Below are 57,671 nucleotides of genomic sequence, written 5' to 3'. Positions count from 1 at the left end.
TCTGAGCCCGATGAGTTGCATTATCTATGGCTTGAAGAAGAGGGTGAAAAAGCGAAGTTTATGGCGTTGGACAGCGGCCCGGCAGGAATAAAAGCAAATGGATCTTTTGATTATATCTCGGAATTATCGTTTGCGCCGGGTGTGAGTAGCTGGATTGAACTTGATACTGAGACGATTTATCAGCATTTGGCCGATATTTATGAGATAGAGTTAAAGGATGTTAGTTTGCGTTTTGGTGAGATTTGCCTTAGGAAAAAAGATGACGGAGAAGCATGGCATTATCATCCGTTTTTAGGCGTTTTTGGCGCACTCAGTTGAATAGTTATTATATCTTGGATTTTTTTGGTTTAATTATCTATAAATTCCAATTTTATTAAATTCTAATTCTGATAACTATATGGGTGGTGACCGGGTAGCTGCGATCACCGCCAACTTTTAGAGTTTTCCTGCGGCAGTCAGAGCGGCATGGATGGTTTTAAACGGCAGCAACAGAGATAAAGGGGTATCTAATAATGGGACAGCACCGAAACTGGCGTACCACCTTGCGACTTGCTCATTTTTGGCGTCAATCAAAAGCGCGATTCCGCCCACTTGTGTGGCAACCAAAAGGCTGCGTCGTCCTGCTGCAAGTAACAACTGTCCACCGAGTCTTTGTCCTTGTGCTGAAACATCCACTGCTAGGCGGCCAAGCCGAAATACGGGCACTTCATGCCGGGCCAGACTACGTTTAATCACCTTCGGTGTACGTTCGTAAGCGATGGATGCCGGACTTAAACTGTAGTAACCCAGTACCTTTTTATTATTGTCGCTGACAGCAAGGTAGGTTTTCGCTCCTCCTTTCTCATGGCTCTGCCTTGCGTGGCGACGTAAAAACTGATCCAACGCATCATCACCACAGTTGAAGGCTGCTCGGTCATGATGCTTGCTTATGGGTTCTTCGTGCCAGGTCTGTAGAGTCATGATTGTTTCGGCAAGGCAAATGCTGCGGCCATTAATTTATCATTGGGTGCCGGTGGATTATCCAAAAGATTCAGTACATATAAACTGTCTCTTTCAGTCAGTTCCATCCGTTCATTTTCATCGATGACCTTTCGTGCGACCGATACCGCATTGCGGATCACAAACTCAGTCAAGTTAATGTGTTGTAAAGCAGCAGCACGCATTAATAGTGACTTTTCTTCTGAGGCAATCCGTAACGACATACGGTCATTAGTTTCTATTGGGATCTGAGGCATGGTTAAGCTCTCCTATCTGTACGTATTTAAATAGTACATTGAAGGAGGGGAATGAACAACATATACGTATTGAATGTGTACGTATGTGATGTCAAATACGGTGATTTTTGACACCGCATATACGAACGATTTTAGGATGGAGGGATAAAAAAGCTGGCGGTGATCATAGCTACCCGGCCACAATCCCTGGGCGGAGATTATTATATCATGAGGGGAAAGTTGATTTATGTTGTATTTTTTGTAGTGTTGTTAGGGTGTGTAAATATTGATCATCATGAGCTGAGTATGATGAAGAAACAAAAAAATGTACATGTGTCGCTTTGTAGAGTTGTCTGTGTCTGATCATGGAGAGTGACAGTTACTTGTATGGGCGCACCCGTACGGGTGCGCCGCTACCTGTGCGGTAGTCGAATTGGTTTCTACTGAAGAAGAAAGGAACATATTTCTAAGCTACTTGAACAGTAGTGTATGCATGATAAATATTTAGAAGACTAAATTCCACATTAGAGTTTATACTTAAGAATAAAGATACATAGGTGTTGATCTGGTTGGTGGCAGAGAGTAAGATGCATCTGTAAGTCACTAACATTCGGACAACAGCTATGAAAAGAAGATCTAATAGGAAACAAGGAAAAGTAGGAAATTTACTGAGTATGGTCATTATGTTGCTCATATATTTGCCAACTGTAACTGACTTCCATGAGGAATCAATTGTTACTCAAGGTCAAAAAACGCTCACGACATCAGTTTCGATTGGTCAAAATTTCACCAGCTAGTAGGCTAATTGACTAATAAGCACGATGCTATCTTTCCATTTTTAGGGAGATAGCGCACTCTGATAACCATTTTGATAAGGTAAATAAGAGGCTATGAATGAGAGTGGATTGAGTCGATTTATTATCGATTATATAGAAAGCCGTAAACAGCCAAAGTTGGAGGTCTTTGATAAAGAGGCGGAAAGGAGACTGACGAAGTTAACTTCAGCAGAGGAGATCTTGGTTATTCAACAAGAGATTGCCGAACAGCGCAAGGAATTGGAAGAGCACTATGAAACTAGAAATTGGCTAGATGATGCTGCAAATCGGGCAAAACAAATTAGCCTAGTAACACATGCTCTGAAATTTACCCATAGCGATGCAAAAGGCAGTAGTATTTTTGCAACATCAGTAAGTAAGGAAGAAAATATTGAATATCTTTCTACTACAGCTTTGTATAAACCTGCGATAGATGCTGTGGGAAACGCCGCCGCTCTTGATATTGCAAAGTTATTGCAAACAGAATATCAGGGAGATTCATTAGTGGCGTCTCTGAATCGGAGTGATTTTTCGGCCTTGGTTGAACTGGCGGAAGACGAGCAACAGCTTGAACGGTGGATTAACGGATTCCGACAAGCTTTGTCAGATGAAACACTCTCTTCACATAAACTGGCAAAACAGCTCTATTTCCCCGTCAGCTCCAATGAATATCATTTATTAAGCCCGCTATTTTCGTCATCTTTGGTTCATGCTATGTATCAGCGTATTGCTGAAGCCCGCTTTGGTGAATCTTCTAAAGAAATTAATAAGGCAAAGAAAGAAGAACGTTGGCACTCTGAAGCTAGAGTGATTTATCCCAATACTGCTGTACAGAATATAGGTGGAACTAAGCCACAAAATATCTCTTATCTTAATAGCGTACGAGGTGGACGAACTTGGCTTTTATCTTGCTCTGCACCCAACTGGCAAGGTAGCACTAAACTTCCGAAACGGTACAGATCTATTTTCGAACAGCGTAGTCAGTTCACTCTGTTGTCTTATACCACTGTCAGGTTGATGCGGCAATTTCTATTTAGTACACAGAAACGTACGGAAGAAACTCGGCGGAGTTGTCGGGCATATGTTGAAGAAATTATTGAGATTTTATTTAACTATGTCGCTAGCGTACAGGATCAGGTTGAGTTTAAAGGTTGGAGTAAGGATTGTGATTTAAAACGTGCTCAGCAGCTTTGGCTCGATCCCTATCGTTGTCAACAAGATAAAGCATTCCAATTTGAACGCGAAAATGGTGACTGGAAAAAAGAGATTGCCGACGATTTTGGTTTCTGGTTGAACAACGAATTGCGTCATGAACGGTTAGAAGTTGGGTTGACTGAACGTAATGAATGGGCCTCTGTGTTTAAAAACCGGTTACGTGAATTTGAGGATGAATTGCCAGAGGGACCGCTATGAGTTATTTAATTATTTTGCGCCATATTAAAGTGGAAAACGCGAATGCTATTGTGGGCTTAACCTATGGTTTTCCGGCGATTACTCATTTTCTTGGGTTTACTCATGCACTTTCACGCAAACTACAACAAAGTCATGACCTAAGATTGGAAAATTGTGGTGTGATTTGTCATAACCACCAGCTTCATGCTTATCAATCTGATCCGATTAGGGATAAAGTTTTTGCATTAACCCGTAATCCGTTAACTAAAGAAGCAAAAATGGCGGCATTTAATGAAGAAGGCCAAATGCATATGACGGTTTCTTTATTAATCGAGTGCTTTGGTGAAATTGAAAACGGTGACGAAGGAACTAAGAATTTAGAAAAACATTTATGGGAGATCTGCCAAACTCAGAGGCTAGCAGGCGGCACTATTACCGGAATTGCTAAAGTAGATGTTATTGCTTTTCCGCAGCAAGAACAGGAAACCCGTAAATTAATGCGCCGTCTGTTGCCGGGGTTTGCCTTGTTGGATCGCTCAGAGTTATTAGCCAATCACTACGAGGAATTAAAGCAAAGCAACCCACAGGCAGAAATGATTGACGCCTGGCTTGATTTCGTTGCTATCAAAATGCGGGCTATTCCTAAGCAGGAAGATAAACAACCTGAAATTGGTGACCCGGCATCTTGGGAATATATCCCTAAACCGGCTTCTGGGTATCTAGTCCCTCTAATGACTGGTTATCAGGCTATATCGCCGTTATATCCCGCATGGAAAGTAGAAAAAACCCGTGATCCCAATACGCCATTTTGTTTTGTTGAAGCAATCTATGGGGTAGGCGAGTGGCGAAGCCCGCACCGTATTAATGATATTCGTCAGTTGCTTTGGTGTCATCATTACCAAGAGGGTGTTTACCGATGTTGCAATCAGCAGGCTGTTGCCCGTCAATCTAAACCCAATAAAAAAGTAAGAATCGACTGATTAATTTAAAAAAGGATATTCATATGTCTAAATCAACCATTAAAACGGCTTCTGTACTGGCGTTTGAACGTAAACTTTCTAATTCTGATGCGATAATGTTTGCTGGAAATTGGGAACAGATCAGTGGCGAATGGAAGCCTATTGTTATTCAGGAAAAAGCCGTCAGAGGAACGATTTCTAACCGCTTGAAAAATGCGTTGACGAGTGATCCAGCTAAACTGGATGCGGAAATTCAAAAAGCAAACCTGCAACGCGTTGATGTCGCTGCATTGCCTTTTGATGCCGATACCCTGAAAGTCAGCTTTACATTACGGGTATTAGGTAATCTTGCTATACCGTCTGTATGTAATGATCAGGATTATCAGGCTGAACTGGCAAATGTAATCAACGGTTATATTGCCGAGCAGGGTTTTAAAACACTCGCTGCACGTTATGCCGAAAATCTGGCTAATGGACGGTTTTTGTGGCGTAACCGGGTTGGTGCAGAAGAAATTAAGGTTTGTGTTAAAGGTAAGAGTGGCGAATGGTGGGAGTTTAATTGTGAAGATTTCAGTTTACGTGCATTCGGTAAGGTAGCAGGTAATTTAGCTAAACTGGCTGCTGAAATTGAAGAAGGGTTGGCGGGTGGTGGATCAACATTTTTCAACGTTGAAGCTTTTGTTCGCTTAGGTTGTGGTCAGGAAGTTTTCCCTTCTCAAGAATTAGTTCTCGACAGCAACAGTAAAAAAAGCAAAGTGTTGTATCAGGTCAATGAGATTGCTGCGTTGCACTCACAGAAAGTAGGTAACGCGCTTCGCACCATTGATTCGTGGTATCCAGACGCATTTGAGCTGGGGATCGGCCCAATTGCGGTTGAACCTTATGGCTCTGTAACTAGTCGGGGTAAGGCTTATCGTCAGCCTAAAGTAAAAATGGATTTCTATACTTTGCTGGATAACTGGGTTGTTAAAGGAAAAGTGCCAGAAGTAGAGCAACAACACTACGTTATGGCGACGTTGATTCGTGGTGGTGTTTTTGGTGAGAAAGGTGAATAAGGGGATACGATGGATTATTACCTCGAAATCCGTGTCCTGCCCGATCTTGAATTCGGTCAGCAAGATCTTATGGCGGCGCTGTTTGCTAAGCTGCATCGAGCCTTGGGGCAGGCAGGCAATGGGCGGATTGGTGTCAGCTTTCCCCGAGTGGGAAAAACGTTGGGGAACACGCTAAGGATTCACGGTGCAAGCGAAGCGCTGAACGATTTACAGGCGTTACCTTGGTTAAAAGGACTCAGGGACTATACTGAAGTGGTTGATATCCAACCGGTGCCTAAAAACACGCAGTATCGTTGTGTTAGCCGGGTGCAGGTCAATAGTAGCGTAGAGCGGCTTCGTCGCCGTTCGGTTAAAAAGGGGTGGTTAACGGAGGAACAAGCCCGACAACGTATTCCAATAAGCAAAGAACAACGTACTGATTTACCGTTTCTGAACCTCAAAAGTCTGTCATCAGGACAAAGCTTTCCGTTGTTTGTTGAACAGGGACCAATAGAAGACAGACCAACGCCAGGAATTTTTAGCTCTTATGGATTAAGTGCGTCAGCTACTATACCCTGGTTTTGACCCTTTTTTAGCGGCTAATCATAACCTTTTGATTTATTTAAGAGATTAGCCGCTGCTTATAAAAAGGGTTTTTCTGCTTTTTTTAACTATGCTCTTTAATAATCAGTAGGTTAAAGCTAATATCTAACAGTTCACTGTCGCACAGGCAGCTTAGAAATAGGGGATGCGGCGATGTTATGCCTTGTATTTGTTCACTGTCGCACAGGCAGCTTAGAAAAGTAAGCGGAAGTAGGGCAATTAATTGCCTTTATCGAAGTCCATAAATCATTAACAGAGAGTTGAAAAGAAATCAGCACATAAAAATATTATCTGGATAGGTTGGTGTTTAAGTGTTTTCTCGTTGTTATTTTATGAAGAAAACCATAAAAATAACGCAATAAGAAAATGGGTAAAACGGTTAATTTGGCAGGATTTAAGCCATTCCTTTCTTATATCTTTATTGTGATTTAACGCTAAAACCAATTTATGTCGTTATTTTTCCACGCTATTTTCGCTTTCGGTTAATGCTTAAATATCGTCAAGCCGTTATAACCTTTATGGTCGATTAATTTACTGGACTTTTCACCCTTGTTGATGCAATAAGGCGTTATTAAACATCAGAGAAAACCAATTAACCGATAACATATTATCTGAAATTTTCGATGATGCGAAAACCCCTTTCATTTTTTAAATGGATTTGTCAGCAATCCCGATTATCACTGTGTAGTTATCATCAATGATAAAATTGGTTAATAGAAGCTTTTACTCTTTCAGCTAAGATTAAATATACCTTATCTGAATGTGATAAAGCAGGTGTTAAGAAAAGCTATTTTTTGTCTATCAATGTGGTTTTAACATCTGGAAAAAATGGTAAGCGTATCACGAATAAGCAGGAAAAAACTTTAATTATTAAAGGTAAACCAGAAGTGATTAAGGACTTTTTTAAAGCAGATAAAAAATTCAATGTTATATTGACATTGGAAGAGAAAATATCAGGAAAAACGGGTTTTAAATTTATTTAATAAGATGACAAAATGACAGAGTTAACTAATTAACAAGAATATGCGATTGTATCAAAACATTTAACAGGATTAACCGTATTAAGGAGATTTGCTCAAATAAAAGATTCTGAATGGCTGCAATAGGTTTACGAGAAATTAACGATAGTCGTTGACGAAAGCCGGAAAGCCGGAAAGCCTTTAGCTATTACTCTTTCTGGTCTTAAACCTAAAACATCAAATACAGGAAAAGGAAAAACGAGAAAACCTAAGTATCAGTTTAATGAAAATGGAGAAGTACTCACTACTCATCCTTTTAATATTATTCACTTTCTCTTTTTGCTTGCGTTTCTCTTTTTTAGCGATCGCAAGCGCCTTTTTATCGGTGATTAACTCCGTTATCCGTCAGCTAAGGGTTAAAAAAATAGGCCCCCACTTATTTTACATTTATCTAACCTGCCATGACTATTTAAAAATGCAACTACAGAGATATGAAAGATTTTATATAAAGGGAGGATTTAACTCAATAAATGAAGCCTTTTAGCAGGACATTTAATTGCCTTTAATCGAAGTCCATAAATCATTAACAGAGAGTTGAAAAGAAGTCAGCATATAAAAAATATTATCTGAATAGACTGGTATTCAAGCGTTTTTTCGCAGTTATTTTATGAATGAAATTATAAAAATAATGCAATAAGAAATGAGTTAAGCGGTTAATTTGGCGGGATTTAAGCCTTGAAAAAAATGGGTGATTATCCGAAAAAACATAAAGGGATATTTTTATATCATCAGGCTATTTATTTTCTGATCTATGAAAAAAATAAAGGGTGGATTGATTAAAACTGCTCAGGATTGACGGTAAAATAGCGTCAGTAAAGATAAAAGTAGGTGTGATTAATACGTTGGTTAAATGTAAAAAATGATATTCCATGATGATTAAACTTAATAAAAAGTGGGCGTCAAAAGTGGTAAAAAATCCAGAGCGGGATTTAGCTTAAAAAACACTTCTCCCTCTATTTAATTCTATTGATATCTAAGTATTAAAAGGATGAAATTATCAAAAAACAGTGTTTGATTTTTTTCACAAAGTTAAATCCCGCCCTGACATTTATTATGCAAAACTGTGATACTTTAAATATTCCAGTTTAAACTGGCTTTACACTATTTTAACCCACCAATAGCATGGCTTTTCTACGGTTTGATTTAAGTCGTTACTTTTTATACCTTTATTGTGATTTAATGCTAAAGTCAATTTATATCATTATTTTTTTACGCTATTTTCGCTCTCGGTTAACGCTTAAATATCGTTAAACCACCATAATCTTTATGGCTGATTAATCCACCAGACCTTTCACCCTCGTTGATGTAATAAGGCGTTATTAGGCATTGCAGAAAAGCCAATCAACCGACAACACAGTATGTGAAATTTTCGATGATGCGAAAAACCCCTTCATTTTTTAAATGGATTTTTCAGTAGCCAGAGAGTTTTGCTTTATTAGCAAAACTCTTTTTCTCTTATAATTTTGTATCAATAATGGGTGTTGAGTTTTTTACTTTAGGCAATCGCTGGGAGATCAAGAATTATATGCCCATAGGAAAATAATTTGGCTTTTCCCAGCAAATGTACTCGATCTCCGTGCAATTCACACACAATGTCTCCTCCGCGCTCTGACAATTGACGTGCATACAACCGCTGTTTATTTAAACGGTCACCCCAAAATGGAGCGAGTACACAATGTGATGAGCCGGTTACCGGATCTTCAGGCACGCCCTTAGCGGGTGCAAAGTATCTGGAAACAAAGTCAATTTGTTGTTCTCCTGGGGCAGTTATGGCAACTCCAGGTAAAGGTAAGGCGGCTATTTTGTCAAAATCAGGGTTTGTATTCAGAATTTGTTCTGCGGTTTCGAGTAAACAAATGTAGCGGTTATGAGAGACAAGAAGCTCGGATATTTTCTGACCGAGTGCATTTTCAATATCGGCTTGCAGAGCGGACTCTTTTTTGTAGGTAGCTTTGGGTAAATCAAGTGTATAAACCCCGTTTTCATGAGAGACGCTGAGAATCCCAGCGCGAGTCTGGAAGGCAATAGGATTATCAGTAACGGATAGATGTTCAGCGATAACGAAAGCTGTTGCTAATGTTGCGTGCCCACATAAATCAACTTCAACTTTTGGTGTAAACCAACGTAAGTGATTACCAACTAAAAAAGCCGTTTCGGAGAGATTTATTTCCGCAGCAATAGATAATAGCACTTCATCTGGAAGCCAATTATCTAATATAACCACAGCGGCGGGGTTGCCAGAAAAGGGGTGATTTGTAAATGCATCAACATGATAGATGGGTAGTGAAGTCATTTGATTCTCTCTCTTAAGCCGAGTTGATTATAGAAAGGGTGTCGGTATTCTGATTCAAAAATTAATCGCTAGTTTATAATACTCATATGTAATATATAAAAAAGAGTAAAATGTTTAGTTTTAAGATATTTAACCCGTTTACCGAAATGTTGAGTATCGTTATGTTAACTAGAGATTGGATGCTATTTTTGACCTTTTTTTATTAGCTAATTATAACTTATTGATTTATTTAAGAGATTAACATCTGTTTAAAAAAAGGGTTTTTCTCCTTTTTGTCACTTTGCTCTTTAATAATCAAGAGATTAAAGTTAATATTCAACAGTTCACTGCCGTACAGGCAGCAGCGCACACAAGCAGCTTTATTCCGCCATGCGATCCGTAGTTCACTGCCGTACAGGCAGCAGCGCACACATCTTTGTTATAAACCGCCATTGATTCATCGTTCACTGCCGTACAGGCAGCAGCGCACTAGTAACACATGCTCTGAAATTTACCCATAGCGTTCACTGCCGTACAGGCAGCAGCGCACTCAATTGAGTGCGCTATAAAGAAAGAAGGATCTTACTTCCTGGCGATATGTCTCAATTCTTATGCTTCTGAGCATACACTTCACTGTTAACCCATTGATGGTCTTTCTCCCAGGTAAATAGCCACTTGCGGGTTGGTCCGGCCATGACATTGAGATAGTAGTTGTTATAACCGGCAATGGTTGCCACTGGGTGATAGCCTTTGGGAACCATTACCACATCTTTGTTATAAACCGCCATTGATTCATCCAGTGAACAGTCATCGGTATAGACTCGTTGCATACAAAATCCCTGCGCTGGGTTCAGGCGATGGTAATAGGTTTCCTCCAGATAGGTTTCCTGTGGTTCATTGTCCGTATCGTGTTTGTGGCTGGGGTAGGAGCTGGTGCAGCCTTCATCGGTGAAGACTTCGACCACTAATAAGCTATCAGCAGGTTTGTTATCCGGCAGGATATTGTGAACATAGCGCTGGTTGCAGCCGCTCCCGCGTTTTTCTGCGTCAATATCCTGCGGTGTAATCAGGCGAGTTGGGTAATTTCCTTTACCCGGAGCCTGACACACCGCCAGTTCGAGAGCTGTATCGGCAATAACCTCAACAGATTCACCTGCGGTGATATAGACGGCATAGGGCTTTTTGCGTTCAAATGGCTCCATGCGATCACCAATATGCGCAAATTTCTGATGTGGCGTGATAACCGTGGCTTTCCCTGTCACCAGCACCAGACACGTCTCATTTTCTGATGCGGGTAATGTGATTTTCTCACCTGTGGTTAACTCATAAACATCGAAGTGGACATATTTCCAGTTTGCAGATACCGGTGTGATATGTTGAGTTCGTTTATTCCGATCCGGTGCATGATATTTTGATAGTAATTTGGACATATTATCTACCCTCAGTATTGCTTTTGATTAAAACAATCCGGCGTCTCTGGCAAATTTGTGTAAATTGTTATAACCCATCGTTGCGTAGGTGAGTGGGTGAGCAACAGCCGGATCTTGTTCTGCTTCAACCACCAGCCAGCCTTGATAAGGGTGTTTTTTCAGTACCTGAAAAATTGAAGGATAATCAACACAACCATCTCCCGGTACGGTAAATACGCCACTCAGTACAGCATCAAGAAAACTGGTTTTGCGGTTTTTCACATCTTTGAGTACATCAAGGCGAATATCTTTACAGTGAACATGGTTGATGCGTTTCGCCCAACGTTCCGCGACTGCCAGTGGATCAGCGCCAGCAAATGTCAGATGGCCGGTATCCAGCAACAATCCAACTTCTTCACCGGTATTTTCCATCAGATAATCAACATCTTCCGCAGTTTCAATTACGGTTCCCATATGATGGTGATAAGCAATTTGAACCCCTTGTTCTTGAGTGTAACGAGCAAATTCAGTCAGTTTCTCTCCATATTCTTGCCAGCGATCAGCGGGAAATTGAGGACGAAGATGAACCGGCTTGCTCTGATCGCCGTGAATGCAGTTTGTCACTTCAGCAAATACCATCACATTAGCCCCCAGTTCGCGTAACAGCGTCAGGTGAGAGTGTGCCGCTTTAATCTCTTCTGCGACCGAACGGGTCAGTAATTCGCCGGAGTACCAACCGGATACCAGTTTTAGATCGTGCGCGGCAAGAATAGGGCCTAATATGCTGGCCTGACGAGGGAATTTATTGCCCAGTTCAAAACCGGTAAAGCCTGCCTGACGGCCTTCGGTTAAACAGGTTTCCAGGGACGTTTCTGCGCCGAGAGTGGGTAAGTCGTCATTGGTCCAGGTCAGAGGGTTGATACCAAGCTGCACAGTCATGATGAGTCTCCTGTAAGATGAAATAATTTTGTTATGTTCCTATCCGCGCTGACGCCACAAACTAATCAGGTTGTGATAGTTAGTTTTTATCTGTTGAATCAATTCGTTATCATCAATTTCATTTTTTAGCCACTGTAGCGATGGCTGGCCGAATAGGGTTCTTCCGACAGCAAAACCTTTGACGATAGATTTTCCGGCTGCGGCATTGAAACCCGCTTTTAGCTCTTCTTGTGGAGCATCAAGACCAAGAATAACTACGCCGCGGCAATATGGATCCCGTTGCTGGATGAAATGGTTAATCTTGTCCCAGCTATCGGCGTTGAGAGGAGGAAGTTTCCACCAGTCCGGTTTAATGCCAAGGTTATAAAAGCGTTTGAGCGCACGGATGTAGTATTCATCTGAATGTTCCATTTCCGCAGGTAAAATCACTTCCAATAAAAGTTCATGGCCGGATTTACCGCAGGCGGCATAAATTTCTTGAATTTTTTTCTCTTGTGCTAGGCGAAGAGGGTGAGCATCTTCCGGATGGAAAAACACCAGACATTTTACGATGTGTTCCAGCGGCCAGTCGATAAGTTGGGAGCCGATGCTGCCATGTTCCAGACAGAGCGGGCGGGAGCCAGGTAGTTCAATTGGCCGGCCTATCCACCAACCCTGACCAGTCATTTCATTTAAAACATCCTGACCAAAAGTGCTGTCACATAACAGACCCGCTTTTCCTTGTAATCCAGCTTCTGCGGCAACTTCCCGGCTGGCACGCAGTAAAAGTCGTTTTAATAATGGAAGACGTTTGATACTGGCATCTGCTTGACGGGCCATTTCGATAAATTGGATTCGGTGGTCAAATGCCATCACGCACAGTTCATCCCACTGATTTTTACGGGCGCCAATACGGTGTAGGTGATTCAGTGTTTCATCCAAATCAGGGCGTAGCACCTGATTGGCTCGCGATAGATAGTTATCAAGCTCTTTTTTATTTGGCATGGCGGGAGCACACCCATGACGGGAAACGACTAATGCACCACAGGCATTTGCATAGGTACAGGTTTTTTCCCAGCCTTCGTCATTAAGATAACCCCGTAACAGGCCAGACATAAAAGCATCCCCCGCACCCAGTACATTGAGAACATCAATCTGAACTCCCTGTACGGTAATGCCATCATCCAGATTATCAGGGATTACAGCGGTAAAAACAGAACATCCCAGTGCTCCACGTTTGCAGACCAGTTCAGCCGAAGTCTGCTTACGGATATTGCGTAGTGCTTTGATGGTATCGGTGGAACCACCCGCAATGTGGAACTCTTCTTCTGTTCCAACAATCAGGTCAAACCGCGATAACACTTCCTGTAACTGGGCTGTTACCTGTTCTGATTCGATATAACGGGTTTCACCATCGCCCAGAGAAGTCAGCCCCCAAAGTACAGGGCGATAATCAATATCGATAACCGTTTTCACACCATGACGGCGGGCGTAGTCAAGGGCAGTCAAGACTGCATCGCGGGTATTCGGATGAGAAAGGTGCGTCCCAGTAATTGCCAGACAACGGGCTGATGCAATGTATTCTTCGCTGAAATCATCACGGGTAATTGCCATGTCGGCGCAGTTGTCACGATAGAAGATCAGCGGAAAAGTTGTTTTATCTTTGATCCCCAGAAGCACCAGCGCAGTAAGACGCTCTTTGTCAGTGATTAGATGGCTGGTATCACAGCCAACACTTTGTAACTCTTCCCGGAGGAAACGCCCCATATGTTCATCACCGACTCTGGCCAGCATGGAAGATTTAAGTCCCTGACGGGCAGTACCATAGGCGACATTACCGGAAGAGCCACCAAGATATTTTGCAAAACTTCCCATGTCTTCCAGTCGAGCACCGATTTGCTGACCATACAAGTCAACGGCAATTCTGCCCATACAGATAACATCAAACTTTTTTGTCTGATCCATTGAACAACTCCTTATTGAGTACAACATCAAGTGTTGATATGGTGTGCGCCGATAGTGGAGCGTAATAAGAAAAATTAATTAATTTCAGTGACATTTACCCAACGTTGTTCTTTATAAGAATGGGCAATAGCATCCAGAATGCGCGAGACTTTCCAGCCTTCGGTAAAATCCGGCCACATCTCTTGATTGTTGGCGATGCCATTAATTAGGTCCCTGATTTCCACTGTTTTTTGATCATTGAAGCCGATGCCATGACCTGCGCCGTTGCAGAATGGGGCGTAATCGGGGTGTTCCGGGCCGACAAGAATAGTTTTAAAACCTTGGCGGTTTGCAGGTTCATCGTGGCGGTAAAGTTTTAATTCAGCCATTCTTTCCTGTGTGAAACTCAAAGTACCTTTTGTTCCTGTGATGACGTAGTTCAATCCCATTTTTCGGCCACAGGCAACACGGGAAGTTTCAATAATACCCATTGCTCCGCTGTTGAAACGCACCATCGTATGCGCTTGGTCTTCGTTTTCTACCGCCGCCATGATGTCGGAACCTGTTTCTTTCGGGCGTTTTTTAACGACGATTTCCATATCCCCGCAAACAGTTTGAATATCTCCGACCAGATATTGCGCCATATTGATGATATGAGCAGCAAGATCACTCAATGCACCTAATCCAGCTTGATCTTTGAAACAGTGCCAGTGAATAGGCGTGAGGGGATCAGCCATATAATCTTCGTTATGAGTGCCGTAGAAATGAACGATTTTACCGATTTCACCATTTGAAATGATCTCTTTAGCCAGTTGTGCAGTGGGGTTTTTCATATAGTTAAAACCTACCAGTGTTTTCACTCTGGCTTTTTTGGCTGCTTCGGCCATTAATTTTGCATCAGTTGAATTGAGTGCCAGCGGTTTTTCGCAATAAACATGTTTGCCGTGTTTGATCGCTTCGAGCGCCATCTCTTTATGCAGGAAGTTGGGTGAGCAGATATCGACAACATCAATATCAGGATCTGCCACTAATTCGCGCCAATTATCGGTAAAGCGCCGGAAACCTAATGTTTCAGATCGTTTTGCTGCAAGCTCAGTAGTCACTTCCGCTACCATTTCACGAACGAGTCTGCCAGCCAGAGGGAAAACCGTCGGCGCTTGTGCATAAGCAATGGCATGTGCGCGCCCGATGTAACCAGTACCGATTAAGCCGATACGAATCTCTTCCATTATTGTTTCTCCACATTAAAGCTGACAAACCGTTTGTTGTGTACAGTAGGTGCTTGAGTGTTTTTTAACCTTTCTATTGTCGCATACCCGTTATATGAAATATTTATTTCAAATTCAATATAATTGGAAATATTAATTCTTGTTTGTGATCTGATCAGGATTTCTGAGGTAACATAGCGTTATATATAGTTAATTTTTTAATAAGTTGCATATTTTCCAAAGATAAAGGATGAATATAAGTGGATGGATGAAATTTTTATTTCATCTTTATTTTGGTGTATGTGGAAAGTGTGTGTTGGCTTTAGTTAAGCCATCTCTTCCCTGCAATAAAGGGAAGAGATTTTTCTATTGTTTCCTAAACAGAGCACTACCCATTTTATAGAATACATAAAGCAGTATTAATGTCGCCATCAGATAATAAATAATCATTATTATTGTGGGAACATTATGTGCGAGAAATACGTACATAGAAATCGACCCCAGAACAATTAACCATGCAACAGGTTTCACCATAGACCACGGTGTAATATCTACCTGCTCGGTATAAACATCTTCAAATGGTTTGGCTGGGAAGAAGTAGCCAATAGCCAGCATGAAAATAACATTGAGGATAAATAAAATACCGACTAAATGAAAGAAATGCAGGTCAATTTTTAAAATGAAGTTACAGATAATATAAGCGGACATACCGAATAACAGGCCGAGTTTAGCGGCAATAGGAGGTACACGTTTAGTCAGCAAACCAACCAATACCACACTAAGAATGGGCGCGTTAAAAATTCCCTGTAATTGTTGAATAAGATAGAACAGACCATCCGGCGCATTAGCAACTAATGGGGCAACAATCATGGTTGTTAAAGCTAACCCAAGTCCCAGATATTTACTGACAGCGACTGTTTGAGCTTCAGTGGCTTTTTGGTTGATTCGTTGTCTGTAGATATTAACGATAAAAAGTGTTACAGATGAATTAAGTCCGCCACTGAATGTGGAGAATACGGCACCGACAACGACAGCCGCAAAAAAGCCAACCAATATTTCAGGCAGAACCAGATGTACCAATTGTGGATAGGCATTATCTGGGTTGTCTATTTGTCCTTTGAAAATATGGAACGCAATAATGCCTGGTAGAATAATAATGGATGGAATAATGAGTTTAAAGAAGGCACATAACATGACGCCTTTTTGCCCTTCGGCCAGGTTTTTTGCACCAAGGGCTTTCTGAACGATTGATTGATTGGTACACCAGAAAAACATATTGGAAATAATTAAGCCGGTGAATAACGTGGAGAAAGGAACCAGTGAATCCTCACTGCCGATAGAGTTAAATTTATCAGGGTTAGTCTGGTAAACCTCAACTAATCCTTGCCAGGCATTGCCACTGCCGACATAGAGCAGGGCAAAAATTGTTACCATTAATCCTCCAACGATTAAGCCGACTCCGTTAATCGTATCCGCGACTGCAATCGCTTTAATACCACCAAAGATAGCGTAAATGGCACCTAATCCACCGACACCCCAAACCATAATCCATAAGGCTGTGGTTTTATCGACACTGAATACATTTGAAACCTGGAATAAACTTTCTAATGCAATTGCACCGGTATACAGCACAATGGGCAGCAATGAAATGACATACATAGCCAGGAATAATATTGAGGTAATAAGCAGGGTATTTTTGTCAAATCGACGTTCAAGATATTCAGGAATGGTTGAAATGCCGAGTTTCAGATATTTAGGCAGGAAATAAAGAGCAAATAGAACAATGGTAATAGCGGCTATCACTTCCCAGGCCATGACGATAAATCCGGTTCGGAATGCTAACCCATTCAAACCGACTAAGTGTTCTGTAGAAAGGTTCATCAGCAACATAGAACTACCGATATAAATACCAGTGAGAGAACGCCCACCAAGAAAATAGCCTTCAGTAGATTCTGTCAGACGGGCATTATGTGTTTTGTAATAAGCAAAACCAGCGACTAATAAGGTAAATCCGATAAATGAGAGAAAAGCTAACATACTATCCTCCACGCCTGATTTACGGTTTTCAGGCAGCAATGTGCTAACGGGAAAGGGGATTTTCCCGTTTTTATTGTGAAAATAAATTGTGAGTCAGTTATTCTGGTGTGGGCCCATTTTATAATTTGATTTCTTTACCGGAGTGCAGGGATTCAAGTGCTTTATCTGCCAGATAGAGTGCCTGTGCGCCGTCAAAACCGCTGCATTCTGGTGTGGACAGATCAGCCATGACATTGACGAAATGATCCCATTCAGCAATATAGGCTTCCCGGTAACGTTGCAGGAAGAAGTGCTCTGGTCTGGCTGCTAAACAGCCGGTGTTTTCCCAGAGTTCAACACTGTTTTCTTTGATGTTACCGGCACTAAGCAATCCTTTTTCACCATGTAGTTCAATCCGCTGGTCATAGCCATAACCGGAGCGGCGGCTGTTAGCGATGGTTGCCATTGCACCTGATGGGAATTTCATAACGATAAAGGCGGTGTCGATATCACCAGCTTGCCCAATTGCCGGATCAACCAGATTACTGCCTTGGGCATATATTGAGTATGGTTCTTCACCGATAATAAAACGTGCCATATCGAAGTCATGTATTGTCATATCCCGGAACATCCCACCAGAGACTTTGACGTATTCAGCAGAGGGAGGAGAGGGATCACGGGACGTAATCAACAGAGATTCGGCTTTTCCAATCGTGCCGGTATCAAACAGTGTTTTTAACCGGCGGAATTGCGGATCGTAGCGACGGTTAAAACCAATAAACAAGGGAACTTGATACTGTTTAACGGTTTCAAGGCAGTGATGAACACGATTAATATCAAGGTGAACCGGTTTTTCACAGAAGATTTTCTTGTGATGCTTTGCAGCGAGTTCAATCAGATCTGCATGAGTGTCCGTCGCCGAAGCAATAAGGACACCATGAACTTCCGGATCAGATATTGCCTGTTCAATGGCTTGTACTTTTGTCTGGTATTTCCGCGCTAAAAATTCAGCACTCTCTTGGTTTGGATCGACAACGGAATAAAGGCAGGTTTCTTTATGATTCGCGATATTCGCCGCATGTACCTGACCAATACGCCCGGCGCCAAATAGTGCAATGTTAAACATAGATGCTCCTTGATACCTGGAACTGCTGTTAGGATATTCAGGAATATATCAAATAAAACGTTTATTTCAATTTAACTATATTTAGAAATTATATTTTTGTGTGCCGGATAGCATTTTGTAATCATAATATTAAATTTGTGTTAAACAGATCACGTAAAGTAAGGTTGATACTGGCCGGAACAAACTATTTTTCCTTTAAAAACAGATAAAAATATCGATTCGATGAAGTCATTGCGACGTTTAACAATAAAGATTGAATAAAAGGATAAAGCAATGTTTTTTCGAAATAAAAATTTCAAAAATAGTATCGGAAGTTATTAGGAAAAGTGGCCTGCCAAGCGGCAGGCCGTCAACTTTTAATACTGACGTATTTTGGTTGCAATCATCTCCTTTATTTTCTTTGATGCAGATTCTATAGCTGGATTCTCGGCTACCTGCGCTGTTCCTGTTCGCCACCATGATTCATAGCCATGTGTCATGGTTTTAGGCAGCACTTTAATATCTATCAACACGGGTACGGTTTGTTTTCTGGCTTCCTGTAATGCGTAAAACAGTTGCTGTTCATCGTAAACTCTGTAACTTTTGCAGCCGTAGCTTTCTGCATTTTTGGCAAAATCGACTTTAATCAGTTTTCCATCCATATCACCGCTTTCTGGGTTCCGGTAACGGTTTTCTGTGCCAAAACTGCCCATCCCTTGGCTCATTTGCAGGTTGTTGATACAGCCGAATCCCGCGTTATCAAATAGCAACACGGTGATCTTGATATTTTCCTGTACCGCGGTTTGCAGCTCCGAATGAAGCATCATATAAGAGCCATCCCCCGCTATGGCATAAACGGGTTGGTCGGGGCAGGCTAGTTTGGCACCAATAGCCGCGGCTATCTCATAGCCCATACAGGAATAGCCATATTCAAGATGATAGGTATCCGGTTGTTTAGGTTGCCATACCCGCTGTAAATCGCCGGGTAGGGAACCGGCGGCGCCAACAATAATCGCTTCGGGTTCAAGGTGTTTATCCAGTAATCCCAATACTCTGGTTTGTATCAGGCGGGTTTGTAATGTCTGGCTGTACTCTTCCAATTTATCATCAAGATGACCGGGGATTTCTGGCGTAAAACCTTCTTGATACTGAATTTCGAACAGGCGATTTAACTCTTTTTGCCACATTTCCCGTATTTGAGAAATTTCATCCTGATAACCACTGCGATAACTTAACTGAGAGAGTTTCTCTGCAATAGCATTTAATCCTGCCCGGGCATCTGCTACAACAGGAAGCGCATCCAGTTTACAGGCGTCGAATTCCGCTACGTTGATAGTGAGAAATTCAACATCTGGATTCTGAAACAGGGATTTGGATGCGGTTGTGAAATCAGTAAACCGGGTGCCGACGCCAATAATCAAATCGGCTTCTTTGGCTATCAGGTTTGCTGCAAGACAGCCTGTTGCTCCTAAACCACCACAATTAAGTGGATGGTCGGCAACCACAGCACTTTTGCCTGCCTGTGTTTCAGCAAAAGGGATATTGAAGTTTTCTGCGAACTGACGGAAAGCTTCATGTGCTTCTGAATAGCGCACGCCGCCGCCGCAGATTAACAAGGGTTTTTTCTTGCGGCTTATTAGTGTCACCGCATCGTTGATCATGGCGACAGATGCCGGGCGGCGTTCAATACGATGGATCCGTTTTTGGAAGAAATAGTCCGGAAAATCCCAAATCTCGCCTTGAACATCTTGCGGCAGACAAATTGTGACAGCGCCTGTATCAGCGGGATCGGTCAGAACCCGCATGGCATTAATCATCGCGCTCATGAGTTGTTCTGGCCTGGAGATACGATCCCAGTAACGGGAAACAGGGCGGAAACAGTCATTTGTACTGATAGTATAGTCATGGAATTGTTCAACTTGCTGTAAAACCGGATCAGGCTGGCGGCAGGCGAATAGATCACCGGGCAGTAGCAACAGAGGGATCCGGTTAGCGGTGGCGGTTGCCGCGGCTGTTACCATATTAGCGGAGCCAGGGCCGACAGATGAGGTCACGGCAAAAATCTGTTTGCGCTTTTTCTGTTTGGCAAAACCGGTTGCGATATGAGCCATGCCTTGCTCATTGCATCCCTGGTAAATTGTCAAGTGACCGGGAGCTTGCTCCAGCGCCTGCCCTAATCCGACAACATTACCATGACCGAAAAGGGTAAAAACGCCTCTGATGAATGGATATTGTTCACCATCTACTTCCACATATTGTTGATTTAGGAATTTCACCAATGCCTGAGCGGTTGTCATTGTTGATTTGTTCATTTCACAGAACTCCACTTTATTCCATCGTTGGCATGATAAAACTGCTGGAATGATGTTCTAACCTGATACTTTCCGGCCAACGGCTGGTGACGGTTTTCATGCGGGTGTAAAAACGAACACCATCATTGCCATGAACGTTAAGTGGACCAAAAATCGAACGTTTCCAGCCACCAAAGCTGTGGAATGCCATAGGAACCGGAATGGGGACATTAATGCCGACCATACCGGCCTGTACATCTTCGCTGAACTGGCGGGCAGTTTCTCCATCGCAGGTGAATATGGCGGTACCGTTACCATACTGATGGTGATTAATTAACGTGAGTGCGGTGGCATAATCAGGCACACGGACAATGGCCAGGACCGGGCCGAAAATCTCTTCCTGATATATTTTCATCTCTGGCGTGACGTTATCAAATAGTGTCGGGCCAATAAAATAGCCATTTTCATAACCAGGAACGTTGAGTTGACGGCCATCGATCAATAGGCTGGCTCCTTGTTTTTCGCCGCTGGCGATATAGTCACAGATTTTGGCTTTGTGTTGGGCCGAGATAACCGGACCCATATCATTCTCTTTACCTTCAGTCATACCGGGGCCGACAAACATTTTGTTGATCTGCTGATGTAGTTTTGCAATCAGGGCATCAGCCGTTTCATCTCCAACCGCTAATACAACAGACAGTGCCATGCAACGCTCACCTGCTGCGCCAAAAGCCGCGCCCATAATTGCATTACAAGCCATATCAAGGTCAGCATCCGGCATGAGAATACAGTGGTTTTTGGCTCCCCCCAGTGCCTGACAGCGTTTCCCATGTGCAGAAGCGGTCGTATAGATGTATTCGGCAATGGGGGTAGAACCCACAAAGCTAACGGCCTGTACTCTCGGATCAGTCAGTAGTACATCAACTGCCTCTTTATCGCCGTTGACAACATTAAATACGCCATCGGGTAAACCGGCTTGTTTAAGCAGTAGTGCCAATTCAACAGCAACAGAAGGATCTTTTTCTGACGGCTTCAATACGAAAGTGTTCCCTGTAGCCAGCGCGATGGGAAACATCCACATAGCAACCATTGCCGGGAAGTTGAAAGGGGTAATACCGGCGCAAACACCTAACGGTTGCATCAATGAGTGGCTATCGACGCCTGTTCCGGTATTAGCGGAATGTTCACCTTTTTGCAAATGAGGAATACCGCAGGCAAATTCAACAACTTCCAGGCCGCGAGTTAATTCACCGATGGCATCTGAGTAGATTTTTCCATGTTCTTCTGAAATCAGTCGCGCTAACTTGTCTATATTGGCTTCCAGTAATGTTTTGAACTGGAACATCACCCGGGCACGTTTAAGTGGTGAAGTTTTAGACCATCCACTGTAAGCCTGATGAGCAGTTTCAATTGCCTGTTCAACTTCATCGGCTGTGCTTAGTGCTACCTGACGTATCTGTTTGCCCGTTGCTGGATTGAAAACAGGAGAAAAACGGGTGCTGTGACTAGGAATGAGTTGCCCGCTGACATAATTCTTTATTTGTTCCATTCTGAGCCTCACTTGCAGATTGTAATGTTTGTACTGAATCAGAAACGTTGGTAGTAGATATATGGAATATTTATTTCGTTTTCAATGATATTTGGAGCAAAAAGCAATTGGTGTGATCGGAGTAATGTTTTTATGAATGACAGGTAATTAGGTGACTAATTAGTTGTTAATCAATGTGATGATAATAATAAATTATTGCAATTAATGGATTATATATTTCATTTTGAACTATAAAAATGAAATATGATTCATCTTGTATGGTAAAACTATTACAATTGCCGGTGATAAATTTTATGGGGGATTTATGTCTGTAGCATCGAATCTGAATGAATTTCAAGAACAAGTCCGTTCACGCTATGGTGAATTGAGTAAACGCTTGCAACAAGTAGCCCGATATGTGCTGGATAATACTAATCGTGTAGCTTTTGATACTGTTGCTGTGATAGCCAGAGAAGCTGATGTTCCTCCATCAACATTAATTCGTTTCGCTAATGCATTTTATTTCAGTGGCTTTAATGAAATGAAACAGCTATTTCGTGTACATATGGTAGAAGAGACTGCCAGTTATGCAGACAGAGCCAGATTATTCAGGGAACTGGATGGTGAGCAGGAGCCGCTGGAAGATCCACAGCATATTTTGCAGGAATTTGCTCGTTCAAATGTGCAGGCTATGCAACAGCTGGCTACCCGAACAGCCCCTGAAGATTTAAAAAACGCGGTAGACTTATTGGCTCAGGCTAAGAATATCTACATTATTGGGCTGCGCCGTTCTTTCAGTGTGGCTGTTTATCTTTCTTATGCATTGAGTCATCTGGAGTGCCGTCCGTTATTAGTGGATGGTTTGGGGGGGATGTTCAGGGAGCAGATTAACTTAATTGGGCAAGAAGATGTTGTCGTTTCAATCAGCTTTACCCCTTATGCAGAAGAAACATTGATGATCAGTGAGAGGGCGGCAAAGGCAGGGGCAAAACAGATAGTGATTACTGATAGTCAGATTAGCCCTCTTGCCAGTTTCAGTGATGTCTGCTTTGTGGTTAAAGAAGCACAGGTGGATGCATTTCGTTCCCTGTCTGCAACGTTGTGTTTAGTGCAATCTTTAGCGGTTGCTCTGGCTTATCGACAAGGGAACACTATTTAATTGTGAAATGATGTTCTTGTATTCCTGATGAACACTTTAATCATTATTAACCCGTTGGTGCCGGCGGGTTAATTTCTACCAGGTTAGTGGAAAAATCTCTGTTTAAACAAAATGTAAACCTGATATTGGTAACTGGTTTTTATACGTAAATGTTGTTGATTCCTATTGGCAATAATTATTTAATAAATGTTCGAAGTTATGGTTTTAAAGAGGGATCATACGATGATTAAAGGATCGCGTTACATTTTTGTCATTTTATCTGCAATTTCTTTCCAGGCATTTGCTTTAAATTTCCATTACAAAAGTGATATTCCGGCAGACAATAAGCCATCGGCAGAATATATGAAGCAGAGAGAAAATCTTGCGTCTAAGCATTTGAATGTGGATAAACTCACTGCGGATAATGAACTTGTGAAAAAATGGGAACAGGGAAGGCAGGTTGAAGAAACAAAAAGATATGCTGAACGCTGGCAGAATAATGAACAATTTAATCATGGATTCAATAATTCAATCCTGCGGGATATTGAGCGAGCTAATCGAATTGAACAGAACGGGGGAATGACCAGAAGTAACTTTTTTGATAGGAAGTGATCACTATTTAAAGCTATTTGAATAGTAAATTGAATGAGTTACCGAAAAAAGCAGCTTGTCGATAATTGTTGACAGCCTTTCGAAAGAATTTCCTCTACTGTCATGTGAATATAATGATTTCATACTGAGTGGAGAAAGACATGGAACAGATCGAATGGGCTGATTTTGAAAAAGTTGACATGCGGGTTGGCACAATTATTTCGGCAGGATTGAATTCCAAAGCCAGCAAACCTGCCTATAAATTACAAATTGATCTCGGTGAACTGGGGGTTAAAAACTCAAGCGCTCAGATAACCGCACATTACACACCTGAGCAATTAATCGGCCGTCAGGTTCTTTGTGTGTGCAATTTTACACCAAAGCGGATCGCGGGTGTCAAATCAGAGGTATTGTTAACCGGTAGTGTCGATGAAAATGGTGCGGTGGTGATCGCAGAATTTACTCTTCCTGTCCCTAATGGTCATAAGTTGTTGTAAACCACATTATTTTGTTGTCGAATGATTGGAGTGTGTTTTAATCAGCGACAATAAATATGTCTCATCAATTACCTTCATTACATTTACGCCGGTATTCAGCTGAAACTATTAGCCATAGCCATCAGGGGTTATGGCAGTTCGTTTTTGGCTATGACGGGCAGTTGGAATTAAATGTAGAAGGGCAGCAAGGTGTTGTTAATTTCGGAAATGTTGCCATGATCCCACCGGATGCGAAGCATAGTTTTTCCGCTAAGGGTGAAAATCAGCAATTAGTGTTGGAATTACCTTCAGCCCTGTTTGGGCAATTATATCGTGATTCTTTCTGGCAACCATTACCTGCATCTGCTCTTGCGCTTATTAAATGGCTGCACGATTACCCACAGCCACCCGCCAGCCATGCCGATGTGGCCCGTTTACTACTGGCTCAGTTACCACAAATGAGTTCGCCTTCCGCCCTGGTAGCAAAACTGCATCAGGGGCTTGCCGGGCGTTTGCATGAAAAAATGACGGTGGTGGATATGGCTGATATTTGCGCGGTATCTGCCAGCACTTTGCACCGCAAACTTTTTATTGCAACTGGCATGAGCCCAATGGCTTATTTGAAAACGTGTCGGATGAAGCTTGCCTATAATTTATTGGTTAACAGTTATAAGCCTTTGGCTGATATTGCTTTTCTGTCCGGCTATGCCTCCCAGTCAGCTTTTACCTTTGCATTTAATCAGCATTTTGGCTGTACACCAGCCAGATTACGTAAGACAAAATGATATTTTCAGAATTTTATGACTTGATGCACAATGATATTGTGCGTAATATACAGATAACGAGGATGTTATGGCGGTTGAATTCAGGGATAGGTGGTTAGAAAGATTTTATGAACAAGATTTACCACACAAATGTATACCCGTTTTTCTACAGAGCGCTTTATACAGAAAACTGCAAATTCTGGATGCTTCAGTTAAAGAGGCCGACTTAAGAATTCCGCCGGGAAACCATTTTGAACATTTGAATGGTTATTTAAGGGGGTGGTGCTCAATAAGAGTAAACAGGCAATACAGGCTTATTTTTCAATGGATTGATGGTATTGCAGTTGATACATATCTGGATCCTCATAACTATTAAACTGAGGGAAATAAATAATGAGAAATACAAAACGTCGCCCTGCAACTGTGGGTGAAATATTGGTGAGTGAGTTTCTGGAGCCTCTTCATATTGAAATTAATGTATTGGCTGAAGCTATGGGTGTTCATCGCAATACGCTAAGCAGAATTGTGCACAATAAAGGCGCGTTGACTGTTCCTATGGCGATTAAATTGGCTGCGGCCTTGGGGAATACAGCAGAGTTTTGGCTTAATATTCAACATGCTGTTGAACTGTGGGATGTGCGTAATCATGCATATCAGACGGAATCACTGAATGTAAAACAGATAATTAAGTCATCAATCATAACGGCAGTACACTGATGGATTTGTTTTTAGGGGCATAAAGCCATCTTATGATTCAGATGGCTTTATGTTGGTTATAAATATTATTATTGCGCTTTCGCTTCTGATTTGTCGGCATTATTAAGCAAGCGGCGAATGGGGATAATTAACACCATCAACACGGCTGCGCAAATGATCAGAGCCAGAGATACGCGGGAGAACAGATCAGGTAGGCTGTCCAGTTGATCAGCACGCACATGTCCACCAATCAGGCCAGCAGCCAGATTACCCAGTGCATTTGCACAGAACCACAAACCCATTACCTGACCACGCATTCGGGATGGTGCCAGCAGCGTCACAGTGGCAAGGCCAATCGGGCTAAGGCACAGTTCACCGAGTGTCAGAAACAGAGAACTTGATACCAGCCAGAAAGGAGAAACGGTTTCACCTGTTGCCAGCACATTTTGCGCCGCCAGGATCATCACGCCAAAACCACCGGCAGCGAACAGAATACCAATAATAAATTTACTGATACTGCTCGGGTTGATATTGTTTTTTGCCAATCTGGGCCAGAACCAACTGAATACTGGGGCCAGCAGGATAATAAACAGTGCATTAATCGACTGGAACCATACTGTCGGGATCTCAAATCCCATTACTATACGGTTAGTATAATCATTGGCAAACAGGTTGAATGAAGTTGGCGTTTGCTCGTATGCAGACCAGAAGAATGCAGCAGATACGAGTAGGATAAAACAGACCAGCAGGCGCGAACGGTCACTACTGCTTAAGCCAGCAAACAGGAACAGATAGGCAAAGTAAAGAGTTACACAGGATGAGATCACATAAACCATTGCGCTGGCTACGGCTACCGGATTGAATGGAATGACACCAAGGATTAGCAGAGCAATAATGGCAATAATAGCGATAGCAGTAGTAAAAACCCATTTGCCAACGTTTTTACGCTCCACTGTAGGGTGGTCCCAGCTTGAATCCACACCACCCTCTTTATCATATTGGCGCATCAAAGGGATCGTGTAAAAGCGGAATATCAATAGGGCAACCAGCATTCCCAACCCGCCGATACCAAAACCCCAGTGCCAGCCATAGTCACGAACCAGCAAGCCAGTAGCCAGAGGAGCAATAAAGGAACCGATGTTAATCCCCATATAAAATAGGGAAAAACCACCATCACGACGTGGATCATCTTTTTTATACAGAGTTCCGACCATGACGGTGACACAGGTTTTAAACAGTCCTGTACCTAATACGATCAGTAATAAACCAATGAAGAACAAGTGATGACTTAAAAAAGCGGAAAGTGCGATAGACAGATGCCCTAACGCAATAATGATCGAACCATACCAGACGGCTTGACGTTGACCTAACCAGTTATCCGCCAGCCATCCGCCAGGCAGGGCAGTCAAATAAACACTACCGGCAAAAATACCGACAATAGCAGCTGCTTGTTCACGAGGAATACCCATACCACCATCGTAGATGGATGCTGCCATAAACAAGATCAGGAGTGGGCGAATGCCGTAGTAAGAGAAACGTTCCCACATTTCTGTGAAGAACAGCGAACTTAATGGATAAGGATGCCCGAAGAAGGTTCGGTTTTTTGTGTTGTTAATGGAGGATTGCATCTAAGTTTTCCTATAATACTGCACTCCAGGAGTGTCATGTGTGCAACAAATAAAGCTTTTTCTGATTTAGGTTTAGAGCAAACAAAAAAGCCACGTTTTTTTATTAAATGACGTCCTGTCTTATTAATGTATTTTTAACATACTTTTCGGCTAATTTTATTAACAAACCAGATATCTCTTACTTTATATTCCATTTTTCATAGCAAAGTTCGACAGAAATCCCATTTCTTATCACTGGTTGATTAAAGTGATGATGAGGACTATTGACTTATTTATGTTTTTCATGTTTTTGTAAATAAAAAGATTTTAGAGTAATAAATTAAGTAATAGCTATGAAATATAAATAATCTTTTCAGAAGCCAGATATTGAGAGTGATAATGAAAGGTAAAAAAGTACAGTCGTTTGATTGTTAGCTTTGTGTTTATTTAGCTACTTTAGTTTCTATTTTTATATAAAAATCGGCAATAAATCAAATTAAAAGATACAACATCAATATTAGAATGAAATAATGGATTATTAGGCTGTATGTGACAGTCATTATGGCCGTTTCTTAGATGAAGAAACAGCCGTTAATGATATTTAATGGACTTTGTCAGCCTGCCCGTACAGAGAAGGCTGACCATTAGGCCGGGTTTTAAAGCGACGATGTAGCCACATATATTGGTCAGGAGCCTGTAAGATCTCCTGTTCCACCACTTTGTTCATAAAAGCTGCTGCTTTCACTTCATCGTCTTTAGGGAATCCATCTACTGCGGGTTGAATAATTAATTCATAACCTTTTCCGTCAGGTAGACGGCGGGGGGTAAATGGGATCATTGCCGGATCAGCGAGACGCGCAAGTATAGAGGTGCCTGTGGTTGTTGCGGCATGTTCTACTGCAAATAGTGGCGCGAATACGCTGTTTCGTGGTCCGTAATCATGATCGGGTGCGTACCAGACGATTTCACCATTTTTCAGGCAGCGGATCATGCCTTTGACATCTTTCCTATCCAGCATATATTTGTTGGAGCGCAGTCGTCCCCATGTTTGTAACCAATCCATAACCGGATTATCATTTGGGCGATAAACACCAATCCCCGGATTGAGTAAACCGAGAATTCGGGCACCCAGTTCCAGCGTCAGGAAATGAATACCGATAACGATAATTCCTTGTTCGCGGGCTTGGATTTTCTGGATATTTTCCCGCCCGGTAACTTTAAACCAGCATTTTACCCGCCAGTCAGGCCAAAACCAGGCTATACCCGTTTCAAATACCCCCATTCCGACGGATTCGAAGTTTTTTATTAGCAGCTCATTGCGCTTCTCTTGGGGCATATCGGGAAAACATAGCTCAAGATTTCTTTCAGCAATCTTGGCGCGTTTTTTCAGAAAGCGCATGGAGAATCTGCCCAGGCGAGTACCTATCCAATAAATAATGGGGTAGGGGAGCAGAACCAGCAAGTAAAGCAGACTGATACCAAACCAGGTAAGCCAATAACGGGGATGAAGCAGTGAGCGTTGAAAAGAAGGTGCGTGTATCATGGATTCTCAGGTTATTTATGGTTCCAAATAAGATGGACAAAACAATTCGTCTATTGTGACACTTTTTGACGGGATATCGAAGTTTTCAGACATGAAATGTTTAGGATATCGATTGTGAGTCATATTTTTGCCGGTTCTACTAAACTGCCTGCCGCTTTCTTTCGCTAGTATAGTAGCGTGTTCGTCTGTCATCCAGTTTTGCTATCCGTAAAGAATGATGTCTAATAAATTGCTGATGATTGGTTCCAGCCTTGAATGAGGGTTAAGTTAAACTACAGTCAGTTAAACCTCCCATTTTATTATTGATTTCCTGTTACCGCGTTATAAATTACTACTCGTTGAAAATCATTTTCGTTATCATACCCGCTTGGTGGCGGAGGCCATCACTTATTACATCTAATCTTATGACTTGAAATTCAGGAAAGTACACCATGCCAGTGTTACATAACCGCATTTCTAATAAAGAGTTGAAAGCACGCATGCTGGCGCAGACCCAGCCTCGTACTACTATCTCTTTTTATAAATATTTTAATATCTTAGATCCTCAGGCTTTCCGTGACAGCCTGTATCAACAATTTACTGAGTTTTCAGTATTTGGCCGGGTTTATATTGCCAAAGAAGGGATCAATGCGCAGATAAGTTTACCAACTCATCATCTGGAAGCATTCAAAGCTTTATTGTATGGCGTTGATCCTGCGTTGGATAATCTGAGGTTGAATATCGCACTTGATGATGATGGAAAGTCTTTCTGGGTTTTGCGTATGAAAGTGCGTGACCGAGTAGTGGCTGACGGTATTGAAGATGAAACTTTTGATTCATCAAAAACCGGTGAATATCTTAAAGCAGAGCAGGTCAACCAGATGTTAGATAATCCTGAGACGCTATTTGTCGATATGCGTAATCATTATGAATATGAAGTCGGGCATTTTGAAAATGCAATTGAAATTCCTTCTGATACCTTCCGCGAACAATTGCCAATGGCAGTGGAAATGTTGCAGGATAATAAGGATAAAAACATTGTGATGTATTGCACTGGTGGTATTCGTTGTGAAAAAGCCAGTGCTTATATGTTGCACAATGGTTTTAAAAACGTATATCACGTAGAAGGCGGTGTTATCGAATATGCCCGTAAAGCCAAGGAGCAGGGATTACCAGTGCGTTTTATGGGTAAAAACTTTGTATTTGATGAGCGGATGGGAGAACGTATTTCAGATGATGTAATTGCTCATTGCCATCAATGTGGTACGTCTTGTGATAGCCATACTAATTGTAAGAATAACGGTTGCCACCTGTTGTTTATTCAGTGCCCGGAATGTGCCGCTAAATTTGACGGTTGTTGCAGTGAAGCATGCGGGGAAGAAGTTAGGTTACCAGAAACGGAACAGCGTGTTCGTCGGGCTGGCCGAGAAAATGGAGCAAAAATATTTAATAAATCCCGGCATCGTTTACAGGATGGATTGAATATTACCTCATTACAGTTGACTAAATAGTATTATTAATAGCTGGCACAGAGATTGTTGTGCCAGTTTATTTGTTTTAAGATAATAGCTTTTTCAGTAAAGATATTTAAATACATTGTAAATAAAACAGAGTTCAATTCTATTATGAACTTTTATTTTTTCAGTAATATGCCTTTTATGAGAATATACTGTGCTATTACTGATGTTTAGTTTTTGAGATATCTGGTAATTGGGAATTTCTTTCATCCAGTAATCGATGATTTTATGCTCTTGTGGACTAAAAATAGAACAATGCTCATCAATTGTCATCTGATGTTTCTGAATTTCTTGTAATGTTATTTTACTCAATTTATTAAGCAAATAGGGAAGGCTTTTCTTTGCTAAAATAAAAGCATTGTTTTTCAGTGTAATATAATTTTCACAGTAAGGATAAGCACTATTAAGATATATATAGATACGCGTATTATCTATAAGAGTAATAAATTTCTGTAAATTAGAACAATAACTGGAATGGTGACAATAATGAGTCAAATTAGCTAAAACAATATCAGGAGAAAAACGAGCTACAATATCTATAGAGTCGTTAATTGAAGGTGAGTCAACAACTTCAATATCTTCAACATTGTCATTTTTCTTTAAAAATTCAATGATACCTGAACGGGTGTAATAGCACTCTTCAACGACTAAGATTTTCATTATTGTACGTCCCTGTTCTTGTTTGGCCGAACTCACAATAAACGCCTTATCTATTGATAGTCAACTCGGCAATTGCGATAGTTAAGTCAGCTTAATCCGAAATTATTATCTAATGATATGGTATTACAGATAAAATCGTTGGAGTGAATCAATGTTCCTCCAGGCCGGACACCCAGTTATTTGGGTGTCCGGGCTTGAGATTATTAATGCTTAGTATGGTTCAGATCGCTGTATTCTGAGGATTCGATCTTTTCAATTCCTGCCTGGAGGATGTATATCAATTGCTTTGCAATGTCAGTTGTCAACCATAAGGTTCGATCTACCATGACATGTTCTGGTGTTTGATCTTGGGAGGACAAATAGTGAAGGCGTAGCATCACAGCATCATACGTATCAACGGTACTGACATCCCAACCTACAACAGGATGCGTTTGAATAACTTCATCTTTACTGCCCATAAAACCTCCTAATCAGATCACTGCATTATTTATTAATATCATTGACTAAGAGCAAACTACCTCATTCTTGAATGAGTCATTATTAGTATATGCTTTTTAGTGAAAGTAAGAAGGTTTTTTGTTAGGAATTATTGTCCCATTCGTTGGTGGGTTGATAGGCCATGTAAATTAATGGGGACGATGACTATCCCCATGTGTATGTCAGTCTGCTACTTTTACTTCCCAGAGGGCATCTTCGCCAGCCAGAAATGGAATAAGTTTTTCATTATTGCAATCAATGTGCTCGATGACCGTGGAAGATTTGCGAGTCAATTCGACAAAGCCTTCGTTGACGGGCAGTCCATAAAATTTAGGGCCATTAAGTGAACAGAAAGCTTCAAAATGTTGTAATGCATTCATCTCTTCAAACACGGTTGCGTAAGCAGGTAACGCAGATGGCGCGTTAAATACGCCAGCACAACCACAGGGTGACTCTTTTTTGTGTAGCGCGTGCGGCGCAGAGTCTGTACCTAAGAAAAAGCGATCACAGCCACTGGCGACGGCGGCTTGCAAAGCCTCCTGGTGAATATTGCGTTTCAGAATAGGCAGACAGTACAGGTGTGGGCGTATCCCACCGACCAGCATATGATTGCGGTTGAACATGAGATGCTGCGGAGTCAATGTTGCTCCTAGATTATTGCCGCCTTCCAGTACATATTGTGCGGCTTCTTTGGTTGTTATGTGTTCAAACACAACTTTCAGTGCTGGGAACTGATTACGCAATGGTTCCATTACCTGTTCAATAAAACGGGCTTCTCGATCAAAAATATCAATATGGGAAGCAGTAACTTCACCGTGTACGAGCAGAGGCATTCCCAGTTTTTCCATCATTCCTAATAATGGATAAATATTCTTTATATCAGAGACACCGTGACTTGAATTGGTTGTGGCATTGGCAGGGTAGAGCTTACAAGCGGTAAAAATGCCTTCTTTATAACCAATTTCTATCTGAGAACTATCAGTAGAATCAGTAAGATAACAAGTCATAAGAGGCTGGAAATTATCTCCTTCGGGGATGGCTGCCAGTATTCTGTCTCGATAAGCTTTGGCGCCAGCCACTTCTGTAATCGGCGGAAGCAGATTAGGCATGATGATAGCCCGCCCGAAATAGTGACTGGTATAAGGAACGACAGTTTTTAGCATTTCATCATCACGGAAATGAATGTGCCAGTCATCAGGGCGGCGGATTTTTATTGTATATGATTTAGTGGTCATGAAACCGGCTCCAGTATATATGATAGGAAGGAAATATGCTGAGTTCAGCATATTCAAGCCGGGAATGGATAATAAAGCTAAAACAGTTAAATAGCTATTAATGAATGTAATCTTTAGTAAAAAATTTAGCTAAATCAATAAGTTTAGGGTAATCAGAGGTGGATTTTCTTATCAATAAGGAACAAATGAAATATGAGGGTAAAACAAGAAATGAAGTTGGCTCCTCCAACTGGACTCGAACCAGTGACATACGGATTAACAGTCCGCCGTTCTACCGACTGAACTATGGAGGAACTCCTTCACAACGGGGCGCATATTAGCGGTACATTTTTGCTTTGTCAAAGCAGAAAATAACAAATAGTGATTGTTTGCTGGCAAACTGCACTCGTTGGTTTATTTTTATGCTACTAAATGGTTATTTTATGGGATTATATGCTATAAAAATGGGTTGGATAGCGTTATTGTGTTTGTGTGATGATGTCAGGTAACCAGCGAAATCAGAAAAGCAAAAAACCCGCATTAAGCGGGTTTCTCTTAATTTGGCTCCTCCAACTGGACTTGAACCAGTGACATACGGATTAACAGTCCGCCGTTCTACCGACTGAACTATGGAGGAATTGCTTCACAACGGGGTGCATACTAGCGGTACACTTTTGCTTTGTCAAAGCAGAAAACAACAAATAAGGTTTGTTTGCTGGTAAACTGAACTTATTGTTCTGTATTTATGCTGAATGAAGGTTGTTTGCTGGAACTGTATGCTATGGAAGTCGGTTGATTAGGGTTACAAATGTTATGTTGTAAGTGGAGAGTGGAATCAGAAAGGCAAAAAGCCCGCACTAAGCGGGCTTTTCTAATTTGGCTCCTCCAACTGGACTCGAACCAGTGACATACGGATTAACAGTCCGCCGTTCTACCGACTGAACTATGGAGGAATCGTTCTTGGGAACGAGGCGAATAATAGCTGGGTATTTAGGGCTTGTCAAAGGGGAAAAGTGGAAATTGAGTTTGATTGATTAACTGGTGCTCAAAACTGTGTCTTTTACTATTTTTTAATCAATTGAATTTTATTTCCTGTTCAGGAAATACAAGAATTAACTAATATCTATCTATGATAGTTAGATAGTGGGAATATTATCTGTTTTTTATTTATAAAACAATTGATTATGAGTATTAAAAATATAAGTAAATATATCTTTAGTAACTTTATTTCAATGTTATTTATAGGATTTTTATATTTAATGATAATTTTCCTATTTTATTTATTTTAATAGATCACTTATTGTCTTTTGATATTTATTAGTGAATTTACTTGTCTATAATTCTTAATTGAAAAAGTAATTTTTCTCTGACCTTCAATTTATTAAACATGGTATTTGTTGAGATTGAAACAGATGTAAAAGAGCTCACCGTTGATAACGAAGTTTTATTCACCGATAACATGCTAAGATATTTTCAATTTAATAATAGACTTTCATTAATATAAAAAGTGCAACAAAAAAAGTAAAAGATATTTCAGAAAAAAACATTACAAAATTGAATAAATAAAAATTGAGTGTTTTAAAGTTAAGTTATTATTAAGGAGGTGAAGATAATTCTAAATATAAAGTCAGTAGATAATATTTCTTCCGAAAAGAGTGGCTAATTTTCTGGTTATTTCTATAAAACAAATGAGGAAAAGTCATGAAGTTTTTAATTAATACTGATGTAACTAACTGGGTTTCACATAAAGATTGGTTTAACGTTCCATTACGATTGTTTGTAGTTACAAAGGATGATGATGGTTCGACATCATTAGATAATTATAAAAGTAAAATTGTGGTACATGGCTTGAATGAGGGCGAATATGAAATTGTAAATAACAATAACTTATTCGATCCTATCAGTAGAGCATCTGAAATATTGGTAAAAGTCAAAACAGATCAACAGGTTAATTCTACAGTCAAATTTGTTGCTGAAGTAACAGATGCTAGTGGCAGTGTAGTCGCAGAAGCTGTGCTCGATCGATTCAAGCTAAAATCAGCAGGATTGGCAGCACCTATATATCCGGCAAATTATGATAATGTTATTGACAGTGGTGATATAAGAGCAGGCGTTAAAGTACTTTTTGCTGATTCGAATATTTTAAATAAGCATGAATTGAAATTTATTTTTGATGATAATGTTGAAGTTGTTCCGAGTATACAAGATAGTAATGATATCCGTAGCTTATCTGTAAAGAATTCTCTTCTTACTGCGGGTAAACACGATAGTGTTTATTATACTATTAGTGAAAGTGGCAGTGCTAAATTCTCTACTGTTCAACGTGTACTTGTAGAGCTTGATGAAGATCCTGGAACAGTTCAGATTCGTCGTGATCTTGAAGTGCCTTATATTGATGAATATGATGAGAGCAGAGGCCGGCCAATTGGTGAGAGTATTATTGATTATGATATCAATATTATGGTCAGTGATGTTAAACTTAAAGATAAGGTATTGAAGAAAGGTACAGTTCACATTAAAGGGTATTCTGCTGATAATCAGGATGCAGGAGAAATAGTATTAAAGATAGAGCCTTTAAGTGGTAATGAAAATAATATTTTCCGTTTAGCTGTAATTAATCCTAAAGAAAATGCTGATGGTCAGCCGGGTGGTATCGATTTCTTCAATTATATAGGTAATGGCCGGGTAAGAATTCATTACGAAATATCATTTGTTGGTGAAGCAAACATACTGCATAAATCTAAAGAAAGAGTTTATAAAGTCGTTCTGGATTAATCAGGTTGGTATTCCTAAATGCACTGTTTCATACATAAAAAAAGCCCAATTTTCATTGGGCTTTTTCATCTGATAGTGCTGGAAATCCTTTGCAGTATCTCCAGACTTGAATTTGGCTCCTCCAACTGGACTTGAACCAGTGACATACGGATTAACAGTCCGCCGTTCTACCGACTGAACTATGGAGGAATCGTTCTTGGGAACGGGGCGAATACTAGCGATGAACCGAAACGCTGTCAACGCAAAAAATCTTACTGTTTTGTTGTTTGTTCGCTATATGAACGCATTGTATTATAACTGTGCTATTTTACTGAAGCTGAGTGTTTTTATTCATTATCGGCAATGATGTTGCTGTGTGCGATTGCTCAGGGAATGTCATGATATAAACATCATAAAAATGTATTTCACCTTTCATTTTTATGATGCGCTTGATTTCATCCTTTATTGCCAATGGAACATGAGGGTGGAGATGAAGCTCTTTGATTGCTTGGTCTGAGATTTTTTCGCTGACAAACCATTCGCCGTTGTAACATACCCGTAGATCAAGCACACCGATATCATCAAACCGATATACGGGCTTAATTTCGAATAATAAAACAGCCGCCATAATAATGAAAAGTACGGTGAAGGCTAGCAATGAAAGTAAACCAAAGTATGGGGCGTACCAGATAAGCGCAGCGAGAGTCAGATAAGATACGAGCATAGCCAGGCAAAGGTAAGGATGGTTGCTGATAAACTGGCTGTTAAAACGAAGTTTGCCATCACGCTGTTCTTCAATGTTGATTCGTTCAAGATCCTGAATCAGTATCTGCTTAATGATATTCATATGTTGACCTGATTAAATGAAGAGAAAGTGAAATATTTTCATAGTTATCGGTCCTTAAGGCTAGCATGAGAAAGACGAGTTAACGTAGATCAGTTATTTTATTTTAATCTGACAACTGTTATTGATTGAGATTAATCTTAATACTTTCATTAAGATAAAGATTGAATAAATCAAAAAAATTTATAACTAATGACTTTATTTTTTATATCATTGCTCTAATAATGAGCGTAAACGTTTTTTTTAAAACACGAACACATAAAAAGGTTGCTATTCTTTTTCTATCATGAGTTAATGCTGCCGGCCTGATAAACAGACCTACTTTATGTACGACATCTTGAGTTAATGAGTTATGTGTAAGTGTTATCCTCAGATAGCCTTTGTTGACGCGTTTCCTTCTTAGTGCCTCCATAAGTAATAGCTGATAACTGGCCAGTACATGCCCATGTTGGCAAATTTTTTTTGATATATAGGAAAGTCACAATGTCTGACAAAATGAAAGGTCAAGTGAAGTGGTTCAACGAGTCTAAAGGCTTCGGTTTCATCACCCCAGCTGACGGTAGTAAAGACGTATTCGTTCACTTCTCTGCCATTCAGGGTAACGGTTTCAAGACTTTGGCAGAAGGCCAGAACGTAGAATTCACCATTGAAAATGGTGCTAAAGGCCCAGCAGCAGCAAACGTAACTGCTATCTGATTGCCTGAATGATTTTTAAGTCCGTCATTGTCTTATATAGTGGCGGACTTTTTCTTTATTAAAGTAATATCCTTCTTTACTTATTAATTACTCCTGATTATACTTCGTGCAAATTTTATTGAGGAGACTAGAGTCATTGGACAGTCAAGGTTTTTGGTTAGATAAAAAATAAAACGGCAAGCTGTTCATTTCCTTTCGATTTGCTGCTTGCTGAACAAGGCGGGCGGTACCACTCAAAATATCTGAGCTGTACTTACTCAAAAAACGGTATTATCCGGTACTCAGTAGAGTTGCTGGGAATGGTATATCGGGTTTTCTATTATGCTGTTATATATTTACATTTTGTTACCTCCAGGTATGTACAGAAAATAATGCTGAATTAAACATTCGGCACAAATTTCTGTGTGCAAAATAAATGCACATGATTATTTATCCATTTAGTTGTATGGAGAATGTCATGTTAGTAACTCCTTTTGTCTTTCATTTATTATCAGCTATGTGCTTTGGTGCGTTAATCGGTGCGGAACGTCAATGGCGTCAACGTATGGCAGGTTTGAGAACTAATGCATTAGTTGCGACTGGTGCCGCTGTTTTTATACTCAGTTCAATAACAACTTCACCAGATAGTGCAGGCCGTATTGCTGCGCAGGTTGTTTCAGGTATTGGTTTCCTTGGTGCCGGTGTCATTATGCGAGAAGGCATGAATATTCGTGGATTAAATACCGCTGCAACCTTGTGGTGTTCTGCTGGAATTGGTGTGTTGTGTGGTCTTGGACAATATTGGCTGGCGGCGATAGCGACAGCGATTATTCTTTGTGCAAACATATTGTTACGTGAAGCTGCCCAACGTATTAATTTACAACCCAGGCAGCAGGCCATTGATCAGGTACAGTGTTATAAAATTCACGTAGTGTGTGACAGTAATGACGGAATTCTGGTGAGAACTTTAGTGTTACAGGCTCTCAATGGAGTAGCAGTGAGGCTACAATCACTGAGTTTCACTGAGATGATCCAATCTGGAAAACTTGAAGTGTGTGCGGAAGTATTAGCAACACTCACTGAGCAAAAAGAGATAGAAGCGATTGTTTGTCGTATGAGTTTGGAAAAAAGCGTTAGTTCAATAAACTGGAAAATTGCTTCTGAACTGTAAGCCTGAAAATTATTTGTATAAAGCAACAATAATTTTGTTTGATAAACAGTCAAGACTGATTTTTCATCATGTAAAAAAAACAGAGCGCGTTGCCTATGGCATGTTTTCTCCGTTAGGCAACGCATAGTTTTTTAGGGTAATTATTTGTTAATAGCTTCATTGGGATGATAGTTCCATACGGTATTTTTACTTAGGTAATTATCGTTTGGTTAACTATTGAAGTGTTGCTGATGATTGTCATTCTCATATCAAATCTAGTAGAGGTAAAGCTGATATAGGTATCATGCGCGGATACAGAAAAATTGATGAGTTAACATTTAATTTTATTCGGCATCGGTTACCTATTACTGTTCAGAACTTTCAGTGGAAATATCAATTAACTTGCAAAAGTGGAGTAGAAGAAATGATCTAACTTTGTTCTTATATAAGAGTAAAATAGATAATAATTCTGCTTGATCAAGCATGCCATGAAAAAATAATGGTAGTAGCTGATGGTTACCATCAGGCAAGATTTCAGTGTATTAATTTGGCAGCTCGATATTTGTCCAGTGAGAAAGTAAAAACACTAGCCATTGTTTGATGATAAAGGAGCGGTGATATTACAAGAATAACTAACCGTTTTTGATCCTGTAGAGAAGAGGGCTACCTCTGCTATTTCTATATTAAGAGAGGATGGTGGGAGAGCAAAAGTTCTTACCGAGGATAATTCTGTTATTACTGTCATGATTTGTCATGATGTAGGATTAGATTCCGAAGTTATTTTAACAACTCAACAGACTGATCCGATAGGTGTGGGGATCCTGAGAAATGGAATAAGATCGGTATTTAGTAAACTGAGAGTTGTAAAAATCCCATGTTATAAAAGAACCGGTATACAATGGGTTTACTTGGCGATGACGTTAATGATGCCGTTGTATTGAGATATGCTGATGCTGCAATTTCTGTTGACACAGATATAGATATACAAAAAGCACTAGATATTACCTGATTTGAGAAAAATTTGTGGGTGTTAGACAACGGATAGTTAAGGGCGATAGACGAGAAGTAATATCATCAAGTGATTGAATATAACGGTCAGTTCAGACCTTGGTAATGTGTTTTCAATGTTGATTACCAGTACCTTTATTCCATGTTTTCTGATAGGGAATATTCATTGACTAGTACAAGATCTAATGTGTGATATTTCATAGCTTGCTTTACATTGAGATAGAATGGATAAAGAATTCCTGAAAAAAACCTTATGAATTAGGTAGTAAAATATTGGGTGTTTTATTGTATTAGTAGAGTTGTTTTGTTCTTTTTTAAGAATGCAGACATATATATTGATATAATATATTATTTTAGTAAAAAATTTTGTATCTGGGATTTTATTCCAGCCAGGTTGGTGTATTAAATGGCAGATGAATTTTGTTCGTATTTTGCTCGCTTGGAGAGTGTATTTTATCCAAAACACAACGGTATTTTCACTATTATTGATTGCATAACTGATAATGATTCTCGATATCTATTTTCCTCTTTTCTCATTTAATGAGCCAATGGGTTTAGCGTTTTTATCCTAAGAATATTTTCTGTGGTTAGATGAGACTGTAATCAGTTGCTGCATTATTTTCCATGTTTGGCAAGTGGTTATGATTGCTTGGAAAATTATAACTACTATTTATATGGGGAAATAAATTGTTCATCAAAGTAATATCTTTTTCATCTTTGATATGAAAATATTATGGCATTTCTATCATGAATAGTTATTAATGCTATTCATGATAGAAATGGCCTTGATTTTTATTTTACTGCCATATTGATATCTGTTATTTTTACAATAAATCTTAATCAATTATTTTTTTCTTGTGGAATTAATTGTTTTATTTATGATTATCATTTTAAAAAATGGGGTAATTAATATACACTAATGATAATTATATTTGTATTTTTTGCATGTGAAAATGATATTTTTGGGATGAAGATTGTAAATATTATATGAAATAATGAATAATGGGAAAAAGGTCTTTTAATGTTTTATTTAATTTGTATTATAAGGATATGAACTTTTAGGTAGTGCATATTATTTATCTAAATATTAATGTGTCAATTATGTTTTTATTGAATTATATAAAGAGTGGTGATTTTTTTATGATTTTTATTCAATAATGTTATCTATTAATGTGGGTTGGAAATTTTATTTCTGGAGTTATGTGTTTTATAATCCTTTAAAACAAGTTTTTTGGTTAATAAATGATCTATAATTTATTTAAAAGTCCTAATGTTTTTAGAATATATATATTGATCATGTGTAAATTTAATTAATGAGTAATTTTAGACATGAAAACTAAAGGTAAAAAAGATAAAGTCATCAATGGGGGGATTTTGCGTGTTATTATATTATGACGCATGACTTTTAATAAGTTTTTTTAATGATTTTTGCTGTTTATTGGGTTGTCAGGAGCCAAAATGGACTGATTTTTGGGATTGTCTCTAGGCTAGATATTGGCTGTTATTCCGGCAATGCAATGCTGTTGTAGTTGTTTTTTTATTCATTATCTTACTGTATTTTATGCTATTTTTGTATGGTTAGTGTTATCTGTGCATGTTGGTGTGTGTTTTTAGTTAAACCTTGAGGCCAAAAAAAGTACAAATCTAAACTAAAAGTGATCATACCAATATCTTTTTTGCAACTAAATTTTACATAAAATTAATCTGTTTTATCGTACAAATGGAGGTACCAGTTCTTAGAATAAGATTATTGTTTATACTTGTTACTCAGGGATAATTGTGATTTTATAGTTAAAATTTTACTAAAGGACGTGTTTTTTGTTGTTATTTTAAGTTTATAAGTTTAATAGATCGTATAAAATCAAAAAATATACCTAATATTTTTATTTAGATAATTTAACTTATTAAAATTGGGAATTCGGATTTTATTTAATTGTTTGAATAATTAATGATCAATTTATCGATTAAATGCATATTAAAAGCCTTTATTTTTGTGAGTTATGTCACATAGTATTTAAAATTGCGTTCTCTTTCCGTTGTATAAGTTGATGATTCAGGAGTAAAGTTGTTCTGTATTAAGAATATTCTTAATCGATAGTAGAAATGTTATATCAGGTAACGTAATAATACTTTTGCAGCCCACTACCGTAATATTTTTGACGTTGGACGAATCAAAAGTAATACAAAGGATGGTTACTGCTCTGACTAAGCCTGTATATTTTAGTTATGTAAGAGATTATTAATCCCTAAGCTATTTTAGGAATTTTGTCACGAGTGGTTTTTCGAACACTTAACTGATTTTTTAATGTAATCGGACGGGATAGAAAAATGAGTACGGTTGAATTGCTCAAACATATTTATGACATAAATTTATCGTATCTGCTTTTAGCTCAGCGGTTAATTAACCATGAAAAAGCATCAGCGATGTTCCGTTTAGGTATTAGCGATTCTATGGCTGATACGTTGTCTGAATTGACATTACCTCAGTTGGTAAAGCTCGCCGAGACTAATCAATTAGTCTGTAATTTCCGGTTCGAAGACAGTGAAACTATTCAGCAGCTTACCAGGGAATCTCGAGTGGATGATTTACAACAAATACACACAGGCATTTTGTTATCGACTCATCTGTTTCAGCAGTTATCTTCGAAAGATGATACTTCAGTGAAAAAAAGAGCATAAGAGATGGCCGAGAAAAGTATAGTTCAAGAAGCTAAGGACATACATCTTGCGATGGAACTCATCACTTTAGGCGCACGGTTACAAATGCTTGAAAGTGAAACGCAATTAAGCAGGGGACGGCTAATTAAGCTTTATAAGGAATTGAGGGGAAGCCCTCCGCCTAAAGGGATGCTGCCTTTTTCAACAGATTGGTTTATGACTTGGGAACAGAATATTCATTCATCAATGTTTTATAATGCCTATCGTTTCTTACTCAAGAGTGGTTATTGTGACGGCGTAGAGGCTGTTGTTAAGGCTTATCGGCTCTATCTTGAACAATGCCCTCCTGCTGAAGGAGACGCACCTGTTCTGGCGCTGACTCGTGCCTGGACTTTGGTACGTTTTGTGGACAGTGGCATGTTGCAACCTTCACAATGTCGTACCTGTGGCGGAACTTTTATTACTCATGCCCATCAACCTGTGAATAGCTTTGTTTGTAGCCTTTGCCAACCACCATCACGCGCCGTAAAAAAACGTAAACTTTCCTCTCAGTCTGCCGATACTAATTCACAATTGCTGGATGGACTTGCTCAGCGCGCAATGTGAATTTAAATGGGAAAATCATTCCTACAGGTTACGGATTTGCACTTTTTTTCCTGTAACCTGTGTTGAAACTGCAACCATTCTGGATTCAGACTGTTCAACTTCCCATCCGCTCACCAACTTAGCTAAAGGATATCGCGTGTTAGTACTTTTAGGATATATCGTAGTTTTTGGTGCGGTAATCGGTGGTTACCTGATGGTAGGTGGTCATTTGGGCGCACTTTATCAACCCGCTGAATTTTTAATTATCACTGGTGCTGGTATCGGTGCTTTTATTGTTGGCAACAACGGAAAAGCGATTAAGGCAACATTGCGTGTTTTGCCAAAGGTAATGCGCAGATCTAAATATAACAAAGTGATGTATATGGATCTGATGGCTCTGCTTTTCCGGTTGTTAGCAAAATCCCGTATGCATGGTGTTTTGGCATTAGAGCGGGATATTGAAAATCCGCAGCAGAGTGATATTTTCACCCAATATCCACGTTTGCTTAAGGATAAGCATTTGATGGATTTTATCACCGACTACATGCGGTTGATTGTGAGTGGCAATATGAATCCTCATGAAATTGAGGCTTTGATGGATGAAGAAATTGAAACTTATGAGCAGGAAAGCGAGATACCGGCGACCAGCCTTATGATGGTTGGGGATTCACTTCCTGCTTTTGGTATTGTTGCAGCTGTCATGGGGGTTGTTAATGCTTTGGGTTCGGCAGATCGTCCGGCAGGAGAGCTTGGTGTACTGATTGCTCATGCTATGGTTGGGACATTTCTCGGTATTTTACTTGCTTATGGTTTTATCTCGCCACTGGCGACTTTGCTGCGTCAGCGCAGTGGCGAACATATTAAAATGATGCAATGCATTAGAGTGACATTGTTATCTAGTCTGAATGGTTATGCCCCGCAAATTGCTGTTGAGTTTGGCCGTAAGACATTGTACCTCACGGATCGTCCTTCTTTCACTGAGTTGGAAGAACATGTTCGCCGGGTGAAAGCGCCTGTTCAGCAAGAAACTGAAGAACAAGTATGAAGACGAGTAACGTCTCTGTCATTAGAGTAAAAAGACGTAAAAGAAATGACATCAGACATCATGGAGGTTCATGGAAAATTGCCTATGCTGACTTTATGACCGCGATGATGGCATTTTTCCTGGTTATGTGGCTGCTGGCAATTTCCAGTCCGCAGGAATTGACCCGAATTGCAGAATATTTCCGTACTCCGCTACAAGTCGCGATAAATAAAGGGGAACGCAGCAGTGATAGCTCTAATCCTATCCCAGGGGGAGGGCAGGATGTGCTTTATCAGGAAGGTGATATTCTGCGTCAGGTTGAAGTCGTTGAAGATAATGATGAATCCCGTAGGTTAAACAGGCTACGTGAGCAACTCGATCAGTTGATCATTACTGATCCCCGCCTTAAAGCATTACGTCCACATCTGTTGATTGACATGATGGATGAAGGATTGCGTATCCAGATTATTGATCGGGAAAATAGGCCAATGTTTATGGTTGGCAGTGCAAAAGTCGAAAGCTACATGAGTGATATTTTGCGAGCTATTGCGCCAATTCTGAATGATATTCCAAATAAAATCAGCTTGTCTGGTCATACTGATGATTTGAAATATGCCAATGGTGATCGTGGTTACAGTAACTGGGAGTTATCCGCAGATCGGGCGAATGCATCAAGGAGAGAGCTGCTGATAGGCGGGTTGGATGAAGGAAAGATATTGCGGGTTGTCGGGATGGCTTCAACGGTCCGCCTGAAACAGGAAGATGCCAATTCACCGGTTAATCGTCGCATCAGTATCTTAGTGCTCAATAAGCAAGCGGAAGAGCGGATTGAACAGCAAAACACCGGCAGCGATTCCTTGATTATTAACGATAGTAAGGAAATTCACGAGGTGATTGGAAAGGATTCGGCTGGAAGCAGGCCAACACAACAATCCAATGAAATCACAGTATCGGCTCAATCAACATCACTGAGTATTGAGCTTAATCGTGGTACCGACTAAGGTGACAAAGTAACAATGGATATTACCGCGTTTTATCAGACTTTTTTTGATGAAGCAGACGAATTGCTGGAGGATATGGAGCAGCATCTATTGCAGCTCGATCCCGATGCGCCAGATCAGGAACAGTTGAATGCTATTTTTCGCAGTGCTCACTCAATAAAAGGGGGGGCTGCGACTTTTGGTTTTATCAAACTACAGCAAACGACGCATGTTCTGGAAAATTTGCTCGACAGCGCCAGACGAGATGAAATGAGTCTGACGACTGACATTATCAACCTGTTTTTAGAAGCGAAAGATATTATGCAGCAACAGTTGGATGCCTATAAAAGTTCTCAGGAGCCGGATGAAAGTACGTTTACCTACATCTGTGAGACTTTGCGCCAGCTTGCATTGGAAGTACAGGAAGAAAATGAAGGTGAGGTTGAATCTGTCATCGCTGAGATAGCACCAGAATTGCCTGAATCAGAACCAGAATTAAAATCAGCACCTGTTGCGACTAAAAACCAACAAGGCAGAGTTCGGGTTCATCTTTCAGGTCTGAAAGAGCGTGAAGTTTCTTTGATGCTGGATGAACTGGCTAATCTGGGGGAGGTTTATGATGCTGAACAGACCCGGGATAGTGTGGAAGCCTCATTGGTAACATCAGCCACAGAGGATGACATTACCGCTGTACTCTGTTTTGTGATTGAACCGGAACAGATCACTTTTTTGCCGGTAGCCGAACCAAAAGATGAAGTTAAAAACCGGGATACAGATAAAGCCGTCAAAGCGACGGTGCCGGAAAAAAGTGCCATACCGCCTGCCGGGCGTCCCGCACCTGTGCCACCGGCTGGATCGCCACGTCAGCGTGCAGAATCTTCCAGCATTCGGGTTGCAGTTGAGAAGGTTGATCAACTGATAAACCTGGTGGGTGAATTGGTCATTACACAGTCTATGCTGGCACAGCATTGTAACGATCTTGAACCTAATTCACATGGCGATTTACTGAATTGCATGGTTCAGTTACAACGAAATTCCAGAGACTTGCAAGAGTCTGTGATGTCTATTCGTATGATGCCAATGGAATATGTGTTCAGCCGTTATCCACGTTTAGTCAGGGATCTTGCCGGTAAACTGAATAAAAAGGTGGATCTGACCTTGGTTGGCAGCTCCACTGAACTGGATAAGAGTTTAATTGAGCGCATTATTGATCCGTTGACTCATCTGGTCCGTAACAGCCTTGATCATGGTATTGAAGAACCGGAAGTTCGACTCGCTTCGGGTAAGCCTGAAACGGGTAACCTGACACTTTCTGCTGAACATCAGGGTGGGAATATCTGCATTGAAGTTGTCGATGATGGTGCTGGGCTGAATCGTGAAAAAATTCTGGCCAAAGCGATATCACAAGGGTTATCAGTCAGTGAAAACATGAGTAACGAAGAGGTTGCTATGTTGATTTTCGCCCCTGGTTTTTCCACGGCGGAAGTGGTGACAGATGTATCTGGCCGAGGTGTTGGCATGGATGTGGTTAAGCGAAATATTCAGGAAATGGGAGGGCAAATCCAGATTAACTTCCAGGCAGGTAAAGGCACAGTTACCCGGATTTTGTTACCTCTGACGCTGGCAATCCTCGATGGTATGTCAGTGAAAGTGAATGACGAAGTGTTTATTTTGCCATTGAGTGCGGTAGTTAGTTCCCTTCAGCCGCAGGAAGAAGATATTTATCCATTGGCCGGCGATGAAAAATTACTGCATGTCAGAGGCGAATATTTGCCACTGATTAAGTTATATCGGGTTTTTGATATTCCTGAGGCGAAAACCGATCCGACTAAAGGAATTGTTGTGATTGTACAGAGTGCTGGTCGTCGTTATGCCTTGCTGGTTGATCAATTAGTTGGGCAGCATCAGGTGGTTGTGAAAAATATCGAAAGTAACTACCGCAAAGTGCCGGGAATATCCGCTGCCACCATTATGGGCGATGGCAGTGTGGCACTGATTATTGATATCTCTGCGTTGCAGCAACTCAATCATGACCAATTGGCACTCAGCAAAGCTGAGTTATTAGAAAAAAATAAACATTGAATGGGGGTTATCCCCATAGAAAATCGTCAATTTCACAGCAAAAGGTAAGATTATGTCGGCCATAGAAGCTTTTAATAAATTGTCAGGGGAAACTGCCGGGGAAGGATATCTGGTTTTTACCCTGGGTGATGAAGAATATGGTATCGAAATACTTAAAGTACAGGAGATACGTGGCTATGATCAGGTCACCCGTATTGCAAATACTCCTGTGTTCATTAAAGGGATAACCAATCTACGTGGTGTCATTGTTCCTATTATTGACCTGAGAATTAAGTTCGCTCAGGAAACTGTCACTTATAATGATAATACCGTGGTTATTGTTCTGAATCTGTTGAACCGGGTGGTTGGTATCGTTGTTGATGGTGTTTCAGATGTTTTATCGCTCAAAGCTGAACAAATCTGTCCGGCTCCGGAATTTGCAGTGACATTGTCTACTGAATATCTGACGGGCTTGGGTTCACTTGATGATCGTATGCTGATTTTGGTGGATATTGAGAAGTTACTTAATAGTGAAGAGATGGCTCTGGTAGATTCAGTGGCTAAAAACTAGTTATAAAGAATAGTCATCGAAAATAGCTGCCATGATTAATAGATGGCAGCTATTTTTTTGTCCATTACTTGCTGATCCCAACCAGAAAAAAATATTCAAATTTCTTTTATTTAACCAGTAAAGTTTCTTTTAGCTATGCCGATAACAGAGCCATGCTGATCTATTGTAAAAAAGGGAAAACATGTTTAACCGAATGAAAATAGTGACCGGGCTGATGGCGGTCATCATATTATTTGGTGCTCTGCAATTTATATCCGGGGGACTTTTCTTCCATGAGTTGAAAGGTAACAAAGAAAACCTGGAAATACTGGATAAGATGCGTGAGCAGCAGACATTTTTGAATGACACCTGGGTTAATTTGCTACAGGCTCGTAACAATCTAAACCGTGCTGGCATTCGGTACATGATGAAGGATGAAGGCGTTGACAATTATTACACGATGGAACAGCTGCTGACTGATGCCAGAAGTAACTTGTCTATAGCAGAGCAGCGCTTTGAACAATATGAACAAACGGCGAAATTGCCTATTCATGAATCAGAAAGCCTCAATCGCCTTAAAAAATCCTATGATGTTTATATTGCAGCACTCCATGAACTTATCGTCTTGATTGAACATGATCGGGCAGTGGAATTCTTTAATCAGCCAACCGGCAAATATCAGAGTGCTTTTGAGGAAGAATATAACTTCTATCTGACTCAAAACGATCATCTTTACTCCGATGTTGTATTTGATGCGGGCATATCCTACAGAAATGCAGTGATTATGCTGGTTATTGTCATGCTAATTCTGGTTTCAGCCATGATTTTCAGCTGGGTTAGCATCAAGCATAGTTTGCTGAATCCATTAAATAAATTATTGGAGAATATTAAGGCGTTTTCTACGGGTGATTTGACACAGAGAATTACTGTTTCAGGCAGAAATGAGATGAGTATGGTAGCTGTCGGCCTGAAACATATGCAGAAAGAATTTATCAATACTGTTAGTAGTGTCCGTCACAGTAGTGAAAATATTTATAACGGAACCAGTGAAATTGCTGCCGGGAATAATGATCTTTCTTCACGCACTGAAGAACAGGTTGCCTCTTTGGAAGAAACAGCCGCAAGTATGGAACAACTGACGGCAACGGTAAAACAGAATGCGGAAAATGCCCGTCAGGCAAGTCACCTGGCTGACAGCGCCTCTGAAATTGCCCGCCAGGGTGGGAAAGTCGTGGCGAATGTTGTGCAGACAATGCATGAAATTGCCGGCAGTTCTCAGAAGATTTCCGATATTACCAGTGTTATTGATGCTATTGCGTTCCAAACTAACATTCTGGCGCTTAATGCCGCGGTAGAAGCCGCACGTGCCGGTGAACATGGGCGTGGTTTTGCTGTTGTGGCAGGAGAAGTCCGTAATCTTGCACAGCGTAGTGCTGAGGCAGCAAAAGAGATCAAAGCATTAATAGAAGATTCAGTCAGCCGCGCGGATACCGGTTCTGTCCTGGTTGAAAGCGCCGGTGAAACAATGAACGACATCGTGAGTTCAGTCACCCGTGTCACTGACATTATGGGTGAAATTGCATCCGCATCTGATGAACAAAGCAGAGGGATAACTCAGGTTGGCCTGGCTATCTCTGAAATGGATCGTGTAACACAGCAAAATGCTTCTTTAGTTGAACAATCAGCCGCGGCTGCGGCTGCACTGGAAGATCAAGCGGCTGGATTGAAGAAACTTGTTTCTCTGTTCCAGTTACCGAGTCTTGACGATAAGTCTCAACCAGAAACAAAAACTGAGCATTTACCTGCGGTTAAGACTCTTCCTGCTAAATCGAATCTACCCGTGCTGAAGAAAGTCAGCAATGTGGAAGAACAATCTAATTGGGAAACATTTTAAGACACTAAGTGATAACCACGGCTGCATATGCAGCCGTTAACCGAGGTGATTACATGTTAGGCAGGCTTCGTATATCAACCAGTTTATATCTGTTATTGATGATGTTTTGTGTAATGCAGATAATCTCAAGTGGTTTATCACTTGGGATTATTCACACAGACCAGACTTATATTGAGCGGATTGATCTGGGCACACAGAAGAGAGACACTTTAGGATTAAGTTGGGCGGCTTTGCTGCAATCGCGTAATACACTGAATAGAATCGCTGTAGGAAAAACGCTGCAACAATCTGAATCCCATATTGACAGCATGGTTGCTAATGTTAAGGAGACGCTGGATAAGGCTGAAATGCATTTTGCGGAGTTTATCGCGCTGCCTAAATTAAATGAAGAGGATGGCAGCAGTGTATTACTGGCATCCGTAGAAACCAGCTACAAGGAATATATTAATGCACTCAGGGAACTCTCTGCTTTCTTGGAGCAGGGGAATTATGATGCATTTTTAAACCAGCCAACAGAAAAGTATCAGCAGCAACTGGAATCTGATTTCAACCAATATATGCAGTATATCGGAGAGGAAATTAAGACTGCTGTTCAAGATGGTCGCTTTTATTATCAAATTGCAACTGCCATGTTTGCCGGAGCGATCCTGATGGTACTGGTCGTTGCTTGGGCAGCCCATTGGTGGTTAAAAAGAAATCTGCTCAAACCATTCGCTAATATGCGCAATCACTTCCAGAATGTTGCAGAAGGAAAATTGAATAAAGAAGTTTCTGTTTTCACTCATGATGAAATCGGTGAAGTTTTTTCCAAATTGCGTGAAATGCAGCGTTCACTGGTGAGTTCCATTACTTCGGTGAAAGAGAATACTAATCTGATGTATAGCGGTATTCAGGAAATTACTCAGGGTAACACTGATCTCTCTTCCCGCACTGAAGAGCAGGCGGCATCACTGGAAGAAACAGCCGCAAGTATGGAGCAATTGACGGCAACGGTAAAACAGAATGCGGAAAATGCCCGTCAGGCCAGTGAATTGGCAGTATCTGCCTCAAAAACAGCCTCTAAAGGCGGCGAGCTGACAACCAGCGTTGTGGAAACGATGGATGCAATTGCCAATAGCTCACAGAAAATCAGTGCCATTATCAGCGTTATTGATGGCATTGCATTTCAGACTAACATTCTGGCGCTTAATGCGGCAGTAGAAGCTGCACGGGCAGGTGAGCAAGGCCGCGGTTTCTCTGTTGTTGCTGGTGAAGTCAGGGATCTCGCTCAACGAAGTGCCGAAGCGGCAAAAGAGATTAAAACATTAATTAGTGAATCCGTTCAGCGGGTGAGTCAAGGTTCTGAATTGGTCAGTGATGCAGGGAAGACCATGAATGAATTGGTCGCTTCGGTAAACCGGGTCACGGATCTGATGGCCGAAATTGCTGCGGCATCTGATGAACAAAGTCGCGGTATTCATCAGGTGGCACAGGCAGTTACGCAGATGGATCAGGTTACTCAGCAGAACGCCGCATTGGTTGAGCAGTCAGCTGCGGCCGCTGCGGCACTTGAAGATCAGGCCGATATTCTGGTGAAAACAGTCGCACAGTTTGAATTACCGGATAATTCAGAGAATAAACTTGAGAATGAACTTTCACTTACGCTGAGATCTGCGGACAGCGAAGGGGCGGTCAGTCAGACTCGCTGAGGCCAGATGAAATCAAATTTAATTGCTTCAGCGACAAGTTTGTCGTCTTTGCCACTGAACCACATGATTCAGCGTTATACCCTATCAGATGCGCATTTTGAGCGCATCTGCCAGTTTATATATCAACGTGCTGGTATTGTGCTTGCCGCCCATAAACGGGAGATGGTCTATAACCGTTTAATTCGGCGTTTACGAGCGCTTGGAATGCGTGATTTTGGGCAATACCTGTTCATTCTTGAGAATGATACTAACAGTGAGGAGTGGCAGGAATTTATCAATGCGTTGACGACTAACCTGACGGCTTTTTTCAGGGAAGCGCATCATTTCCCTTTGTTAGCTAAACATGCAAGTAAGAAGAATGGTTCGTACCGGGTGTGGAGTGCGGCAGCATCCACAGGGGAAGAGCCGTATTCAATTGCTATGACGTTGAGTGATGTATTGGAGCATCGTTTTCAGCGGGTAAAAATTATTGCCAGTGATATCGATACCAATGTACTGGAAAAAGCACGTAAAGGTGTTTATCGGCTGGATGAGTTGCGCCAACTGACAGATCAGCAGAGAAAACGTTACTTTTTTAAAGGTGTTGGATCTTATGAAGGTTACGCGCGTGTTCGGCCCCAACTTGCTGATATGGTGACATTTCAGCATTTAAACCTGTTAGACCCCAATTGGCCGCTTGAAGGTAAATTTGATGCCATCTTTTGCCGTAATGTAATGATTTATTTTGATAAAAAGACGCAGGAACGGATACTGCGCCATTTTGTTGCTTTGTTAAAACCTGATGGATTGCTTTTTGCCGGGCATTCCGAAAATGTCACTCAAATAAGCCGGGAATTCTACTTGCAAGGACAGACTGTTTACGGTGTAGGCCGGGCAAGGAGAGGTCATGAATAAGATAACTGTCCTTTGTGTCGATGATTCAGCGCTTATGCGCCAAATCATGCGGGAGATCATCAATAGCCACCCGGATATGGAGGTAGTGGCTTGCGCACCCGATCCACTGGTGGCACGAGATCTGATTAAAAAACATAATCCACAAGTACTCACGCTGGATGTTGAAATGCCACGTATGGATGGCATTGATTTTTTGGAAAAATTAATGCGCCTGCGGCCAATGCCTGTGGTGATGATTTCTTCTCTGACAGCCAAAGGTTCTGAAATCACATTAAGGGCATTGGAACTTGGTGCTGTTGATTTTGTCACCAAACCTCAATTAGGTATTCGTGAAGGAATGCTGGCTTACAGCGAGCTTATTGCGGAGAAAGTGCGGACAGCGGCACAGGCTAAATTATCTGTGCCAATAACCACACCGGCAAACTCTGCGCCTTTAAGTTTTAAGCCGCTGTTATCCAGCGAAAAACTGATTGCAGTAGGTGCTTCGACTGGCGGAACGGAAGCGATAAAGAATTTGTTGCAACCGTTGCCGGTAACCAGTCCGGCACTACTGATTACGCAACATATGCCCCCGGGTTTTACCCGTTCTTTTGCTGAACGACTGAATAAACTTAGCCAAATTACAGTAAAAGAGGCTGAAAATGGTGAACGGATTTTGCCAGGGCACGCATATATTGCCCCAGGTGATCGCCATATGGAACTGTGCCGTAATGGTGCTGATTATCAGGTTCTGATAACTGATGCACCGGCGGTTAATCGCCATCGTCCGTCTGTGGATGTGTTGTTTCGGTCAGTGGCTAAATCTGCTGGAAGAAATGCTGTTGGTGTATTACTGACAGGAATGGGAAGTGACGGCGCGGCGGGTTTGCTGGAGATGAAGCAAGCCGGAGCATACACATTGGCACAAGATGAAGCGAGTTGCGTGGTGTTTGGTATGCCAAGAGCTGCAATACAAATGGGAGCTGTGGATGAAGTCATGGATATCCTCAAAATGAGCAAGAGAATGCTGGCAAAAATAAGCTCGGGGCAGGCTGTCCGTATTTAACGGCTGCCGGATAAATTTAATTTTTTTAAGCGGCTCTGTGCTGACTGGTAAATAATTTCAAGGAGTTTTTATGGCGAATAAGGATCTTAAATTTTTGGTGGTTGATGATTTCTCAACCATGCGTCGCATTGTTCGTAACCTTTTGAAAGAGTTGGGCTTTAATAATGTAGAAGAAGCTCAGGATGGGACGGAAGCCTTGACTAAGATTCGCTCATCTCAATTTGACTTTATTATCTCTGACTGGAATATGCCTAATATGGATGGTTTGGAGTTGTTAAAAGTCATTCGTGAAGATGCGCAATTGGCTAAGATACCCGTTTTGATGGTGACAGCGGAAGCGAAGAAAGAAAATATCATTGCTGCTGCGCAGGCCGGGGCAAGTGGTTATGTTGTTAAACCTTTTACCGCTGCTACTCTGGAAGAAAAGCTCAATAAAATATTTGAAAAACTGGGCCTCTAAGGAGACATAATGCGTGTAAATCCAATCATGCCAAGGGATGAGACCATTAGTGCCAGTGAAATTATCAGCCGTATCGGCCAGCTTACCCGTATGTTGCGTGATAGTTTACGTGAGCTGGGATTGGATCAAACGATCGCGCAGGCCGCTGAGGCAATACCCGATGCGAGAGAACGTTTGGACTATGTCGTGCAGATGACAGCGCAGGCCGCTGAAAGGGCGCTTAACTGTGTTGAGGCGGCGCAACCTCGTCAGAATGAGTTGGAATCATCGGCAATTTTACTGACTAAACGTTGGGATGAGTGGTTTGACAATCCGGTTGAATTGCCTGTGGCACGCTCATTGGTTACCGATACCCGGAATTACCTCAATACTGTACCTGAGCATACTGCTTTCACTAACGCTCAATTGCTGGAGATCATGATGGCACAAGACTTTCAGGATCTTACCGGTCAGGTTATCAAGCGGATGATGGATGTTATTCAGGAAATAGAAAAACAGTTAGTAATGGTATTGATGGAAAACATGCCGGCTGACCAGGTCGCGAAATCGAAAAAAGAGACTGACAGTCTGCTAAATGGTCCGCAGGTGAATCAAAATGGCGTGGGTGTTATCGCTAATCAGGCCCAGGTTGATGATCTACTGGATAGCTTAGGTTTCTGAAATAAAAGTGGCAGGATCAGCCTGCCACTCAGGATTAATGGTTTCACGAAAAGTCCCTGATAGGCAAAAATATTGCTGCGGGTGATTTCCGGCAGAAATCAATTAACTTGCATCAGAAAAGATATTTGAATCTGGCGCGTGCACCGTAGCGCTGGTCGTTATCACTGTTGGCGATTTTATTGTTAGCATCTGCCTCCAGCATAGAGACATAGGCACCAAGATAGAGATTAAAATTCTGCATATCCATGATGTCAGGGATCAGATATGACATATGGATGGTACGGATGTCGTATTTGCCTGGCTCATTGAAAGGATGGTTAATATATGCGGTGATATTGTCAGTGTTGAACTCTTTGATATTGTTGTGGGAATAGATATAGCCCAGTTCAAAGCGATGCCACGTAACATTGATTCCGGCAGTGAAGTTCTGCTCGCCTGAGGCATCCAGATAGGCGGTGTTCAGGTTGGCGACAATGCCGTTATCTGGATTGGTCACCAGACCGTTCCAACTTAGCGTCATGCCGTAGCCATTGCGTTTGGATTGATCAATCCATTGCCCTTGGGCATTTTGGTAGCCGTAAGCGTTGTTGACCACATTACTCTCCATCGCTATTGCTGCACTGAACTGGTCTTTTTTCCAGGCTGCAACTGGGCGTAGATAAGCAACATTTTTATTATTATTCAGTGTATGACCGTGGTAGGTCTTATCTTGGAATAGCGAAGTGCCATCCTCAAACAGTGTATTGAGTTCGAAATACCAATTGCCTGAGTATTTGCTCAGCATCAGGTTACCGCCGCTGTTACTACGGCCCCGTCCTTCTTTCATCATGTAGATATAACCGAAACCATCAGCATACAAATCGTTGGCGGTATTGCCAGAATACTGAATAAAGGTGTCCTGATTGAGAGGGAACATATCGTAGGCTTCAAAACGCCCGATTTTGGCCTGCCAATTTTTCTCGTTGCCGAAGAAGAAAGCTGCATCGTCGAGATTCATTTTGCCGGTCACGTCTGCTAGTGGTTGCACACTGAAACCGGCGAAGTCGCCGTTCTGATTGCGACGGTAGCCGTCCAGCCCAATCAAGATGCGGCCATTAATATTCCAACGTTCTTTGTCGCCGGGCTTCCAGTTTTTGTTTTCATTGGTTTTCAGTGAAGTAAGCTGACCGCTTCGGCTGGCGCTGTCGAGATTGAATTCTACATCACCGTACAGTTTTAGATCGCCAAAGTTATTCAGCTTCAACTTGCTGGCTGGTGAAGCGTTATTTTCCAGCGAAGTCATGGGTTGTGCCACCTTTACGGTCTGCTGTGTGGTTTCGGTAGTGTGTTGTTCCAAACGTTGTGCGCGTTGCTCGGCGGTTATGGCACGTGCTTCGGCCTGGGCGGCGTGTTGTTCTGCCTGTTGTAACCGTTGCTCCAGTGCATCAAGGCGCGCTTCGATGCTGGTGGCGGGCGAGGCAAGGACGGAGGCTGAAAGGATTAATCCTGGTGTGACAATAAGATAGCGAAGGTTTTTCATAGTACTCTACCCTTTGGGATATTAGTTATTATGCTTTATTACATCGTCAAACGGGTTTTCAGGCTAAAAGATAATTGAGTTAAGTTAGCGGGTGCCAATCAATGACTCATTAGCAAAAATCGCCTTAAACCCTCGCCCAGTGCGGGCGGAGAGATAAGGCGAAAATCCTAAAGGGCTTTAAGAGATTAATCAAGTGTATTTGGGGCGTGTTAAGATACATATCTGAAGTGGAAATAACCGCATGAATTAATCACGTTGTGGTTCTATTTTTTATAGAAAGAAGAGGGGTAAAGTAGGATGTATTTGGTTCTATTATTATAGCAATAACCTATAGTTGTCATAGATATAAATTTATTTAAATAAACCTCATGGAAATTATATTTTATCTTATTATTTTTTTAATTTAATATTTAAATGATTGATAGTATATTCAAATAGTTGCGAAATATGTTTTTATATGTTGATATGCCATTCATTGAACTATGATGTCAGTTGGGTAGGATATAATAAATCTAATTTAATCATGTGGTTGGATATATCGGCACCTTTTTGTGATCACTCCCTCATTAAGACAGATTCTTTTATGATAAAACATAAGAGATAATAAGCTAAATTTTTGTAAAATATCACTATTAATACTGTGTAATTTTATCAATTCAATTTAATGTATTATTCGATACAGCGAGGTCATTATTGACATTCATCACAGAATAGAATGAGTTTTGATGTGAGCATAAAGTCTTAAGTTCGATTGATATAATGGGTGTTATTATTTTGGAGCCATGCCTTGGTTAAATATAAGAATACCTAATGAATCGTTTGTCGGGAAAATCTGATCACTAAAATAATTTAGCAAAGTAATGAATAATTCGAGTATCTTAATCATTGCAGGATTCAAAGAAATAGGTAAAAACCTGTTTTTTAATCGTAACGTAATCATGGAAATGCCGGTGTTTATTGGCTCCGTTCTTAGCGAATGGCTATTGTTCAACGGTTGGAGTTTTTTAAATGGCGTCACATTGTGTTCAGGACAATGCTCAAAATTCGGGAAACACCGCGACAATCAAAGCTATTCATGGTCATGGAGATACTTTTGCCTACCACGTCAGGCGTATAAACGTTATTAAGAAATGTGACCGCATATCGCCATCTTTATGTAATCCGTGTGGCGGGATTACCCGTGTTTACTTCTTTATCGGGATTGATAGTCTCTCAGGCAGTTACGGCAGGGGCTACCCCGAGTTTGCTTCTTTATCAGGCATTAGGCGCAATAACGACAACTACCACGTTAACTATTTGTGAGGAAAAAGAGAGTGATAGACGTACAGATCAATGAAGTACCTCTTAAGGAACACAGCCCTTCAATGGATAATTGTCTGGATGAGCAAAAGTTACTTTATGACATGCTGCTGTCACGGGAAATTGATAATCGTAGTGCGCTAGTCACGCGACAAGGCCGTGCCTGGTTCCATGTGTCGGCTGCTGGACATGAAGGGCTGGCAGTGTTGCCGCAGCTTATGAAAAAGAATGATGTGCTGGTTCCTTACTATCGTGATCGGGCATTAGTTTTAGCGCGTGGTATGTCTACTGTTGAAATGGCAAGGGAACTGATGGGAAAGGCCACTTCTCACTCAGCCGGCCGGACCATGTCGAATCATTTTTGCGACAAAGAGAACAATATCTTCTCGGTAGTCAGCCTGACCGGAACCCAATGTATTCCCGCAGCCGGAGCTGCCTGGGCAAGTGCGTTGGACAATAAAAATGGGCTTGTCGTGTGTGGTGTCGGCGATGCAGCAACCCGGCAGGGAGAATTTTATGAAGCGGTCAGCTTTGCGGTTGAAAGGCGTTTGCCCGTAGTTTTTGTGGTTTCCGATAATAAGTTGGGTATTAGTACGTCAACGGAGGCAATGGCGCCGTATCGATTGGGAATCTTTAACGAGTGTTTAATCCGCCATGCTGATGCCCGCAGGCCGGAAACCGTGTTTCCTGTTGCACAGGAGGTGTTCAATAAGGCGCGATTTGAGCGAACTCCCTGCATCTTGGTTTGTCGTATGGATCGGTTAGATTCTCATTCCAATTCGGATTCTCACAAGTTGTACCGTTCTCAGGATGAACTGGAAGCGTTACAGGATCCTATTGAGAATTATGTTGCCTATTTAAAGGAAAAAGGGGCGCTTAATGATCAGGATTTGGCTGAACAAAAAGAGAGCATCAAATCTGATGTAGCGGAAATATTTGAGCGTGTTTATCACGAGGAAGAGCCTGATCCTGAAAGTGTAAGTACCTATTTGTGCAATCGTCAGGGGGCTCCTGTCGTACATGCTGAGATGGAAGCCGAAGAGACACAGGTTAAAGCGGTCAATCAGGTTTTGAATGAGGCGTTAAGTCAGCATCCGAATGTGCTGTTATTTGGTGAGGATATTGAGGATCCTAAAGGGGGGGTTTTTGGTTTCACCCGTGGCTTGTCCACCCGCTATCCTGATCGCGTTATTAATGCTCCTCTTTCTGAAGCCACGATTATTGGCTCATCTGTTGGGTTGTCCGCTTGTGGCTGGCGTCCGATTGTTGAACTGCAATTTATCGACTTTGTTGGGCTGGGCCTCAATCAGTTACAGTCACAACTTGGCACTTTAAGCTGGAGAACGGTGGGGAAATGGCGCTGTCCGGTGGTGATATATGCTCCTTATGGCGCTTATCTCCCAGGAGGCGGTATATGGCATAGCCAGAGCTCGGACGGTATCTTAGCGCATATTCCCGGTATTAATGTTCTTGTTCCAACGACACCTGCCGACACTATTGGATTATTCCGTACAGCATTAAGTCTGGACATGCC

48 protein-coding genes and 4 tRNA genes (2 of these 52 only partly in view) are annotated in these 57,671 nt (G+C 41.2%); 30 read left to right on the top strand and 22 right to left on the bottom strand.

Annotated features, from left to right (window positions below):
- On the top strand, positions 1-318 hold the final stretch of the coding sequence (cas3f, locus tag ACGF63_RS01020; protein WP_387628236.1) for a type I-F CRISPR-associated helicase Cas3f. 2,961 nt of this gene lie to the left of the window's left edge; 318 of the gene's 3,279 nt are visible here — the last part of the coding sequence; its start codon lies beyond the left edge, outside the window; the stop codon is at positions 316-318.
- 117 nt (positions 319-435) lie between these two features.
- Here the strand turns inward: cas3f and ACGF63_RS01015 are convergent, their stop codons facing one another.
- On the bottom strand, positions 436-960 hold the full coding sequence (locus tag ACGF63_RS01015; protein ID WP_132354262.1) for a GNAT family N-acetyltransferase: 525 nt from the start codon (positions 958-960) through the stop codon (positions 436-438).
- Positions 957-1,235, bottom strand: a complete 279-nt coding sequence (locus tag ACGF63_RS01010) for a DUF1778 domain-containing protein (RefSeq protein ID WP_132354261.1) — start codon at positions 1,233-1,235, stop codon at positions 957-959. The genes ACGF63_RS01015 and ACGF63_RS01010 overlap by 4 nt, the downstream gene beginning before the upstream one ends.
- Before the next feature lie 869 nt (positions 1,236-2,104).
- On the opposite strand from ACGF63_RS01010, the gene csy1 reads away from it, so the two are divergent.
- The 5 genes from csy1 (at position 2,105) to ACGF63_RS00985 (ending at position 7,000) form a co-directional block, all read left to right on the top strand.
- Entirely contained in the window at positions 2,105-3,442 is a 1,338-nt protein-coding gene (gene csy1 / locus ACGF63_RS01005; protein WP_132354259.1) for a type I-F CRISPR-associated protein Csy1, read from the top strand.
- On the top strand, positions 3,439-4,401 hold the full coding sequence (gene csy2, locus ACGF63_RS01000; protein ID WP_387628233.1) for a type I-F CRISPR-associated protein Csy2: 963 nt from the start codon (positions 3,439-3,441) through the stop codon (positions 4,399-4,401). Before csy1 ends, csy2 begins: the two co-directional genes overlap by 4 nt.
- A 23-nt stretch (positions 4,402-4,424) precedes the next feature.
- Entirely contained in the window at positions 4,425-5,435 is a 1,011-nt protein-coding gene (gene csy3, locus ACGF63_RS00995; protein ID WP_132354255.1) for a type I-F CRISPR-associated protein Csy3, read from the top strand.
- Positions 5,436-5,444: 9 nt separating this feature from the next.
- Positions 5,445-5,999: a type I-F CRISPR-associated endoribonuclease Cas6/Csy4 gene (gene cas6f, locus ACGF63_RS00990; protein WP_132354253.1), complete on the top strand. Its 555-nt coding sequence runs from the start codon at positions 5,445-5,447 to the stop codon at positions 5,997-5,999.
- A gap of 812 nt (positions 6,000-6,811) precedes the next feature.
- Complete coding sequence (locus ACGF63_RS00985; RefSeq protein WP_132354251.1) at positions 6,812-7,000, top strand: hypothetical protein; 189 nt, start codon at positions 6,812-6,814, stop codon at positions 6,998-7,000.
- A gap of 1,531 nt (positions 7,001-8,531) precedes the next feature.
- Here the strand turns inward: ACGF63_RS00985 and ACGF63_RS00980 are convergent.
- From ACGF63_RS00980 to ACGF63_RS00940, 9 genes are all read right to left on the bottom strand, one after another.
- Positions 8,532-9,329, bottom strand: a complete 798-nt coding sequence (locus tag ACGF63_RS00980; protein ID WP_387628230.1) for a PhzF family phenazine biosynthesis protein — start codon at positions 9,327-9,329, stop codon at positions 8,532-8,534.
- A gap of 581 nt (positions 9,330-9,910) precedes the next feature.
- Positions 9,911-10,738: a 5-deoxy-glucuronate isomerase gene (gene iolB, locus ACGF63_RS00975; RefSeq protein WP_387628228.1), complete on the bottom strand. Its 828-nt coding sequence runs from the start codon at positions 10,736-10,738 to the stop codon at positions 9,911-9,913.
- A gap of 27 nt (positions 10,739-10,765) precedes the next feature.
- Positions 10,766-11,656: a myo-inosose-2 dehydratase gene (gene iolE, locus ACGF63_RS00970; protein ID WP_152962953.1), complete on the bottom strand. Its 891-nt coding sequence runs from the start codon at positions 11,654-11,656 to the stop codon at positions 10,766-10,768.
- Between the two features lie 39 nt (positions 11,657-11,695).
- Entirely contained in the window at positions 11,696-13,600 is a 1,905-nt protein-coding gene (gene iolC, locus ACGF63_RS00965; protein WP_387628226.1) for a 5-dehydro-2-deoxygluconokinase, read from the bottom strand.
- 74 nt (positions 13,601-13,674) lie between these two features.
- Positions 13,675-14,808, bottom strand: coding sequence for a Gfo/Idh/MocA family protein (locus tag ACGF63_RS00960; RefSeq protein ID WP_036848925.1), 1,134 nt, complete (start codon positions 14,806-14,808; stop codon positions 13,675-13,677).
- Positions 14,809-15,153: 345 nt separating this feature from the next.
- Positions 15,154-16,824, bottom strand: coding sequence for a solute:sodium symporter family transporter (locus ACGF63_RS00955; protein WP_152962956.1), 1,671 nt, complete (start codon positions 16,822-16,824; stop codon positions 15,154-15,156).
- Between the two features lie 118 nt (positions 16,825-16,942).
- The gene (gene iolG / locus ACGF63_RS00950; RefSeq protein WP_152962957.1) at positions 16,943-17,929 is read right to left on the bottom strand and encodes an inositol 2-dehydrogenase; all 987 of its coding nucleotides are present in this window, start codon (positions 17,927-17,929) and stop codon (positions 16,943-16,945) included.
- Between the two features lie 356 nt (positions 17,930-18,285).
- A complete protein-coding gene (gene iolD / locus ACGF63_RS00945) occupies positions 18,286-20,220 on the bottom strand; it encodes a 3D-(3,5/4)-trihydroxycyclohexane-1,2-dione acylhydrolase (decyclizing) (protein WP_387628223.1) in 1,935 nt (644 codons plus the stop codon).
- A gap of 16 nt (positions 20,221-20,236) precedes the next feature.
- Positions 20,237-21,748, bottom strand: coding sequence for a CoA-acylating methylmalonate-semialdehyde dehydrogenase (locus ACGF63_RS00940; RefSeq protein ID WP_152962959.1), 1,512 nt, complete (start codon positions 21,746-21,748; stop codon positions 20,237-20,239).
- A 304-nt stretch (positions 21,749-22,052) separates the two neighbouring features.
- Between ACGF63_RS00940 and ACGF63_RS00935 the strand changes: the two genes are divergently transcribed.
- From ACGF63_RS00935 to ACGF63_RS00910, 6 genes are all read left to right on the top strand, one after another.
- Positions 22,053-22,886, top strand: coding sequence for a MurR/RpiR family transcriptional regulator (locus tag ACGF63_RS00935; protein WP_036848940.1), 834 nt, complete (start codon positions 22,053-22,055; stop codon positions 22,884-22,886).
- Positions 22,887-23,108: 222 nt separating this feature from the next.
- Complete coding sequence (locus ACGF63_RS00930; RefSeq protein WP_036848942.1) at positions 23,109-23,477, top strand: hypothetical protein; 369 nt, start codon at positions 23,109-23,111, stop codon at positions 23,475-23,477.
- A 140-nt stretch (positions 23,478-23,617) separates the two neighbouring features.
- A complete protein-coding gene (locus tag ACGF63_RS00925; protein ID WP_152962960.1) occupies positions 23,618-23,953 on the top strand; it encodes a tRNA-binding protein in 336 nt (111 codons plus the stop codon).
- A gap of 56 nt (positions 23,954-24,009) precedes the next feature.
- Positions 24,010-24,717: an AraC family transcriptional regulator gene (locus ACGF63_RS00920; protein ID WP_152962961.1), complete on the top strand. Its 708-nt coding sequence runs from the start codon at positions 24,010-24,012 to the stop codon at positions 24,715-24,717.
- A gap of 67 nt (positions 24,718-24,784) precedes the next feature.
- Positions 24,785-25,072 (top strand): type II toxin-antitoxin system RelE/ParE family toxin, encoded by a 288-nt coding sequence (locus ACGF63_RS00915; protein ID WP_036848944.1) that lies wholly within the window; start codon positions 24,785-24,787, stop codon positions 25,070-25,072.
- Between the two features lie 17 nt (positions 25,073-25,089).
- Positions 25,090-25,413 (top strand): HigA family addiction module antitoxin, encoded by a 324-nt coding sequence (locus ACGF63_RS00910; RefSeq protein WP_152962962.1) that lies wholly within the window; start codon positions 25,090-25,092, stop codon positions 25,411-25,413.
- Between the two features lie 68 nt (positions 25,414-25,481).
- On the opposite strand, the gene ACGF63_RS00905 is transcribed toward ACGF63_RS00910, so the two are convergent.
- Positions 25,482-27,020, bottom strand: a complete 1,539-nt coding sequence (locus ACGF63_RS00905) for a peptide MFS transporter (protein WP_036848950.1) — start codon at positions 27,018-27,020, stop codon at positions 25,482-25,484.
- Between the two features lie 580 nt (positions 27,021-27,600).
- Positions 27,601-28,542 (bottom strand): Kdo(2)-lipid IV(A) acyltransferase, encoded by a 942-nt coding sequence (locus ACGF63_RS00900; RefSeq protein ID WP_036848951.1) that lies wholly within the window; start codon positions 28,540-28,542, stop codon positions 27,601-27,603.
- Positions 28,543-28,973: 431 nt separating this feature from the next.
- Here ACGF63_RS00900 and ACGF63_RS00895 point away from each other — a divergent pair, with 431 nt between their 5' ends.
- Entirely contained in the window at positions 28,974-30,032 is a 1,059-nt protein-coding gene (locus ACGF63_RS00895) for a rhodanese-related sulfurtransferase (RefSeq protein ID WP_036848952.1), read from the top strand.
- A gap of 63 nt (positions 30,033-30,095) precedes the next feature.
- Here the strand turns inward: ACGF63_RS00895 and ACGF63_RS00890 are convergent, their stop codons facing one another.
- From ACGF63_RS00890 to ACGF63_RS00865, 6 genes are all read right to left on the bottom strand, one after another.
- The gene (locus tag ACGF63_RS00890; protein ID WP_387628309.1) at positions 30,096-30,698 is read right to left on the bottom strand and encodes a LuxR C-terminal-related transcriptional regulator; all 603 of its coding nucleotides are present in this window, start codon (positions 30,696-30,698) and stop codon (positions 30,096-30,098) included.
- 203 nt (positions 30,699-30,901) lie between these two features.
- A complete protein-coding gene (gene bssS, locus ACGF63_RS00885; RefSeq protein ID WP_011146095.1) occupies positions 30,902-31,156 on the bottom strand; it encodes a biofilm formation regulator BssS in 255 nt (84 codons plus the stop codon).
- 201 nt (positions 31,157-31,357) lie between these two features.
- Positions 31,358-32,410 (bottom strand): dihydroorotase, encoded by a 1,053-nt coding sequence (pyrC, locus tag ACGF63_RS00880; protein WP_387628216.1) that lies wholly within the window; start codon positions 32,408-32,410, stop codon positions 31,358-31,360.
- 217 nt (positions 32,411-32,627) lie between these two features.
- Positions 32,628-32,703, bottom strand: a tRNA-Asn gene (locus ACGF63_RS00875).
- 247 nt (positions 32,704-32,950) lie between these two features.
- Positions 32,951-33,026: transfer RNA gene (locus tag ACGF63_RS00870), tRNA-Asn, on the bottom strand.
- Positions 33,027-33,266: 240 nt separating this feature from the next.
- Positions 33,267-33,342: transfer RNA gene (locus ACGF63_RS00865), tRNA-Asn, on the bottom strand.
- Positions 33,343-34,090: 748 nt separating this feature from the next.
- Here ACGF63_RS00865 and ACGF63_RS00860 point away from each other — a divergent pair.
- Positions 34,091-35,164, top strand: a complete 1,074-nt coding sequence (locus ACGF63_RS00860; RefSeq protein WP_036848956.1) for a hypothetical protein — start codon at positions 34,091-34,093, stop codon at positions 35,162-35,164.
- 113 nt (positions 35,165-35,277) lie between these two features.
- On the opposite strand, the gene ACGF63_RS00855 is transcribed toward ACGF63_RS00860, so the two are convergent.
- Both ACGF63_RS00855 and ACGF63_RS00850 read right to left on the bottom strand, forming a co-directional pair.
- Positions 35,278-35,353 (bottom strand) — tRNA-Asn (locus ACGF63_RS00855).
- 118 nt (positions 35,354-35,471) lie between these two features.
- Positions 35,472-35,990: a YlaC family protein gene (locus ACGF63_RS00850; protein ID WP_036848960.1), complete on the bottom strand. Its 519-nt coding sequence runs from the start codon at positions 35,988-35,990 to the stop codon at positions 35,472-35,474.
- Between the two features lie 480 nt (positions 35,991-36,470).
- On the opposite strand from ACGF63_RS00850, the gene cspE reads away from it, so the two are divergent.
- From cspE to cheZ, 14 genes are all read left to right on the top strand, one after another.
- Positions 36,471-36,683 (top strand): transcription antiterminator/RNA stability regulator CspE, encoded by a 213-nt coding sequence (cspE, locus tag ACGF63_RS00845; RefSeq protein WP_010847246.1) that lies wholly within the window; start codon positions 36,471-36,473, stop codon positions 36,681-36,683.
- A gap of 457 nt (positions 36,684-37,140) precedes the next feature.
- Positions 37,141-37,833 (top strand): MgtC family protein, encoded by a 693-nt coding sequence (locus ACGF63_RS00840; protein ID WP_036848961.1) that lies wholly within the window; start codon positions 37,141-37,143, stop codon positions 37,831-37,833.
- A 3,315-nt stretch (positions 37,834-41,148) separates the two neighbouring features.
- Positions 41,149-41,499 carry a flagellar transcriptional regulator FlhD gene (gene flhD, locus ACGF63_RS00835; RefSeq protein ID WP_021326104.1) on the top strand — a complete coding sequence of 117 codons (351 nt, stop codon included), beginning with the start codon at positions 41,149-41,151 and terminating at the stop codon, positions 41,497-41,499.
- Positions 41,500-41,502: 3 nt separating this feature from the next.
- Positions 41,503-42,084, top strand: coding sequence for a flagellar transcriptional regulator FlhC (flhC, locus tag ACGF63_RS00830; protein WP_036848962.1), 582 nt, complete (start codon positions 41,503-41,505; stop codon positions 42,082-42,084).
- Between the two features lie 136 nt (positions 42,085-42,220).
- On the top strand, positions 42,221-43,108 hold the full coding sequence (gene motA, locus ACGF63_RS00825) for a flagellar motor stator protein MotA (RefSeq protein WP_162524155.1): 888 nt from the start codon (positions 42,221-42,223) through the stop codon (positions 43,106-43,108).
- Entirely contained in the window at positions 43,105-44,088 is a 984-nt protein-coding gene (motB, locus tag ACGF63_RS00820; RefSeq protein WP_036848965.1) for a flagellar motor protein MotB, read from the top strand. Before motA ends, motB begins: the two co-directional genes overlap by 4 nt.
- 15 nt (positions 44,089-44,103) lie before the next feature.
- Positions 44,104-46,149 (top strand): chemotaxis protein CheA, encoded by a 2,046-nt coding sequence (cheA, locus tag ACGF63_RS00815; protein ID WP_036848969.1) that lies wholly within the window; start codon positions 44,104-44,106, stop codon positions 46,147-46,149.
- A 52-nt stretch (positions 46,150-46,201) separates the two neighbouring features.
- Complete coding sequence (gene cheW / locus ACGF63_RS00810) at positions 46,202-46,699, top strand: chemotaxis protein CheW (protein WP_036848970.1); 498 nt, start codon at positions 46,202-46,204, stop codon at positions 46,697-46,699.
- A 181-nt stretch (positions 46,700-46,880) separates the two neighbouring features.
- On the top strand, positions 46,881-48,572 hold the full coding sequence (locus ACGF63_RS00805; protein ID WP_152962963.1) for a methyl-accepting chemotaxis protein: 1,692 nt from the start codon (positions 46,881-46,883) through the stop codon (positions 48,570-48,572).
- 53 nt (positions 48,573-48,625) lie between these two features.
- Positions 48,626-50,260, top strand: a complete 1,635-nt coding sequence (locus ACGF63_RS00800; protein WP_152962964.1) for a methyl-accepting chemotaxis protein — start codon at positions 48,626-48,628, stop codon at positions 50,258-50,260.
- A 6-nt stretch (positions 50,261-50,266) separates the two neighbouring features.
- On the top strand, positions 50,267-51,154 hold the full coding sequence (cheR, locus tag ACGF63_RS00795) for a protein-glutamate O-methyltransferase CheR (protein ID WP_036848975.1): 888 nt from the start codon (positions 50,267-50,269) through the stop codon (positions 51,152-51,154).
- Positions 51,147-52,199, top strand: a complete 1,053-nt coding sequence (locus tag ACGF63_RS00790; protein ID WP_036848976.1) for a chemotaxis response regulator protein-glutamate methylesterase — start codon at positions 51,147-51,149, stop codon at positions 52,197-52,199. Before cheR ends, ACGF63_RS00790 begins: the two co-directional genes overlap by 8 nt.
- Positions 52,200-52,269: 70 nt before the next feature.
- Entirely contained in the window at positions 52,270-52,659 is a 390-nt protein-coding gene (gene cheY / locus ACGF63_RS00785; protein WP_036848977.1) for a chemotaxis response regulator CheY, read from the top strand.
- A gap of 9 nt (positions 52,660-52,668) precedes the next feature.
- Entirely contained in the window at positions 52,669-53,319 is a 651-nt protein-coding gene (cheZ, locus tag ACGF63_RS00780) for a protein phosphatase CheZ (protein ID WP_036848978.1), read from the top strand.
- Between the two features lie 112 nt (positions 53,320-53,431).
- On the opposite strand, the gene ACGF63_RS00775 is transcribed toward cheZ, so the two are convergent.
- The gene (locus ACGF63_RS00775; RefSeq protein ID WP_152962966.1) at positions 53,432-54,838 is read right to left on the bottom strand and encodes a carbohydrate porin; all 1,407 of its coding nucleotides are present in this window, start codon (positions 54,836-54,838) and stop codon (positions 53,432-53,434) included.
- Positions 54,839-55,846: 1,008 nt separating this feature from the next.
- Here ACGF63_RS00775 and ACGF63_RS00770 point away from each other — a divergent pair.
- Together ACGF63_RS00770 and ACGF63_RS00765 are read left to right on the top strand one after the other, a co-directional pair.
- Positions 55,847-56,140 carry a hypothetical protein gene (locus ACGF63_RS00770; RefSeq protein WP_131601531.1) on the top strand — a complete coding sequence of 98 codons (294 nt, stop codon included), beginning with the start codon at positions 55,847-55,849 and terminating at the stop codon, positions 56,138-56,140.
- An 11-nt stretch (positions 56,141-56,151) separates the two neighbouring features.
- Positions 56,152-57,671: the 5' portion of a dehydrogenase E1 component subunit alpha/beta gene (locus ACGF63_RS00765; RefSeq protein WP_387628205.1), read on the top strand. 478 nt of this gene lie beyond the right edge of the window; only the first 1,520 of its 1,998 coding nucleotides appear in the window; its start codon is at positions 56,152-56,154; its stop codon lies beyond the right edge, outside the window.

The sequence above is a fragment of the Photorhabdus sp. RM322S genome (assembly GCF_042879395.1).
GTDB lineage: Bacteria > Pseudomonadota > Gammaproteobacteria > Enterobacterales > Enterobacteriaceae > Photorhabdus > Photorhabdus khanii.
This window is presented reverse-complemented; position numbering and strand designations above follow the sequence as displayed.

What these genes read in the sequence shown, in the direction of transcription:
- ACGF63_RS00805 (WP_152962963.1), top strand. Translation starts at nt 46,881, where the DNA reads ATGTTTAACCGAATGAAAATAGTGACCGGGCTGATGGCGGTCATCATA.
- ACGF63_RS00860 (WP_036848956.1), top strand. Translation starts at nt 34,091, where the DNA reads ATGAAGTTTTTAATTAATACTGATGTAACTAACTGGGTTTCACATAAA.
- ACGF63_RS01010 (WP_132354261.1), bottom strand. Translation starts at nt 1,235, where the DNA reads ATGCCTCAGATCCCAATAGAAACTAATGACCGTATGTCGTTACGGATT.
- ACGF63_RS00790 (WP_036848976.1), top strand. Translation starts at nt 51,147, where the DNA reads ATGAATAAGATAACTGTCCTTTGTGTCGATGATTCAGCGCTTATGCGC.
- ACGF63_RS00920 (WP_152962961.1), top strand. Translation starts at nt 24,010, where the DNA reads ATGTCTCATCAATTACCTTCATTACATTTACGCCGGTATTCAGCTGAA.
- iolE (WP_152962953.1), bottom strand. Translation starts at nt 11,656, where the DNA reads ATGACTGTGCAGCTTGGTATCAACCCTCTGACCTGGACCAATGACGAC.
- ACGF63_RS00890 (WP_387628309.1), bottom strand. Translation starts at nt 30,698, where the DNA reads ATGAAAATCTTAGTCGTTGAAGAGTGCTATTACACCCGTTCAGGTATC.
- ACGF63_RS00905 (WP_036848950.1), bottom strand. Translation starts at nt 27,020, where the DNA reads ATGCAATCCTCCATTAACAACACAAAAAACCGAACCTTCTTCGGGCAT.
- iolD (WP_387628223.1), bottom strand. Translation starts at nt 20,220, where the DNA reads ATGAACAAATCAACAATGACAACCGCTCAGGCATTGGTGAAATTCCTA.
- cspE (WP_010847246.1), top strand. Translation starts at nt 36,471, where the DNA reads ATGTCTGACAAAATGAAAGGTCAAGTGAAGTGGTTCAACGAGTCTAAA.
- ACGF63_RS00960 (WP_036848925.1), bottom strand. Translation starts at nt 14,808, where the DNA reads ATGGAAGAGATTCGTATCGGCTTAATCGGTACTGGTTACATCGGGCGC.
- csy1 (WP_132354259.1), top strand. Translation starts at nt 2,105, where the DNA reads ATGAATGAGAGTGGATTGAGTCGATTTATTATCGATTATATAGAAAGC.
- csy2 (WP_387628233.1), top strand. Translation starts at nt 3,439, where the DNA reads ATGAGTTATTTAATTATTTTGCGCCATATTAAAGTGGAAAACGCGAAT.
- pyrC (WP_387628216.1), bottom strand. Translation starts at nt 32,410, where the DNA reads ATGACCACTAAATCATATACAATAAAAATCCGCCGCCCTGATGACTGG.
- ACGF63_RS00900 (WP_036848951.1), bottom strand. Translation starts at nt 28,542, where the DNA reads ATGATACACGCACCTTCTTTTCAACGCTCACTGCTTCATCCCCGTTAT.
- iolB (WP_387628228.1), bottom strand. Translation starts at nt 10,738, where the DNA reads ATGTCCAAATTACTATCAAAATATCATGCACCGGATCGGAATAAACGA.
- ACGF63_RS00840 (WP_036848961.1), top strand. Translation starts at nt 37,141, where the DNA reads ATGTTAGTAACTCCTTTTGTCTTTCATTTATTATCAGCTATGTGCTTT.
- cheY (WP_036848977.1), top strand. Translation starts at nt 52,270, where the DNA reads ATGGCGAATAAGGATCTTAAATTTTTGGTGGTTGATGATTTCTCAACC.
- ACGF63_RS00775 (WP_152962966.1), bottom strand. Translation starts at nt 54,838, where the DNA reads ATGAAAAACCTTCGCTATCTTATTGTCACACCAGGATTAATCCTTTCA.
- ACGF63_RS00910 (WP_152962962.1), top strand. Translation starts at nt 25,090, where the DNA reads ATGAGAAATACAAAACGTCGCCCTGCAACTGTGGGTGAAATATTGGTG.
- ACGF63_RS00915 (WP_036848944.1), top strand. Translation starts at nt 24,785, where the DNA reads ATGGCGGTTGAATTCAGGGATAGGTGGTTAGAAAGATTTTATGAACAA.
- cas6f (WP_132354253.1), top strand. Translation starts at nt 5,445, where the DNA reads ATGGATTATTACCTCGAAATCCGTGTCCTGCCCGATCTTGAATTCGGT.
- ACGF63_RS00930 (WP_036848942.1), top strand. Translation starts at nt 23,109, where the DNA reads ATGATTAAAGGATCGCGTTACATTTTTGTCATTTTATCTGCAATTTCT.
- flhC (WP_036848962.1), top strand. Translation starts at nt 41,503, where the DNA reads ATGGCCGAGAAAAGTATAGTTCAAGAAGCTAAGGACATACATCTTGCG.
- ACGF63_RS00895 (WP_036848952.1), top strand. Translation starts at nt 28,974, where the DNA reads ATGCCAGTGTTACATAACCGCATTTCTAATAAAGAGTTGAAAGCACGC.
- cheW (WP_036848970.1), top strand. Translation starts at nt 46,202, where the DNA reads ATGTCGGCCATAGAAGCTTTTAATAAATTGTCAGGGGAAACTGCCGGG.
- csy3 (WP_132354255.1), top strand. Translation starts at nt 4,425, where the DNA reads ATGTCTAAATCAACCATTAAAACGGCTTCTGTACTGGCGTTTGAACGT.
- cheZ (WP_036848978.1), top strand. Translation starts at nt 52,669, where the DNA reads ATGCGTGTAAATCCAATCATGCCAAGGGATGAGACCATTAGTGCCAGT.
- ACGF63_RS00980 (WP_387628230.1), bottom strand. Translation starts at nt 9,329, where the DNA reads ATGACTTCACTACCCATCTATCATGTTGATGCATTTACAAATCACCCC.
- cheR (WP_036848975.1), top strand. Translation starts at nt 50,267, where the DNA reads ATGAAATCAAATTTAATTGCTTCAGCGACAAGTTTGTCGTCTTTGCCA.
- flhD (WP_021326104.1), top strand. Translation starts at nt 41,149, where the DNA reads ATGAGTACGGTTGAATTGCTCAAACATATTTATGACATAAATTTATCG.
- ACGF63_RS00955 (WP_152962956.1), bottom strand. Translation starts at nt 16,824, where the DNA reads ATGTTAGCTTTTCTCTCATTTATCGGATTTACCTTATTAGTCGCTGGT.
- ACGF63_RS00850 (WP_036848960.1), bottom strand. Translation starts at nt 35,990, where the DNA reads ATGAATATCATTAAGCAGATACTGATTCAGGATCTTGAACGAATCAAC.
- cheA (WP_036848969.1), top strand. Translation starts at nt 44,104, where the DNA reads ATGGATATTACCGCGTTTTATCAGACTTTTTTTGATGAAGCAGACGAA.
- bssS (WP_011146095.1), bottom strand. Translation starts at nt 31,156, where the DNA reads ATGGGCAGTAAAGATGAAGTTATTCAAACGCATCCTGTTGTAGGTTGG.
- ACGF63_RS00800 (WP_152962964.1), top strand. Translation starts at nt 48,626, where the DNA reads ATGTTAGGCAGGCTTCGTATATCAACCAGTTTATATCTGTTATTGATG.
- ACGF63_RS00770 (WP_131601531.1), top strand. Translation starts at nt 55,847, where the DNA reads ATGGCGTCACATTGTGTTCAGGACAATGCTCAAAATTCGGGAAACACC.
- iolC (WP_387628226.1), bottom strand. Translation starts at nt 13,600, where the DNA reads ATGGATCAGACAAAAAAGTTTGATGTTATCTGTATGGGCAGAATTGCC.
- motB (WP_036848965.1), top strand. Translation starts at nt 43,105, where the DNA reads ATGAAGACGAGTAACGTCTCTGTCATTAGAGTAAAAAGACGTAAAAGA.
- ACGF63_RS00940 (WP_152962959.1), bottom strand. Translation starts at nt 21,748, where the DNA reads ATGGAACAAATAAAGAATTATGTCAGCGGGCAACTCATTCCTAGTCAC.
- ACGF63_RS01015 (WP_132354262.1), bottom strand. Translation starts at nt 960, where the DNA reads ATGACTCTACAGACCTGGCACGAAGAACCCATAAGCAAGCATCATGAC.
- ACGF63_RS00925 (WP_152962960.1), top strand. Translation starts at nt 23,618, where the DNA reads ATGGAACAGATCGAATGGGCTGATTTTGAAAAAGTTGACATGCGGGTT.
- ACGF63_RS00935 (WP_036848940.1), top strand. Translation starts at nt 22,053, where the DNA reads ATGTCTGTAGCATCGAATCTGAATGAATTTCAAGAACAAGTCCGTTCA.
- iolG (WP_152962957.1), bottom strand. Translation starts at nt 17,929, where the DNA reads ATGTTTAACATTGCACTATTTGGCGCCGGGCGTATTGGTCAGGTACAT.